This is a genomic window from Streptomyces sp. NPDC059201, assembly GCF_042754585.1.
Lineage (GTDB): Bacteria > Actinomycetota > Actinomycetes > Streptomycetales > Streptomycetaceae > Streptomyces.
The window spans coordinates 237,950-294,447 of record NZ_JBHZBB010000009.1; the positions used below are offsets into that span (position 1 = coordinate 237,950).

The window sequence follows — 56,498 nt, forward strand, 5'->3', positions numbered from 1 at the left end:
TCTGCGACGCGTACCGGGGGGGGGGGGGGCCCACCCAACACCCGCCCCAACCGGGCGTACGGTCGTCTCTCCCCCCCTCGTTTTGGGGGGGGGCCACTTCCCGTGTCCGGAGGGGGCGGGTCCGTCACAGGGTCACGAAGGCCGCCACCCACAGCGCCGCGCCCGCGGCCGCCAGGGACCAGGCCGTCCGGCGCAGCCGCAGGCCGCCCGCCAGCAGCGGCGCGGAGAGGACCAGGGCGCCGCCCAGCGGGAGCCAGGCGTGCAGACCGCCGCCCCAGCCGGCGCGTACGCCCTCGTCCGTGCCGGGCTTCACGACCACCGGGATGACCGAATCCGGCCCGGCCGCCACCGACCGCTCGATCGTCAGCGTCCGGCGCGGCGACGCGGCCTCGTCCGGCACGTAGCTGCCGCCGCACCTGTCGTCCGTGCAGGACGTCACGGTCAGCGTGCCGTGCTCACGGCCCTTCGCCAGCAGGACGTGCTGCGCCGATCCCCACGACGCCCACACCCCCGCGACGACGAGGAGGACGGCGACGAGGGCCATGGCGGCGTTCCGGACGTGCGTCATGACCCGCGATCGTACAGTCGTACGGCCGAAACCCAGCGGCTCAGGAGTTGTACGCCGACTGGGCCCGCTCAAGACCCTCGGCGAGCAGGCACTCCACCGCGTCCGCCGACCGGTCCACGAACCAGTCCAGCTCCTTGCGCTCGGTCGAGGAGAAGTCCTTCAGCACGAAGTCCGCCACCTGCATCCGGCCCGGCGGACGCCCGATCCCGCACCGCACCCGGTGGTAGTCCGGCCCCATCGACTTGGTGATCGACTTCAGGCCGTTGTGCCCGTTGTCCCCCCCGCCGAGCTTCAGCCGCAGGGTCGCGTAGTCGATGTCCAGCTCGTCGTGGATCGCCACCACGCGCGCGGTCGGCACCTTGTAGAAGTCCCGCAGCGCCGTCACCGGGCCGCCGGACACGTTCATGAACGACATCGGCTTCGCCAGCACCACCCGCTGGTTCGCGGGGCCCACCGGGCCCATGCGGCCCTCCACGACCTGCGCCTGCGCCTTCTGCGCCCGCTTGAACTTCCCGCCGATCCGCTCCGCCAGCAGATCCACCACCATGAAGCCGATGTTGTGGCGGTTGCCCGCGTACTCCGGCCCCGGATTGCCCAGGCCGACGATCAGCCAGGGCGCGTTCGCGTCGTCGGTCATCGCCATCTCCTCGTAGAGGGTGAAAAGAGAAACGGGGTGACGGGCCGTGCGGCCCGTCACCCCGTCACGTCGGACGAGAGCCTACGGCTCAGGCCTCGGCGGCGGCCTCGTCGCCCTCGGCGGACTCGGCGGCCGGCTCCTCGGCCTGGGCGGCCAGGACCTGGAGGACCACGGCGTCGGCCTCGGTCACCAGGGTGACGCCGGACGGCAGGGCGATGGCACCGGCGGTGACGGAGGAACCGGCCTCCAGGCCCTCGACGGAGACCGTCACGGACTCGGGGAGGGCGGTGGCCTCGGCCTCGACGGAGAGGGTGTTGAGGACGTGCTCCAGCAGGTTGCCACCGGCGGCGAGCTCGCCCTCGGCGACGACCGGAACCTCGACGGTGACCTTCTCGCCGCGCTTCACGAGGAGGAGGTCGACGTGCTCCAGGCTGCCCTTCAGCGGGTCGCGCTGGGCGGCCTTCGGGATGGCCAGCTCGGAACCCTTGCCCTCGATGTCCAGGGACAGCAGGACGTTCGGGGTACGCAGCGCCATGGCGGTCTCGTGCGCCGGCAGCGTCAGGTGGATCGGGTCCGAGCCGTGGCCGTAGAGGACGGCCGGGATGGCGGCGGCGCGGCGGATCTTGCGGGCGGCGCCCTTGCCGAACTCGGTGCGGACGGCGGCGGCGAGCTTGACCTCGGACATGTGCACTCCTCGTATGGGTGGTGACGGTCGTGACTGTCACCCGGCCGCCGACTGGCGATGGCCTGCTACGAAGAGCGCGTCGATAACGGAGCGCCGACCCTGGAACGGGTACGGCCTCCCTCGCCGAGCAACCTGGGCAGTCTACCCGCCCGCCGGCGGCCCCCCAAATGGATCACGGACCGGGGGACGGCGGAGGGCCGCCTCCCCCCGAACGGGGAAGACGGCCCTCCGGCGCGGATCCGGGGCTCAGTGCTCCTCGAAGAGGCTCGTCACCGAGCCGTCCTCGAACACCTCGCGCACCGCGCGCGCGATCGTCGGCGCGATCGACAGCACCGTGATCTTGTCCAGCTCCAGCGCGCCCGGCACCGGCAGCGTGTCCGTGAAGACGAACTCGCTGACCTTGGAGTTCTTGAGGCGGTCCGCCGCCGGACCCGACAGGATGCCGTGCGTGGCCGTCACGATGACGTCCTCGGCGCCGTGCGCGAAGAGCGCCTCGGCCGCCGCGCAGATCGTGCCGCCGGTGTCGACCATGTCGTCCACCAGGACGCAGACGCGGCCCTTCACGTCACCGACGACCTCGTGGACGGTCACCTGGTTGGCGACGTCCTTGTCACGGCGCTTGTGCACGATGGCCAGCGGCGCGTCCAGACGGTCGCACCAGCGGTCGGCGACCCGCACGCGGCCCGCGTCCGGGGAGACGATCGTCAGCTTCTCGCGGTCGACCTTCGTGCCCACGTAGTCCGCGAGGACCGGCAGGGCCGAGAGGTGGTCGACGGGGCCGTCGAAGAAGCCCTGGATCTGGTCCGTGTGCAGGTCCACGGTCAGGATCCGGTCCGCGCCGGCCGTCTTCATCAGGTCCGCCACCAGACGGGCCGAGATCGGCTCGCGGCCGCGGTGCTTCTTGTCCTGACGGGCGTAGCCGTACGACGGGACGATCACGGTGATGCTCCGGGCCGAGGCCCGCTTGAGAGCATCGATCATGATCAGCTGCTCCATGATCCACTTGTTGATGGGAGCCGTGTGGCTCTGGATCAGGAAGCAGTCCGCGCCGCGCGCCGACTCCTGGAAGCGGACGTAGATCTCACCGTTGGCGAAGTCGAACGCCTTGGTCGGAACGAGACCGACACCCAGCTGGTGCGCGACCTCCTCGGCCAGCTCGGGGTGGGCGCGGCCGGAGAAGAGCATCAGCTTCTTCTCGCCGGTCGTCTTGATCCCGGTCACAGCACTGTCTCCTCAGACGTGTTCTCTGGCCGCAAGACCCGCGCTCCCGAGCGCGTGTGCGAACCAGCCGAATTTGTGTGCACGTATCACGGTACGCCTCGATCGGCGCACCTGTTTCCGGTCAGCTTTCTCCGGCGGACCCTTCCGTGGCCGCCTCGGCCGCGTTCGCCGCGGCGCTGCCGGGCCGCTTGCGGGCGACCCAGCCCTCGATATTCCGCTGCTGGCCCCGGGCCACGGCCAGCGCACCCGCCGGCACGTCCTTCGTGATCACGGACCCGGCGGCGGTGTAGGCACCGTCCCCGATGGTGATGGGAGCCACAAACATGTTGTCCGAACCGGTCCGGCAGTGGGACCCGATCGTGGTGTGGTGCTTGGCCACGCCGTCGTAGTTCACGAAGACGCTCGCGGCGCCGATGTTCGAGTACTCGCCGATGGTCGCGTCGCCGACGTACGACAGGTGGGGGACCTTGGTGCCCTCGCCGATCGTCGCGTTCTTCATCTCGACGTAGGTACCGGCCTTCGCCTTCGCGCCGAGCCGCGTGCCCGGACGGAGGTAGGCGAAGGGACCCACGGAGGCGCCGTCGCCGATCACGGCGGAGTCGGCCACGGTGTTGTCCACCCGCGCGCCGCGGCCCACGGTGGTGTCCCGCAGACGGGTGTTCGGCCCGACCTCGGCGTCCTCGCCGATGTGCGTCGCGCCCAGCAGCTGCGTACCGGGGTGGATCACGGCGTCCGGCTCGAACGTCACGGTCACGTCCACGACCACGGACGACGGGTCGACGACCGTCACGCCGGCGGTCATGGCCGCCGCCAGGAGGCGCTGGTTCAGCAGGGCGCGCGCCTCGGCGAGCTGCACCCGGTTGTTGATGCCGAGGATCTCGCGGTGGTCGCCCGCCACGGAGGCGCCGACGCGGTGCCCGGCCTCGCGCAGGATCGACAGCACGTCGGTGAGGTACTCCTCGCCCTGGCTGTTGTCCGTCCGCAGCTGCTTGATCGCCTCGGCGAGCAGGGCGCCGTCGAAGGCGAACACCCCGGAGTTGATCTCGCGGATGTCCAGCTGGCCGGGGGAGGCGTCCTTGTGCTCGACGATCGCGGTCACGGCGCCGGTGGCCAGGTCCCGCACGATCCGCCCGTAGCCGGTCGCGTCCGGCACCTCGGCGGTCAGCACGGTCACGGCGTTCCCGTCACCGGCGTGCGTCTCGGCCAGCGCCTTCAGCGTCGCCCCGGACAGCAGCGGGGTGTCGCCGCAGACGACGACCACGGTCCCCTCGGGAGCCGCCCCCAGCTCCTCCAGCGCCATCCGCACCGCGTGCCCGGTGCCGTTCTGCTCCTCCTGCACGGCGGTACGGGTCCCCGGGTAGACCTCCTCCAGGTGCCCCCGCACCTTCTCCCGCGCGTGCCCCACGACCACGACGAGGTGCTCGGGCTCCAGCTCACGCGAGGCCGACACCACGTGCCCGACGAGCGAACGCCCGGCGATCTCGTGCAGGACCTTGGGGGTCTTGGACTTCATACGGGTGCCCTCACCCGCTGCGAGGACGACGACGGCTGCCAGGGGGCGGTTGGCGCTCACGGATTGGCCCTTCGGCTTTGGGTGGTGGACGCACGAAGGATACCGGGGGGCCAGGGTGCGGACATGAGGACGGGTCCTGACCAGCACGGTCAGGACCCGCACGCGAGGCATGGCGACGAAGGCTCCCCCGCAAGGATTCGAACCTTGTCCTGCTGGTACCAAAAACCAGTGTGCTGCCGGTTACACCACGGGGGACGGCGCCTCAGACCATACCGGAGACGCCTCCCGCGGAGGGCGGCCTCGGCGTCCTGCGGAATCCGAAGGCGCCGCCCGTAGGGTGGGGGCATGACCGCAACGGGGGCAGATCGGGACGCGCCGGGCGCGCGGACCTTGTGGTGGTGGGCGCGGCGGCGGAGCGTCGCGCTCGATGTCGGGCTGGCGCTGGTGTCGGCGGTGGAGTGCGCGGCCGAGGGGGCGGTGTTCTCCGGGAAGGCGGGGGTGCCGGAGTTCGTCGGGGCGGTGCTCGGGTTCCTGGTGGGGTCCGTGCTGCTGGTGCGGCGGCGGTGGCCGATCACCGTGGTGCTGGTGTCGATCGCGGTGGCGCCGGCCGAGATGGGCTTCCTGATGGGGATCGTCGGGCTGTACTCGCTGGCCGCCTCGGAGGTGCCGCGGCGGTACACGGCGCTGCTGGCGGGGATGTCGACGGTCGCCGTCTTCGTCGTGACGGCCGTGGAGATGCGGCGGGACATCGCCGCGCAGGCCGACGACTTCGACCCGAGCAGTTGGTACGTGCCGGTCATGGCGCTCTTCATGACGCTGGGGCTGAACGCGCCCCCGGTGCTGTTCGGGCTCTATATAGGGGCGCGGCGGCGGCTGATGGAGAGCCTGCGGGAGCGGGCGGACTCGCTGGAGCAGGAGCTGTCGCTGCTGGCGGACCGGGCGGAGCAGCGGGCGCAGTGGGCGCGGCAGGAGGAGCGGCGGCGGATCGCGCGGGAGATGCACGACGTGGTGGCGCACCGGGTGTCGCTGATGGTGGTGCACGCGGCGGCGTTGCAGGCGGTCGCGCTGAAGGATCCGCAGAAGGCGGTGAGGAACGCGGCGCTGGTGGGTGACATGGGGCGCCAGGCGTTGACGGAGCTGCGGGAGATGCTGGGGGTGCTGCGCGAGGAGGCGCCCGCCGAGGTGCCGGCCGGGGTGCCGCTGGCCGCGGTGGGCCGGGCGGCGGCCGCCGCTGCGGAGGCGGCGGCTTCGGCGGAGGGGCCGGGGCTGGGCGCCGTGGACGACCTGTGCCAGCAGTCGCGGTTGGCGGGGACGGCGGTGGAGCTGGTGGTGCTGGGGGAGCCGGGTGCGTATCCGCCGGAGGTGGAGCGGACGGCGTACCGGGTGGTGCAGGAGGCGCTGACGAACGTGCACAAGCACGCGCCGGGCGCGCGGGTCGTGGTGCGGCTGGCGCACCGGGGCGCCGAGGTGGCGATGCAGGTGGAGAACGGCCCGTCGGACGCGGGGGTGGCGGACGCGGGTCTGCCGAGCGGCGGGAACGGTCTTGTGGGGATGAAGGAGCGGGTCACGCGGCTGGGCGGGGCGTTCGTGTCGGGTCCGACGGACCCCGGCGGTTTCAAGGTGTCGGCGGTGATTCCCGTACCCGCCGAGGTGCTCTAGCCGGCCGTGAGGCGGGTGGGCTGGGTGCCGGTGACGAGGGTGGCGAGGGCGGCGTCGATGTCCCGCCCGAGGTACCAGTCGCCGGCGTGGTCGAGGCTGTAGACGCGCCCCTCGGCGTCCATGGCGAGGACGGCCTGGTGGTCGCCCTCCTCGCCGAGCGGCGCGAGCTCGGTGCCGAGGGCGCGGCCGAGGTCGGCGAGGGTGCGGGCGAGGTGGAGGCCGGCGAGGGGGTCGAAGCGCAGGCTCGCGGGGGCTATCTGGCGTCCGTGGCCGGGCGCGCTGAGCCGCAGTCCGCCGAACTCGGCCCACGCCTCGACGACGGCGGGGAAGACGCTGTGCCGGTGGCCTGCGGGGGAGACGTGGGCGCGGAGGGTGTCGGCCCACTCCTCGGCGAGCTTGATGTCCCAGCGTCCGGGCTGCCAGCCGGCCTCGCGGAGGGCCGCGTCGACGTTGACGGGGAAGCGGGTGGTGTCGGACATGGGTCGGGTCAGCCGTTCTCGGTGGGGGTGACGGTGCGGACGCCGAAGTGGTCGAGGAGGGCGGCGCAGGAACGGCAGGGCGCGGCGTAGCTGCCGTGCAGCGGGTCGCCGTCCTCGCGGATGCGCCGTGCGGTGATCTTGGCGTGCTTGAGGCTGCGGCGGGCCTCGCCCGAGGTGAGCGGCTTGCGCTGGGCGCGCTTGGAGCGGCCGCTCTCGGCGGCGGTGAGGTGCCGGGAGAGCAGGATCGCCTCGGGACATCGCCCGGTGAAGCGTTCCCGCTGGCCGCTGGTGAGCGTGTCGAGGAAGTCCTGCACGAGGGCGTGCAGGACGGGCGGCGCGTCCCCCCGGCCGGCGGTGCAGGTGAGGGTCTCGCCGCGGACGGACAGGGCGGCGCCGACGGCGGGCAGGATGCCGTCGCGGCGGTGCAGCAGTAAGGGGGCGCGACCCGTGTCGGTGTCGCTGCTCCAGTTGAGGCGTGGGTCACCCTGCGTGGGCGTCGTGCTCGCGTACATCGTGCTGGTCTTCCCCTCCTGCAATCCCCCGAGTTGCGGTGCACAGCCTGCCAAATAGGGAGCCATATGGGGAAGCTGGGTCGCGGTATCGACGTGCCGGTGTGTCGGAGCCGTGGTCGGCCTGTCATGGGATCGTGACGGTTGGTGACGGTGCGTGTGTGGGGTCGGCCCCCGGGGGCGCGGGCCGGTTCGTGCTCTTGTGGCAGCGCATAGGCTGTGCGGGATCGGTCGGGCGCGCTGTGCGCAGCGGCGTCCGGCAGCAGGAGCAAGCAGTAGCAGCCAGTGACGCCATGCAGGGGGCAACCGCCATGACGACAGGTCGGCTCGGGCAGTCCACCGCGCCACCGAACGCGGCCTATGCCGGGCAGGTCGTGCGTTTCCCGGATCCGGTGCGCGCCTCCCGGCATCCGCGAGGGGTGCGCGTGGACGAGCGCGGTTTCCCGGACTTCTCGCCGTACGCGCGCGCGGCGGCGGAGATCGCGGAGCCCCCGGAGGGTTTCGGCGTCGACGAGCTGCGGCTGACGGACTACGTGTCGGCGAACGCGGCGATGGCGGCGACCGGTCATGAACTGTGGGACACGATCCCCGCGGTGGCGACCCCGCACGGCTGGACCTGGCACCACGTGGCCGGTTCGCGCCGGCTCGAACTGGTGCCGGTCGAGGTGAAGGCGCTGCTGCGGCATCACGGTGGCGTGGCGACGGCGGCGGTGGACCACTCCAAGCGGGGCACGCGCCCGCTCCAGGAGACCCGGCCGGCGCACTTCGGGCTGCCGAAGGGCGGGACCTCGGTGTCGGAGCAGCAGCTCCAGGGCGTCGAGGAGGATCTCGGCTACCGGCTGCCGGGGGCGTACCGCACCTTCCTGAAGGCGGCGGGCGGTTGCGCGCCGGTGGGCGCGGCGCTCGACGCGGAGCTGGGGCTCCTGGTCGACCAGCCGTTCTTCACGGTGCGCGAGGAGGCGGGCGTCAACGACCTCGTCTACGTCAACAAGTGCCTGCGCGACCACCTGACGAAGGACTACCTGGGGGTGGCCTTCGTGCAGGGCGGTCTGATCGCCGTGAAGGTGCGGGGCTCCGGGGCCGGTTCGGTGTGGTTCTGCGCGTACGACGACGCGCGGGACTCCGGCGAGGAGGCCGCCGGCTGGTCGGTGAACGAGCGGGCGGAGCGGCTGCTGCTCCCCTGCGGTGTGGACTTCGACGCGTTTCTGCTGCGTCTCGCGGGCAATCCGCCGGAGTTGGAGACGGTCGCGAACCTGATGGTGGACGGCGGCTTCGCGCGCGCCGTGCCCGTGGCCCCGGTGGGAGAGTGAGCCGGCTGTGGTGACGTTCGCGCAGGCGCAGGAGCGCGCCGAGGAGTGGATCAACGGCGATCTGCCCCCGTATCAGCACCAGGAGGTGCGGGTGCGGGAGTTCGCGCTGGGTTTCGTGGTGTGGGCGGAGGGCCGCGAGGGCGGTCCGACGGCCGACACGGGCCGGCAGCGGCTGGTGATCGCGCGGGACTCCGGTGAGGCCACGCTGTGGCCGGGGCTGCCGGTGGGCGAGGTGATCCGGCGGTACGAGGAGGAGTACGGGGTCGCCGAGGAGGCGGCCGAGCCGGCTCCGCCCGCGCCGCCGGCCCGGATCGACCTGAACCAGACGTCGTTCCTGCTGAGTCCGCCGGAGTGGTTGCAGGACGCGGCGGACAAGATCGGCCTGCCGCAGCGGCCGAACGCTTCGCAGGAGGAGCGCGGGGAGGCGGAGGCGGATTCGGACGCGGAGAGCGCCGCGGATGCGGAGTCGTCGGGTGCGGCTTCGGGGTCCGGTGCGGGTGCGGGGTCCGTGTCGTCCGCGGGGGCGGATTCCTTGGGTGGGTCCGAGACGCCCGCGGCGGCGATTCCCCTCGGCTCGCTCGGTTCCTCCGCGTCCTCCGCGTCGTCTTCTGTGTCGTCCGGTGGTTCGGACGACGACGAGCACGAGCCGACGGCGATGGACGGGGTTCCGGCGACGCCGCCGGGCAGCCCGTGGGCGGACGCCAACGCGAGCTCCGGCGGAGTGGAGGGCGTACCGCTGCCGGCGACCGTCTTCGCGCCGCCGCTGTCGGGCGCCGACGACGACGACACGCCGCCGCTGTCGGTGGGCGCGGACGCGCCGACCGCGCTGATGCACGGCGGGAGCGCGCTGCCGAAGACGGCCGTGGCGCCCCGTCTGGACCCGGCTGCGGCTCCGCCGCCCGGTGTCGTTCCGCCTGGTGCGACGCCGCCGCCTCCGGTGGCTCCGCCGGGTGTTCCGGGCGTTCCCGGCGCGGGGGACATCGCGGACGCGGCGACGAGCAAGGCGACGCTGCCGCCGAAGAAGGCGGCTCGTGGGCCGGTCGCGCCGCCGCCTCCGCCGGGGGCGCCCGGGGTGCCGGGTGCGAGCTCGGCGGGTACCGCGCCCGCGCCCGCGCCCGCGCCCGCTCCCGTTCCCGGGTACGTACCGACGCAGATGATGACGCAGACGCCGCCGCCCGCTCCGGCGCAGCCGGGGCCGCCTCCGCCGCCCGCGCCGCCGGGTCCGGCGACGCCTCCGCAGCCGGTGCACCACGCGGCGACGATGCTGGCGCACCCGGGACCGGCCGGTTCCGGTGGTTCCCCTGCCGTGCCGCCGCCTTCGCCGCCGGGTGTTCCGGGTGGTCCGGGGACGCCGGCGAACGGGATCGAGCACGCGCCGACGATGCTGGCGCAGCCGGGGCCGGGCGGTCCGGGCGGTGCTGGGCCTGGTGCTGGGCCTGGTGCGCCGCCGCCTCCGCCGGGGCCCGCTCCGGCGGCTCCGCAGGCTCCCGGTCCCGTACCGGCTCCGCAGGCTCCCGCGTACGGGTATCCGCAGCAGCCGCCGGCCGGGGTGCCGACGGTCGGTCCGGGGTACCAGGCGGTGCTGCGGTACCGGGCGCCGGACGGGTCGGAGCAGCAGATCATCCGGCGTTCGGCGCCGGGCACCCCGCATCCGGAGTGGCAGATCCTGCACGAGCTGCGCGGGCTCGGTGTGCCGCCGCAGCAGGTGCTCGAACTCCACACGGAGCTGGAGTCCTGTGAGCTGCCCGGCGGTTACTGCGCGCGGATGATCCGCGAGACGTGGCCGCAGGCGCGGATCACCAGCATCGCCCCGTACGGCCGTGATCACGCGGGCCGGCAGCAGGGCATGCGTCAACTCCTCACCCACCAGGGCGAGTTGCACCAGGTGGCGGACGGTCCGGCGCGCCCCGCGCCGGTACGGGCCCCGCTGCCGCAGGTGCAGCCGGCGCCGCCCGTCCCGCCGGAGGGCGTGGCGCAGGAGCTGGCCGGGGCGTTCGGGCCGGGGATCCTGCGGTTCGACCAGCGGGCCGTGTCGCGGCAGGGCGTGCCGGAGCTGGTGGCGGTGACGCTCATGTGGGCGGGGCTGCCGGCGGACTTCGGGCCGTTCTTCTGGGCGCAGCCGGCGATGCCGGTGGTGCCGACGCTGGCGGAGCTGGCGCAGCAGCGGCAGGTGCAGGCGGCGCCGGACGCGAGCTCGTACCTGGTGCTGGGTTCGGACTTCGGGCGGGCGATCTGCGTCCAGTACGGGACCGCGCACATCGTGGCGGTGCCGGTGGAGGCGGGGCCGGGCGGGGCGTCGGTGCCGCCGCAGTTCGTGAACACCGGGCTGCCGGAGTTCACCCGTTCGATGGCGCTGCTCGGCCGGATGTGGCGGCTGCGGTTCGGGCTGACGCCGGAGCAGGCGGGCCGCTGGACGGTCGACTTCCAGGCGCAGCTCGCGATGCTGGACCCGGCGGCGCTGTCGTCGCCGGAGAACTGGTGGTCGGTGCTGCTTGAGCAGATGTGGGACGGCCTGTTGTGAGGCGTTGTGCGAGGTGTTGCTGACGCCCAGTGAGGCGGAATGTGACGAAGGGCGCTCGGTGTGTGATCACGTCGGGCGCCTTTTGTCCGTTCTTATGGCGCATCCTGGAGAGGACCGTAGGAAGGGGCGCCAAGGATGAGTTTTGCCGTCGGACGGGGCCGGGGGTACCGCCCGGAGCAGGTCGACCTCCACCTCGCCACGCTGTCGGGGGACCGGGACGAGGCGTGGGAGCGGGCCGCGCGGCTCACCGTCCTCGCCAAGGAGATGGAGGCGGAGCTGGCCGCGCTGAGGGAGGCCGTCGCGGAGTTGAAGCCGCAGCGGTACGAGTCCCTGGGCGAGGCCGCCGAGCAGATCCTGAAGCTCGCGGAGCAGGAGGACGAGCGGCTCGTCCGCGCCGCGGAGGCCGAGGCGCAGGCCGTCGCGGAGGCGGCGGACGCGGCGGCGCGGGAGGCCCGCGAGGCCGCCGACGCCTACGCGGAGGGGGTACGGGCCGCGGCCGAGGCGACGGCCCGCGCGGCCCTGGAGAGCGCGCGCGAACGGGCCGGGGAGCTCGACACCGTCTCCCGCAGGGACGCGGAGGGCGCCAGGACGGCGGCGAAGGAGGCGTACGAGGAGGTCGAGCACCGCGCGGCGGACCTCCTGGCCCACCAGGCCGAGGAGCACCGCACCGGCCGCGCCGAGGCGGACCGCGCCGCGGAGACGGCCGCCGCCGAGCTCGACGCCCGCCACGCCGAACAGGTCGCGGAGGCCGAGGCCCGCCTGGAGGACGCCCGCCGCGCCCTCGCCCGCACCGAGGAGGAGGCGAGGCACGGCCAGGAGGACGCCGACGCGACGGCGGGGGAGATCCTCGCGGAGGCGCGGGTGAAGGGCGAGCGGATCGAGCGCGAGAAGGACCGCGTGCTGCGCGAGCACGACGAGGCGCGCGACGAGATCCACTCCCACATGGAGCACATCCGCAACTCGCTGGCCGCGCTGACGGGCCGCCCGGTGGCCACGGCCCCCGACCCGGAACCGGAACCTGACGAACCCCCGGCCGCGGAGCCGGAGACCGCGGAGCCGGAGACCGCGGAAAAGCCCGAGTCCGAGGAGGGGCCCGGCGCCTAGGCTCGCGCGCATGACCCTGCGGATGCGCCTGACGGCCGTGAACCTGGACTGCCCCGACCCGCTCGCCCTCGCCGACTTCTACGCGAAGGCGACGGGCCTGGCCCTGCACGAACGCTCCGACGCGGGCTTCGCCGGGCTGGTGGCCGAGGACGGCCTGGTCCTCGGCTTCCAGCGGGTCGAGGACCACCGCCCGCCGACCTGGCCGGACGGCGGGATCCCGCAGCAGCTGCACCTGGACTTCGACGTGGACGACCTGGACGAGGCGGTCGCCGAACTCACCGCCCTCGGCGCCACCGTCCCGCCCGAACAGCCCCACCCCGACCTGTGGCGCGTGCTCCTGGACCCGGCCGGTCACCCCTTCTGCGTCTCGCCCCGGAAGGCGCCGTGACGAGCCTCATCCAGAACCCGGCGTACGACTCCGCCTTCTGGGCGGTCTCAATCGAGACGGCACTCCGCCCACACCGTCTTTCCCGGGGCGCCGGACCTCGGGTGCCACCCCCACCGCTCGGCGATCCCGTCGAGGAGCAGCAACCCCCTACCTCCGTCCGCGAGTTCAGCCTCACCGGGGCGGCCGAGGCGGAGTGGTACGCGTTCGGTACGGGTATCGCTCACCTCGACCCGCGCGACCGTCCGGGGCGCCACCGTGAAGCGCAGCGAGAGGTGGAAGTCCCGCCCCGGCACGTGCCTGTGCCGCACCGCGTTCGTCGCCAGCTCGGCCGCGACCAGCACGACACCCTCGTGCGCCTCGCTCCCGTACGGCACGCCCCACTCGTCCAGCCGGACGCCGACCAGCCGCCGCGCGAGCCGCGCGCCCCGGGGCGTGGAGGTGAACCGCATGGCGAAGGTAGGGGTGTTCAAGTAGGGCGAGAGTCCCCTGAGTTGGCTGGGGTTGGTGGGGCTGTCGATGTTGCTCGTCATGCCCTCCAAGCTCCTCTTGGTGGCGTAGCGTGACCAGTGGTGACGCGCCGACGCGATCCGCTTGTACGCGCCGTGTCGGCGCAGGTACGAGAGGCGGGGTGCGGTGGAAGAAGAGGTGCCGGAGACGGGGCGGGTCGTCACCAAAGCCGGTGAGGGCGTCGCGGTGGCGTTCGGGAAGACCCTGAAGACGCTCCGGACGAAGGCGGGGATGGAGCGGGAGGAGTTGGGCAGACGACTCGGCTACTCGGTCTCCACCATCGCGTCGTTCGAGCAGGGCCGGAGGATTCCCTCGTCACGCGCGATCGAACAGTCGGACGACATTCTGGGGGCGGACGGGCTGCTGTCGGTATGGCAGGGGCAGTTGGAGAGGGCGCAGTATCCGGCGGGGTTCCAGGGCTTGGTGGAACTGGAGAAGACGGCGATCGAACTGCTTCATTACGAGAAGTTCGTGGTCAGCGGTCTGCTCCAGACCGAGGAGTTCATGAGAGCGATCCTGGCCATGCGGCGCCCCCGCCTGGATCAGGAAACGATCGAGCGGAGGGTGGAGGAACGGCTGGGCCGCCAGAAGGCCATGTTCGGACGGCGCCCCGAACCGCTGAACAGCTTCATCATGGACGAGGCGGTGCTGCGGCAGAGGTACGGCGGCGAGAAGGTCCTTCGCGGGCAGCTGGAGCACCTGCTCCTGCTCGGTCACGAGCCGCACATCGACATTCAGATCATGCCGTTCGCCTGCGAGGACAACGCGGGTGTGAGTGGTCCGTTCACGATCGCCACCCGCAAGGACGGAAAGCAGTTCCTGTACTTCGAGGCGACCCATCAGATGTCACTGATGGTCGAACCGGAGCAGGTCACCGTCGCCGCCGTACGTTTCGGCGTCATCAGGTCGCAGGCTCTCAGCCCACGAGAGTCGCTCGCGTTCATCGAGAAGTTGCTGGGAGAGCTCTAGGCACTCTCACGTCTTCGCCTGGTTCAGCAGCTACAGCGGTGTCGAGGTCGCGACCGGCGCGGGAGCCGTGCACGTGCGTGACTCCAAGGACGTGGCCCGGCCGGCCCTCCGAGTCTCGCAGGACGCGTGGGCCGGGTTCGTCGGGCTTGCCTCGGCGGAGTAGTACAGCCGCCGCTTGTACGTACGTGGGCCCTGCCCGTCCGAGCCGGACGGGCGGGGCCCCGTACGCGTCGGCTCAGCCGCCCAGCAGACTGGTGTAGGCGGCTTCCGCCATGCGTGCCGGGGCGATATCGGTGGGGGAGTGGGCCAGGAACGTGCTGGTGGCGCCGGAGTGCAGGATGCGACCGCCGTCGAGGACGGTGACGTGGTCGGCCTCCTCGGCGAGGTCGGCGACGTCGTGGGTGGACATCAGGACGGACACCTCACCGGCCAGGCTGTTCAGGACGTCCCTGAAGACCCGCCTCTGGCGGGGGTCCATGCCGGCGGTGGGCTCGTCGAGGAGGAGTACGCGTGCGTCGTGCACCAGGGCGGCGGCCACGCCCACGCGTCGCAGCTGACCGCCGGAGAGCCGGTTGCTCCTGACGTCGGCCTGGTCGGAGAGTTCGACCCGGGCCAGCGCGCGGGCTGCCTGGTCCCAGGCGTCGCTGCGGTTCATGCCCTTGAGCCAGCCGACGTAGGCGACGTAGGCGCGGGAGGTCAGAGAGGGCATGGGGGTGATGTCCTGAGGCATCCACGCGACGGCCTGGCGGTACGCCGTGGTCCGGGAGTCCAGGCCGTCGAGGGTGACGGTGCCGGAGCGGGGGCGGTTGACGGAGGCGGCCAGCTTCAGAAGGGTCGACTTTCCGGCTCCGTTGGGGCCCAGGAGAATGGTCAGGCCGGAGGGGAGCCGGTAGCTGAAGTCCTTCAGGATGGGCGAGCTCCAGCGCCGGTAGGCGTAGGTGCAGGAGGTCAGTTCCAGAGTCATGAGAACTTCCTTGACGTGCGAATCTGAGCGGCGACACCGATGACGAGCATCAGGGCGGCCCCGGCCGCGGCGTGCGGGGCGCCCAGGGGCTCGGGTACGACGGTCCAGGGGTGGGGATCGTTGGAGCTGCGGAAGCCGACCAGTACGACGGTCATCACCCAGGCCGTCGGGAGCAGCGCGCCGGCCTGGCCGAACAGGGCACGGCCCAGCAGCATGAGGCCGGTCAGGAAGGCGACGTTGCGGCCCGCCGCCTGGGCCACCTGCGAACCGATCAGGGCTCCCAGGAGCAGACAGGCCGCCACGGCCACGGTCACGGTGACGATCACGAGCGCGGTGTCCCGCAGTGCGATCCGGCGCACTCCGCTGGTCTCCGGTGCTTCGAGACGGGAGTCGAGGCTTGTCATCAGGGCCGCCACCAGCGGGATCGGGACGAAGACGACCAGCCGCACGGTGATGGCGCCGCTGGAACCGAAGGACGGCAGTGCGCTGCTCCGGTCCTGGAGCAGCAGCACGAGGCCGAGGAAGACGGCCATGCCCAGGGTGAGGAAGACGTGGGCGCGCCGCGTGCGGAGCCACCACATCAGGAGGCGCCCTTCGCGCACGCGCGGATCACGGTCCGCTCGAACCAGGCGCCCTGCTGTGCGGGGGGTGTGCTCCGGACCTTCGTGACCTCGTCGTGTATCCGGGACCACTGCGCGGCCGAGAAGTTCTTCAGTTCCGGCTCCTGCCGGATGCGCTTGAGGTTGGCGGCCTCCTCGCCGGTCACCTCGGCGGCCCACATCCCCAGTACCTGCGCCGTGGCGAGGTCGGGACCGGAGCAGGGGTAGTGCAGCGCGGACCGCACCACCTGGAACCGTACGGTTCCGTTCCGTTCCCCGTGGGAGAGAGCGGCCCGCCAGACCTCCGGGGTGGAGGGCCGGGGGAACCGCCCGTCCGCGGACGCGTCCAGGATCACGTCGGGGGTCTTCAGCCCGGCCGCCCGATAGTCCTCGATCACTGACGCGGCGTACCGGTGCACCGCCGCGATGTTGTCCGCCGAGCCCTCCGGCATGCACACCCGGAGGGCGGCGCCGGTGCAGGTCAGGGTGCCGTGCCCGGTCAGCATGGGGGGTACGGGCCCCCAGCCCCGCACCATGTGCTGGGCACCCGACATGGCGGCGAGCGCCACGGCCCCGGCGAGGGCCACGCGCAGCAGCAGGAGGCGTACGGGCAGCCACAGCAGGGCCACGGCGGCGGCGATGCCCCCGGTGAAGAGGATGTGGGGGACGAGGGTCGCGGGGTCGGCCACCTCGCCGAACCGGGGTGTCTCCGGGTACTGGCCGGAGACGTGACGCTTCCACCATTCGGTGGTGGTGACGGTCGATCCGACCAGGACGAAGGTGGCCACGGCGGCGACCGGCGCGGCGATCACATGAGGCAGACGGCGACCGAGCGCGAAGCCGATGACGGCGTGGGCCACGCAGAGGACCATGGCCATCAGCAGGGGGTACAGGCTGTCGAACGTGGGAAGGGTGCCGGTCTCGACCAGCGCGCCGGCGGCCGGCAGGACGAGCATCGCCCAGGGCAGCAGGAGGATGGGAAGAAGGGCCTGTGCGGCGATGTGGTACGGGGAACGCGTCGGCGCCAGCTCCCAGACCCGGCTCCTGGTCAGCCGCCCGCTCTCCCACACTCCGAGGGCCATCGCCGTGGCGTAGGCGAAGGTGTAAAGCGGGCCCAGAGCGTTGGCGACGAGGGTGGGCGCGTAGCCGAGGTGTCCGGGGCGGGGGCCGGAGGAGCCGAAGAAGTAGCTGAGGAGGGTGAGGGCGATCGCGGCAGGCGCGAACCAGAACGCGCTGCCGGCGCGCAAGCGGGAGAGAAGACTCAAGGGACGGTCTCCGTGGGGGGAAAGGAGCGGAGGCGCGACAACGCGGAGGCGCGTGGACGGCAGGTCCCGGACGGAAGCCGTGCCTGCCGCCCGAGCGTCGGATGTCGGACGGTTGTCGATGGCGCGTCAGTCGGCTGCGGTGGTGTCCACTTCGACCGTTCGGGCCCACATCTTGTTCTCTCCCTTGAGAGAGCCGAGCTTGAAGTAGAAGTCGTTGGCCGGCAGACCGGTCCAGCTCTTGGAACTGACCTTGTCGCTGCCCGTGAAGCAGTTGAGGAAGGTGGAGGATCCCTTGTTGTTGTCGTAGTTGAGGGACACGTCCTCCCACAGGGTGACGTCGACGCTCGTCGCGAAGCCCTGGTCGCAGCCCGTGAAGAGGACCTGCGAGTACGACTCGTCGTCCCATCTGCGGGACTCGAATCCGTTCATGACGCCTGACATGCTGCTGGTCCAGTTGCGAAGGCCGGCGTCGCCAGCGTCAGCACCATCGTCGCGACCGTGCCGCCGATGGCGGCTATGCGGGACTTCTTCACGGGAGACACACCTCGTTCTTCATCGATCGTTCACTTTGACCGGCCGATCGTGATCGAGGTGCCGGGGTGCGTCAAAGGGCTGTTGCGCTTTCCGTCAAGTCAACTACCGTCCGGGGAACCGCCTTTCCCGCTTTCCGCTACTCCTCCTTCAGGACCGGGAAGCGGCGGGGGGCCAGGGTGAGGAGGGCGACGAGGGCTAGGGCTGCGGCGGCTGCGGCGCCGAAGTAGACCCAGTCGACGGCCGCGTCGACCGCGCGGCGGATGGTGTCGGTGGTGTCGAGGGAGCGGGCCAGGGTGTCGAGGTCCGTGTCGGCGCCGAGGCGGGCGGCGAGGACGCCGTTGGCGACCGCGCCGAAGGCCGCCGCGCCGACGCTCTGGCCCACCTGGCGGCAGAAGAGGACGGAGGCGGTGGTGGTGCCGCGTTCCTCGTAGGGGACGGTCGACTGGACGCCGACGATCAGGGGGAGTTGGAAGAGGCCCAGGCAGGCGCCGAGCGCGAGCATCAGGAGAGCGGGCTGCCAGGGTTCGCCGGGGTAGGGGAGGAACGGGAAGGCGAGGAGGAGGACCAGCGCGCCCGAGATGCCGAGGACGGCCGTCATGCGGAAGCCGATGCGGGTGTAGACGCGGTTCGAGAGCGCGGCGGTGATCGGCCAGCTCAGCGTCCAGGAGGAGAGGACGAGGCCGGCGGCTATCGGGCCGAGGCCGAGGACCGACTGCGCGTACGTGGGCAGGAAGACGGTCGGCGCGACCATGAGGAGACCCAGCGCCCCCAGCGCGAGGTTGACCGCGGCGATCGTCCGGCGGCGCCAGACCCAGCCGGGGATCATCGGCTCCGCCGCCCGGCGCTCCACGACCACCGTGCCGGCCGCGAGGAGCGCCGCGCCCGCGAACAGGCCGAGGGACGGCGCCGAGAGCCACGGCCAGGCCACGCCGCCCTGCACCAGCGCGGTCAGCAGCAGTGCCCCCGTCGCGAAGACGCCGAGCGCGCCCGCCCAGTCGATGCGGACCGGGGCCGTACGGGCGGGCCTGGCGGGTTCCTTGAGGTGGCGGAGGATCATCCAGAGGGCGAGGCCGCCGACCGGCAGGTTGATGAGGAAGATCCAGCGCCAGTCCGCGTACCCGGCGAGCAGTCCGCCGACCACGGGTCCCGCGATGGACGCCGTGGCCCACACCGAGGAGAGCTTCGCCTGGATCCTGGGGCGCTCCTTGAGCGGGTACAGGTCGGCGGCGATCGTCTGGACGGTGCCCTGGAGCGCGCCGCCGCCCAGGCCCTGCACGATGCGGAAGGCGATGAGGGCCGCCATGTTCCAGGCGGCGGCGCAGAGCAGCGAGCCGACGAGGAAGAGGATCGTTCCCGCGACGAGGACGGGCTTGCGGCCGAAGGTGTCGCTGAGCTTTCCGTACACGGGGAGGGTGACGGTGACGGCGAGGAGGTAGCCGGAGAAGAGCCAGGAGAAGACGGAGAGGCCGCCGAGGTCGCCGACGATCTGGGGGACGGCCGTGGCGATGATGGTGCCGTCGAGGGCGGCGAGCGCCATGCAGAGCATCAGGGCGGCGACGACGGCACCCCGGCGCCCGCCCGCCGCGCCCGTCGCCTCGTGCCGCGTCCGCGTCGAGGTCCCCCCGCCGCCCGCGCTCCCGCCCGTACTCCCCTCCGACACGCTGTTGCCCTTCTCTTTCTTCGTACACCTAAATGTCCGCGGACAGAGTCTCACTCCGACCTGGGGCTGAGGAACCCCTAGGGGAACCTCCCCCATGCGAGCCAGGGGACGGTCGTCCCGGCGGAGGACGAGAACGGGCGGGGGCGGTTCTTAGCTTGTCCTTATAGGCAACCACCATCCCGGCGACCGCCATCCCGGCAACCACCATCCCTAGGAGAAGACCGTGACTTCGGCTGTGACCATCCCCAGGCACGGGGGTACTGGAGGGCGTACGGCCGTCGCCGCGCGGGCGCGACAGGTCGTCAAGGCGTACGGCGCGGGGGAGACCCGGGTCGTCGCGCTGGACCACGTCGACGTGGACATCGCCCGCGGACAGTTCACCGCGATCATGGGCCCCTCGGGGTCCGGCAAGTCGACCCTGATGCACTGCCTCGCCGGTCTCGACACCGTCACCGGCGGCCAGATCTTCCTCGACGAGACCGAGATCACCGGGCTCAAGGACAAGAAGCTCACGCAGCTGCGCCGGGACCGGATCGGCTTCATCTTCCAGGCGTTCAACCTGCTGCCGACCCTGAGCGCGCTGGAGAACATCACGCTGCCGATGGACATCGCCGGCCGCAAGCCCGACCGGGCGTGGCTGGACCGGGTCGTCGACACCGTCGGGCTCGCCGGGCGGCTGAAGCACCGGCCGACCGAGCTGTCCGGCGGCCAGCAGCAGCGCGTCGCCGTCGCGCGGGCGCTTGCCGCCCGGCCGGAGATCATCTTCGGTGACGAGCCGACCGGAAACCTCGACTCGCGGGCCGGCGCCGAGGTCCTCGGCTTCCTGCGGCAGTCCGTCGACGAGCTGGGGCAGACGATCGTCATGGTCACGCACGACCCGGTGGCCGCCTCGTACGCGGACCGGGTCCTCTACCTGGCGGACGGGCGGATCGTCGACGAGATGGAGCGGCCCACCGCCGACGCCGTACTCGACCGCATGAAGGACTTCGACGCGCGCGGGCGGACGTCATGACCGTCTTCCGCACCTCCCTGAGAAACCTCCTCGCGCACAAGGGCCGGATGGCGCTCTCCGCCGTCGCCGTGCTCCTCTCCGTCGCGTTCGTGTCCGGGACCCTGGTCTTCACCGACACGATGAACACGACCTTCGACAAGCTCTTCGCCACCACCGCCTCCGACGTCACGGTCTCCCCGGCGGAGTCCGACCCGATGGACGAGAGCCCGGACACCGGCCGACCCGAGTCCCTCCCCGCCTCCGTCGTCGCCGACGTGCGGAAGGCGAAGGGCGTCGCCGACGCGCAGGGCTCCGTCACCTCGATGGGCGTCACCGTCGTCGACCGGGCGAACAAGAACGTCGGCCCGACCAGCGGCGCCCCGACGATCGCCGCCAACTGGAGCCCGTACGAGCTCCGTTCGGTGGAGCTCGTCGAGGGCCACGAGCCGCGCGGGCCCACCGACGTCGTCGTCGACCGCGGCACCGCGGACAAGCACGGCCTGAAGCTCGGCGCCCCGCTCCGTACGATCTCCGCCTCCGGCGACTTCACCGCCAACGTCTCCGGCATCGTCGAGTTCAAGGTCACCAACCCGGGCGCCACCCTCGTCTACTTCGACACCGCCACCGCCCAGCGCCAGCTCCTCGGCAAGGAGGGCCTGTTCACGCAGGTCATGGTCGACGGCGAGCAGGGGGTCGCCGACCCGGCGCTGAAGACCGAGGTCGCCGCGGCGCTCGGCGACGGGTTCCGGGTCCAGACGGCCGCCGAGGTCGCCGAGGAGGGCAGCAAGGACCTGGCCGGCTTCCTCGACGTCATGAAGTACGCGATGCTCGGCTTCGCCGGGATCGCCTTCCTCGTCGGCATCTTCCTCATCGTCAACACCTTCTCCATGCTGGTCGCCCAGCGCACCCGCGAGATCGGCCTGCTGCGGGCGATCGGATCCAGCCGCAAGCAGATCAACCGCTCCGTCCTCGTCGAGGCCGTCCTCCTCGGCGTGATCGGCTCGGTCTCCGGTGTCGCCGCCGGTGTCGGCCTCGCCGTCGGCCTGATGGAGCTCATGTCGTCCATGGGCATGGAGCTGTCCACCCGCGACCTCACCATCGCCTGGACCACCCCCGTCGTCGGCCTCGCCCTCGGCGTCCTCGTCACCGTCCTCGCCGCCTACATCCCGGCCCGCCGGGCCGGCAAGATCTCCCCGATGGCCGCCCTCCGCGACGCCGGCACGCCCGCCGACGGGCGCGCCGGACGGATCCGCGGCGGGATCGGGCTGCTCCTCACCCTCGCGGGCGGCGGCGCCCTGTGGGCCGCGACCGCGGCCGAGAAGGCCGGGACGGGCTCGCTGTGGCTCGGCGTCGGCGTGGTGCTGTCGCTGCTCGGCTTCGTCGTCATCGGCCCGGTGCTCGCGGGCGGGGTGGTACGGGTCCTCGGCGTCGTCGTCCTGCGGGTCTTCGGCCCCGTCGGGCGGATGGCCGAGCGGAACGCGCTCCGCAACCCGCGCCGCACCGGCGCGACCGGCGCCGCCCTGATGATCGGCCTCGCGCTCGTCGCCTGCCTGTCCGTCGTCGGCTCCTCCATGGTGGCCTCGGCCACCGACGAGCTCGACCGGTCCGTCGGCGCGGACTACATCGTGCAGAACCAGATGGGCGCGCCGATCGTGCCGCAGGCGCAGGCCGCGGTGGAGAAGGTGGCGGGCCTCGACCACGTCACCGAGTACCGCCCGGTCGACGTGCGGATCACCGACCCGCGCGGCACGGTCTCGAAGGAGTGGCTGGCCGCGACCGAGCCGACCTACCCGCGGGACCTCCGGCGCGAGGTCACGTCCGGGGACCTCGCGGCGGCGTACGGCCCCGGCGCGATGTCCGTCGGCAGCGACTACGCGACCGCGCACGGGGTGAAGGTCGGCGACACCCTCGCCGTCGCCTTCGCGCACGGTTCGACGGCGAAGCTGAAGGTCGCCGCGATCACGGCGGACGTCGGGAACGTCGACAACGGCGCCATGTACACGAACGTCACCACCGCCGCCGCGCACCTGCCGGCCGAGCGGATGCCGGCCAGCGCGCTGCTCCTCGCGAGCGCGAAGGACGGGCAGGAGGAGGCGGCGTACGAGTCCCTCAAGACGGCGCTCGCCCCGTACCCCCAGTACAAGGTCTCCAACCAGGCCGACTACAAGGAGGACCTCCAGAACCAGGTCGGCCAGCTTCTGAACATCGTCTACGGCCTGCTGGCGCTGGCGATCGTCGTCGCGATCCTGGGCGTGGTCAACACGCTGGCGCTGTCGGTGGTGGAGCGCACCCGCGAGATCGGCCTCATGCGGGCGATCGGCCTCTCCCGCCGCCAGCTGCGGAGGATGATCCGCCTGGAGTCGGTGGTCATCGCCCTCTTCGGCGCGCTGCTGGGCCTCGGCCTCGGCATGGGCTGGGGCACGGCCGCGCAGCAGCTCCTCGCCCTGGAGGGCCTCGGCGTCCTGGAGATCCCCTGGACGACGATCCTCACGGTCTTCGTGGGCTCGGCCTTCGTCGGCCTCTTCGCGGCCCTGGTCCCCGCGTTCCGCGCGGGCCGCATGAACGTCCTGAACGCGATCGCGAGCGAGTGACCTCGTGGGACGCGGCGTACGGCCCCGGAGCGCATCCCGCGCGCCGGGGCCGTACGGCTGTTCAGACGGACAGGACGGGCACGTCGTAGAGGGGGATGTTCTTGTCCCGCGTGACGAGCGTCAGCCCTTCGGTCCGCGCCTGGGCGACCAGTATCCGGTCGAAGGGGTCGCGGTGGTGGTGGGGGAGGCGGGCGGCGGTGACGCCGTGCTGGCCGGTCACGGGCAGGGCGCGGAGCTGGGAGTTCGCCGCCCGTTCGGGCAGGTCCGCGGGCCCTTCCAGCTTGCCCAGGGCCTGCTTGATGGCGATCTCCCAGGGTGTGACCGCGCTGAGGTAGGCGTGTTCCTCGGTGTCGAGGAGGTCCTTGATCTCGTCGGTGAGCTGCGGGGAGTCCAGCAGCCACCAGAGGACGACGTGGGTGTCGACGAGCAGCTTCACTCGGAGGCGTCCTTCTCTCCGAGCCCGAACGCCTCGGCGAAGCCGGGGTCGTCGGACATGTCGTCGAAGTCGTCGTGGAGGACGACGGGCTCCGTGAGGGAGCCCCGCGCGGTGCGCCGGACCTTCCCCCTCAGCGGAATGACCTTCGCGACCGGTTCCCCCGCCTTGCTGATGATCACCTCCTCGCCGGTGGCGACCGCCTCCAGGATCTTGGAGAAGTGGGTCTTCGCGTCGTGGACGTTGTACTGCCGGGCTGCTTCCATCGCGGCCTCTCACGGCTCGGCTCAAGCAAGTGGACTAAGTGCCGGACTAAGAATATCGGGGTCGCCCGATCGGCCGCAAACGCCCTCACCCCCCGGAGTGACCGGTTCACCCCGTCGAGTGGGCGCATTACCTCGCGCCGGGGGCGTGCGGGCGTCGTAGGGTGGAGGCCCCGGCCCGTGCGACGTGTCGGGTCGTTCGCGTTGTCCGGGTTGCCGCTCGTCCGGTCGCCCTCGTACGTACCGGGATGGAAGCTCCATGAGCCTGCACGGTCTGCTCGACCTCGTCGTCAAGGACACGGCCCTCGCGGAGGCGGTGGCGGCCGCGTCGGACGGGAAGCGTCCGTACGTGGACCTGGTCGGCCCCGCCGCCGCCCGCCCCTTCGCCGTGGCCGCGCTGGCCAGGGACTCGGGGCGGCCGGTGCTCGCGGTGACGGCGACCGGCCGCGAGGCCGAGGACCTGGCGGCGGCGCTGCGGTCCCTCCTCGACCCGGAGACCGTCGTCGAGTACCCCTCCTGGGAGACCCTGCCGCACGAGCGGCTCTCGCCCCGCTCCGACACCGTCGGCCGCCGGCTCGCCGTGCTGCGCCGCCTCGCGCACCCGAGCCCGGACGACCCGGCGGCGGGGCCCGTCAGCGTCGTCGTCGCGCCGATCCGCTCGGTGCTCCAGCCGCAGGTGAAGGGGCTCGGGGACCTGGAGCCGGTGGCGCTGCGGTCGGGCCGGACGGCGGATCTCGGCCAGGTCGTCGAGGGGCTCGCGGCGGCCGCGTACTCCCGCGTCGAGCTCGTCGAGAAGCGCGGCGAGTTCGCCGTTCGCGGCGGCATCCTGGACGTCTTCCCGCCGACCGAGGAGCACCCGCTCCGGATCGAGTTCTGGGGCGACGACGTCGAGGAGATCCGCTACTTCAAGGTCGCCGACCAGCGCTCGCTCGAAGTCGCCGAGCACGGCCTGTGGGCGCCGCCCTGCCGCGAGCTGCTGCTCACGGACGAGGTGCGCGGGAGGGCCGCGGCCCTCGCCGAGGAGCACCCGGAGCTCGGCGAGATGCTGAACAAGATCGCCGAGGGGATCGCCGTCGAGGGCATGGAGTCCCTCGCGCCGGTCCTCGTCGACGACATGGAGCTGCTGCTCGACGTCCTCCCCGCCGGCTCGATGGCCGTCGTCTGCGACCCCGAGCGGGTCAGGACCCGCGCCGCCGACCTCGTCGCCACCAGCCAGGAGTTCCTCCAGGCGTCGTGGGCGGCGACCGCCGGCGGCGGCGAGGCGCCGATCGACGTCGACGCGGCCTCCCTGTGGGGGATCGCGGACGTACGCGAGCGGGCGCGGGAGCTCGGGATGATGTGGTGGTCGGTGTCGCCGTTCGCGGCGGACGCCGAGGCCGACGCCGAGTCCGACACCCTCGCGCTGGGCATGCGCGCCCCGGAGACGTACCGCGGCGACACCGCCCGCGCGCTCGCCGACACCAAGGGCTGGCTGGCCGACGGCTGGCGCACGGTCTACGTGACGGAGGCCCACGGCCCCGCCTCCCGCACCGTCGAGGTGCTGGGCGGCGAGGGCATCGCGGCCCGGCTGACCGCCGACCTGGCGGACGTGGACCCGGCCGTCGTGCACGTCGCCTGCGGCTCGATCGACTTCGGCTTCGTCGACCCGGCGCTGCGGCTCGCCGTGCTCACCGAGACCGACCTGTCCGGCCAGAAGGCGGCCGGCAAGGACGGCCAGCGGATGCCGGCCAAGCGGCGCAAGACCATCGACCCGCTGACCCTGGAGGTCGGCGACTACATCGTGCACGAGCAGCACGGCGTCGGCCGCTACCTGGAGATGGTGCAGCGCACCGTGCAGGGCGCCACCCGCGAGTACCTCCTCGTCGAGTACGCCCCCGCCAAGCGCGGCCAGCCCGGCGACCGCCTCTACATCCCGACCGACCAGCTGGAGCAGGTCACCAAGTACGTCGGCGGCGAGGCGCCCACCCTGCACCGGCTCGGCGGCGCGGACTGGACGAAGACGAAGCAGAAGGCGAAGAAGGCGGTCAAGGAGATCGCCGCCGACCTCATCAGGCTGTACAGCGCCCGGATGGCGGCCCCCGGCCACGCCTTCGGCGCGGACACCCCGTGGCAGCGCGAGCTGGAGGACGCCTTCCCGTACGCGGAGACCCCGGACCAGCTCTCCACGATCGCCGAGGTCAAGGAGGACATGGAGAAGACGGTCCCGATGGACCGGCTGATCTGCGGCGACGTCGGCTACGGCAAGACGGAGATCGCCGTACGGGCCGCCTTCAAGGCGGTCCAGGACGGCAAGCAGGTCGCGGTCCTGGTGCCGACGACCCTGCTCGTCCAGCAGCACTACGGCACCTTCTCCGAGCGCTACGGCCAGTTCCCCGTCAACGTCCGCGCCCTCTCCCGCTTCCAGAGCGACACCGAGGCGAAGGCGACCCTGGAGGGCCTGCGCGAGGGCTCCGTCGACGTCGTCATCGGCACCCACCGCCTCTTCTCCTCCGAGACCAAGTTCAAGGACCTCGGTCTGGTCATCGTCGACGAGGAGCAGCGCTTCGGCGTCGAGCACAAGGAGCAGCTGAAGAAGCTCCGGGCCAACGTCGACGTCCTGACCATGTCCGCCACCCCCATCCCGCGCACCCTGGAGATGGCGGTCACGGGCATCCGCGAGATGTCCACCATCACCACCCCGCCGGAGGAGCGGCACCCGGTCCTCACCTTCGTCGGCCCGTACGAGGAGAAGCAGATCGGCGCGGCCATCCGCCGCGAACTGCTCCGCGAGGGGCAGGTCTTCTACATCCACAACCGGGTGGACTCCATCGACCGCGCGGCGGCCCGGCTCCGCGAGATCGTCCCCGAGGCGCGGATCGCGACCGCCCACGGGCAGATGAGCGAGAGCGCCCTGGAGCAGGTCGTCGTCGACTTCTGGGAGAAGAAGTTCGACGTGCTCGTCTCGACGACGATCGTCGAGTCCGGCATCGACATCTCCAACGCCAACACGCTGATCGTCGAGCGCGGCGACAACTTCGGCCTCTCGCAGCTCCACCAGCTCCGCGGACGCGTCGGCCGGGGCCGCGAGCGCGGCTACGCCTACTTCCTCTACCCGCCGGAGAAGCCCCTCACCGAGACCGCCCACGAGCGCCTCGCGACCATCGCCCAGCACACCGAGATGGGCGCCGGCATGTACGTCGCGATGAAGGACCTGGAGATCCGCGGCGCGGGCAACCTCCTCGGCGGCGAGCAGTCCGGCCACATCGCGGGCGTCGGCTTCGACCTGTACGTCCGCATGGTCGGCGAGGCGGTCGCGGACTACCGCGCCTCCCTGGAGGGCGGCGTGGAGGAGGAGCCGCCGCTGGAGGTCAAGATCGAGCTCCCGGTCGACGCCCATGTCCCCCACGACTACGCCCCCGGCGAGCGCCTGCGCCTCCAGGCGTACCGCGCGATCGCCTCCGCGAACTCGGAGGAGGACATCAAGGCCGTACGGGAGGAGCTGACCGACCGCTACGGCAAGCTGCCCGAGCCGGTGGAGAACCTGCTGCTCGTGGCCGGGCTGCGGATGCTGGCCCGCGCCTGCGGGGTCGGCGAGATCGTCCTCCAGGGCCCGAACATCCGCTTCGCGCCGGTGGAGTTGAGGGAGTCCCAGGAGCTGCGCCTCAAGCGCCTCCACCCGAAGTCCGTCATCAAGCCGGCCGCCCACCAGATCCTGGTCCCGCGCCCCGCCACCCGCCCCATCGGCGGCAAGCCCCTGGTCGGCCGCGACCTGCTCTCGTGGACGGGCGAGTTCCTGACGACGATCCTGGACTGAGCCGGGCCGCTTCGGTTTCCCCTCAGTCCTCGCTATCGGTGAGGAAGCCGGTCAGGAGGTCGAAGTAGTCCTCCGGGGGTACGCCCTGGAGGGCGTCGTCCACGTTGTGCGTGAGGTACAGCGTGGCGAAGCCGTGGGCCAGGGACCAGGCGGCGATGCCGGTGGCGCGGGGGTCCTGGCCCGGGAGGGCGGCGACGCCCGCGCGGAGTTCGGCGCCCGCGCGGGTGCGGGCGGCGGTCAGGTCCGGGTCGTCGGCACGCAGCAGGGCCGGGGCGAACATGACCTGGAAGTGGGCGGGGTGGCCGGCCGCGAAGCGGACGTAGCGGCGGCCCCGGTCCGCGAGCGAGGTGCCGCCGGCGAGGGTGTCCGCGAGCAGGGCGAAGCCCTGGGCCGCGATGGCCGTGAGGAGCCCGGTGCGGTCGCCGAAGTGGTGGGCGGGGGCCGCGTGGGAGACCCCGGCCCGCCGGGCCAGGTCGCGGAGGCTGAGGGCGCCCGGGCCGTCCGCCGCGATGACCTCCAGGGCCGCTGCCAGGACCGCCTGCCGCAGGTCGCCGTGGTGGTAGGTGCTCCGAGGTGTCATGGGCGCAGCCTAGCCCGTATCTAGTCATTGACAAGTTGTGGGCCTTGGGGGGAGTCTTGTCAGTGGCTAGATGTGTGCTCGCCCGTTCCGGAGGTCTCCATGGACACCGCTCGCGTACGTCAGATGTGGCACCTGCTCGAACCGCTGCACGCCCTGCACTACTACGCCCCCGGGGCCTTCGAGGAGGCCGCCGGGCTCGGCTACGACACCGGGGAGCGGTGGCCCTCCTACTTCGCCTGGCGCGCCGCGCCGCTGGGGGCCGTCGGTACCACCCGCGTGGCCGCCGCCTTCTACAGCTTCAGCCCCGCCATGGTCGGCCGGTACGTGCCCGCCGCCTGGGAGGTCGCCGCGCCCGGTGAGGTGCTCGCCGCGCGGCTGCGGGCGGTGGACCGGACGTACCGGGGGCTGTTCGACGTGGCGGAGGTCCGGGAGGCCGCCGGGCTCGCGCGGCGGGCCGCCGAGGCCGCCGACCTCGCCGGGCGGCCGCTCGCCGCCGCCCACGCCGAGCTGCCCTGGGCGGGGGAGCCGCACCTCGTGCTCTGGCAGGCGGCGACCCTGCTCCGCGAGCACCGGGGGGACGGGCACGTCGCCGCGCTGCTCGCCGCCGGGCTCGACCCGGTCGAGGCGCTGGTGTCGTTCGCCGCCGTCGGCGCCGCGCCCGAGGGCGTCTTCGCGAGCCGGGGCTGGAGCGGGGAGGAGTGGGCGGCCGCGCGGGAACGGCTCGCCGCGCGGGGGCTGGTGGACGCGGACGGCGCCGCCACGCCGGCCGGCCGGGAGCTGCGGGCCGAGGTGGAACGGCGTACGGACGAACGCGCCGCCGCGCCCTGGGCCGCGCTCGGCCCGGACGCCACCGCCCGGCTCTCGGAACTCCTCGGCGGGCCCTGGCTCGCCGCCATCGGCTCGGGACTGCTGCCCTCGGAGAACACGCTCGGGATCGGCAAGATCTGATGAAATGATCACTATCAGCGCTTTTACGCCTAGGATTCGCGGGTGCTGATACGTCGAAGGCTTTATCCCACCGCCGTACTCTCCGGGCTCGTCCTCCTCTCCGGGTGCACGTTCCCCGGCGAGGGCGACGGCGGCCAGGAGTCGTCCGGCGGATCCGCGCCCGCCGCCCGCGTCACGAGCCCCTTCCGGAACCCGGACGGTACGAAGCCGGGGCTCGCCGCCGTGACGGCGGAGGACGAGCGGGCGCGGGCCCGCACGCTCATCGACGGGCTCGCCACCAAGGGGCGGGGCCCGCGCACCGGTTACGCGCGGGACGAGTTCGGGCACGCCTGGCTGGACAAGGCCGACGGCGTGCCGTTCGCGCGCAACGGCTGCGACACCCGCAACGACCTGCTCCGCCGCGACGGACGCGACCTCCGCTTCCGCGACGGCTCGGACTGCGTGGTCGTGGCGATGACGCTGGACGACCCCTACACCGGCACCACCATCGACTGGCGCAAGCAGAAGGCCGCCGAGGTCCAGATCGACCACGTCGTGCCGCTCTCGTACGCCTGGCAGATGGGCGCCTCCCGCTGGTCCGACGCGAAGCGGAAGCGGCTCGCCAACGACCCGCTGAACCTCCTGCCGGTCCAGGGCCGCGCCAACTCCGCCAAGGGCGACTCCGGTCCGGCCTCCTGGCTGCCCCCGGCCAAGGGCGTCCGCTGCGCCTACGCCGTCCGCTTCGCCCAGGTGGCGGAGAAGTACGAGCTCCCGGTGACCGCTCCGGACCGGACGACGATGCTGCGGCAGTGCGGCGGGTGAGGGGGGTGCCCGTGGTGCGTTCCGATAATCGGTTGGTCATGGGGGGCGGGGGCCCTAACCTGCCCGCATGGACCAGGAACTGACGATCACCACGCTCGCGGAGCGGCCCGAGCTCGAAGGGCCGATGTGGTCCATGAAGGACCTCTGGCCCGAGTTCATGATGTACGACCCGGTCGGCTGGTCCCACATGGGCCGGATCGTGCGGGAGTTCCCCGAGTACGTGCTGGTGGCCACGGATCCGGACGGCGTCGTCGTCGCCCGGGGCTTCAGCGTGCCCTTCCTGCGGGACGCGGACGGGCGGCGGGCGCTGCCGGACCGCGGGTGGGACGAGGTGCTGCTGTGGGCCTTCTCGGACCTGAAGCACGGGAAGACGCCCGACACGGTCAGCGCGATCGAGATCACCGTCGACACCAGCGCCCTGGGCCGGGGCATCTCGCACCGGATGCTCGCCGCGATGCGGGAGAACGTGCGCCGTCTCGGCTTCGCCGAGCTCGTCGCGCCGGTGCGGCCCAACGGCAAGCACCTGGAGGCCGGCGCCTCCTTCCACGAGTACGCCTTCCGCACCCGGGAGTCCGACGGGCTGCCGCACGACCCGTGGCTGCGGGTGCACGTCCGCGCGGGCGGCCGGATCGAGGCGGTCGCGCCCGCTTCGATGACGGTCTCCGGCTCCCTGGAGCAGTGGCGGACGTGGACGGGGCTGGCCTTCGACACGGACGGACCGGTCGAGGTCCCGGGCGCGCTGGTGCCCGTCCACTGCGAGGCCGCGCGCGGGTACGCGGTCTACGTCGAGCCCAACGTGTGGGTGCGGCACGACGTCTCCGGCTCGGCCGGCTGACCCGCGGGCTGACCCGCGGCGGTCGGCGCGGCGTCAGGACGTCTTCGTCCAGTCGCCGCAGCCGACCGACTTGAAGTAGCCGTCCTTGGCGGTGATCTTGACGATCGCCGTCCCGGTCACGTTGTCGTTCGCGATGATCGCGTCCATGCCGTGGCCCGCGTCCTTCGAGCGCTCCCAGTAGCAGCCGGCGTCCTTGTTGCCCGTGGACTTGTAGGTGCCGGGCGCCACGTCCGAGCCGACCTTGAACATGCCGCCGTCGCCCTTGAGCGTGCTCTTGGGGGTGCCGGCGGCCTTGGCGTCCACGGCCTCCCACGTCTCGCAGCCCGTGGACTTGAAGAACTTGTCGCTCTTCTTGATCTCGACGTAGGCCGTGCCCGTCACGTTGTCGTTCGCGAGGATCGAGTCGAGCTCGCCGGTGGCGTCCTTCGAGCGCTCCCAGTAGCACATCGCGTCCTCGTTGCCCGAGGTGCGGTAGAGGCCCGGCTCGACGCCGGAGCCGACCTCGAAGTCGCCGTCCCCGTCGATCGTGACGGCCTTCTTCTCCGGGGCCTTCGACTCGGGCGCCTTCGACTCCGCGCCCTTCGACTCCGAGCCCTTGCCGCCCGAGGCCGCCGGGGCCGAGGACTTCGCCTCGGGGGTGGTGCCCTCGTCCCCGCCCCCGCCCAGTGCCGCGCCGATGGCGACGACGACCACGACCGCGCCGGCGGCGGTGAGGACCTTGTGGCGGGCGAACCAGCTGCGCTGCGTCTGAGACTTCGTCATGACTGTGAACACCTTTCAGGTGTCGAGGGATTCCTGTGGACTCCGTGTTTCGATGACGTAATCACAGCAGAGTCTGTGAACCGAGTCAACCATGTTCACGAAGTTCCGCTCCGCTCACGCCGTGAACCCCTCCGGTCGGTATGCTCGTCGTTCACACGTCGTACGAGCGGGAGGACGGAGGGTCCAGGTGCCCGAGGACAGCGCCACAGAGGTCACCGCCGCCGGAATCGCCCGGCTCGCGGGCGTCGGCAGGGCCGCCGTCAGCAACTGGCGCCGCCGCCACGCCGACTTCCCCAAGCCGGTGGGCGGCACCGAGACCAGCCCCTCCTTCGCCCTCCCCGAGGTCGAGCGGTGGCTGCGCGAGCAGGGCAAGCTCGCCGAGGTCCCGCTCCGCGAGCGCGTCTGGCAGCAGCTCGCCGGCCACCCCGCCGGCACCCTCACCGGCCTCGTCCACACCGGCGCCGTCCTGCTGCTCCTGCGCGAGCGGCCCCCCGGCGTCACCGCGCTCGCCGCCCTCCCCGACCCCCGCTTCACCGACGCCCTGCCCGGCGCCCTGGAGGAGGTCCTGACCGTCCGCTTCGGCGCCCCCAGGGCCGTATCCACCCCCACCGCCGGAGCGCTCGCCCCCGCCGCCCCGCTGTTCCGCGCCGCCCTTGAGCTCGCGGCCGAACTGGGCGGCCCCCGGCAGGCGTTCGAGTTCCTCCTCGGCCGCCACCTGGACGCCAACCCGCGCCAGTACACCCTCACCCCGCCGCCGCTCGCCGAGCTGATGGCCGCCCTCGCCGCCGCCGCGACCGCGAGCGCCGGCGACCCGCCCGCCACCGTCCTCCTCGACCCGGCCTCCGGCACCGGCGGCCTGCTGCGCGCCGCCGCCCACCCCGGCACGCTCGCCGTCCAGGACGCCGACCCCGAGCTGGCCGCGCTCTCCGCGCTCCGCCTCGCCCTCCACGGCGACGCCGACATCCGCTCCGCCGCGGGCGACACCCTCCGCGCCGACGCCTTCCCCGCGCTCCGCGCCGACACCGTCCTCGCCCACCCGCCGTTCAACGAGCGCGCCTGGGGCCACGACGAGCTCGCCTACGACCCCCGCTGGGAGTACGGCTTCCCCGCCCGCACCGAGTCCGAGCTCGCCTGGGTCCAGCACGCCCTCGCCCGGCTCCGGGACGGCGGCACCGCCGTCCTCCTCATGCCCCCCGCCGTCGCCTCCCGCCGCTCCGGCCGCCGCATCCGCGCCGACCTGCTGCGCCGGGGCGCCCTGCGGGCCGTCATCGCCCTCCCGGCCGGCGCCGCGCCCCCGTACGGCATCCCGCTCCACCTCTGGGTCCTGGTCCGCCCCGCCGCCGACCGCCGCCCCCCGGCCGAGACCCTCTTCGTCGACACCGCCGGGCTCGCGCCCGACGCGGGCCGCGACAAGCTGCCCTGGACCGTCCTGCACAACGCGGTGCTCGACGCCTGGGCCGGCCGCGCGGGCGACGACACCCTCGCCCGCGCGGTGCCCGTCATCGACCTCCTCGACGACGAGGTCGACCTCGCCCCCGCCCGCTACCTCACCGCCCCCGACGCGGGCGGCTCCGCCGCCGAACTCGCCACCGTCCGGCAGCGCCTGGACGCCACCCTGCGCCGCACCCTCACCCTCGCGCCGGACCCCGAGCCCGCCCGCCCCGCGCCCCGCCCCCTCACCACCGTGGGCGAACTGGCCCGCACCGGCGCCCTCCAGCTCCGCACCGGCGGCCAGGGCACCGCCCCCGCGGGCGGCGAGATCCCCGTCCTCACCGAGCACGACGTGCTCACCGGCGCCGCCCCCTCCGGGACCCTCCCGGAGGCCGCCGAAGGCCACGCCGAGGAACCGGTCCTCGTCCGCGAGGGCGACGTGATCGTGCCCGTCCTCGGCGGCGGCCCGTCCGCCCGCGTCGTCGACGCCGCCACCGCGGGCGCCGCCCTCGGCCGCAGCCTCCAGCTCCTGCGCCCCGACCCGGAGGCGCTCGACCCCTGGTTCCTCGCCGGGTTCCTGCGCGGCACCGCCAACAACCGGCAGGCCAGCAGCTTCGCCTCCACCGCCACCCGGCTCGACGTCCGCCGCCTCCAGCTGCCCCGGCTCCCCCTGGCCGACCAGCGCCGGCACGGCGAGCGCTACCGCACCCTCGCCGAGTTCGAGGAGGCCCTCCGGCTCACCGCCCGGCTGGGCGAGCAACTGCTCCAGGGCCTCTACGACGGGCTCGCGGACGGAAGCGTTCGACCGGGGTGAGGTCGGGGCTAATCTCGTAGCCTGAACAGCCGTCCCTGGGGGGAGTTCGCATGTACGGACAGATGCCTGCCGAGTCCGCGCCGAGACCCGGCGGCGGCCCGTCCGCCGGGACCGTCGCCGTCCGCGTGCTCGTGGCGGCGGCCGTCGTCCTCTCCCTCGGCCTCCTGGCCTGGGTGGCGATGCTCCGCCTCGCGATCATGCGCAGGACCGTCCTCGACTGGGCCCTCTTCTGGACCCAGCTGGCCGTCACCGTCGGCTGCTTCTTCCTCCTCCAGGAGAAGTACGCGAACTCCTGGACGAGCGACGTCGGCGCGGGCCTCGTCCTCGCCATGGCCGCCGCCGTGACCTGGTACTACCTGGCCACGGACATCAAGCACCACCGCGCGCTCGCGGCACCGCCGGCGGGCCCGTACACCCTGCCCCACGCGCACACGCCCGCGCACACGCCCGCGCCCGCGTACGGCTACCCGTCCGTGAACCCCGCGGTGAACCCCGCCGTGAACCCGCCCGTGAGCCCGCCCGTGAATCCGCCCGCGAACCCGGCGACGGCCGTCACCGTCCCGAGCCCGTACGCGCCCCAGGGCCACGCCCCCCACCCGTACGCGAGCACCCCGCCCGCCCCCACCGGCCCCGCGAACACCCCCACGCCCCCGCCGTCCCCCCGCATCGACCAGGTCCGCGCCGAGCTGGACGAGCTCAGCGACCTCCTCCGCAAGGACGGCGAGAAGTGAACGGACGGGTCGTCGGCGGGCGGTACGAGCTCGCCACCGTCATCGGGCAGGGCGGCATGGGCCAGGTGTGGACCGCGTACGACACCCGGCTCGACCGCCGGGTCGGCGTGAAGCTCCTCAGCCCGGCCGCCCTCACCGGACCGCGCACCGCCGCCGACGAGCTGCGCCGCCGCTTCGTCCGTGAGTGCCGGGTCACCGCCCACGTCGACCACCCCGGACTGGTCACCGTCCACGACGCGGGCAGCGACGGCGACGACCTGTACCTCGTCATGCAGTACGTCGAGGGCGCCGACCTCTCCGACCACCTCGCCGAGCACGACCCCTACCCCTGGGAGTGGGCGGTCTGCGTCGCCGCGCAGCTGTGCGCGGTGCTCGCCGCCGTCCACGCGGTGCCGATCGTCCACCGCGACCTCAAGCCGCGGAACGTGATGATCCGCCCCGACGGCACCGTCACCGTCCTCGACCTCGGCATCGCCGCCGTCCTCGACTCCGACACCACCCGCCTCACCCACACCGGCGAACCCATCGGCAGCCCCGCCTACATGGCGCCCGAGCAGGCCATGGGCGGCGCCGTCGGCCCCCAGACCGACCTCTACGCGCTCGGCGTCCTGCTCCACGAACTCCTCTCCGGGAACGTGCCGTTCGCCGGCTCCACCGCCCTCGGCGTCCTCCACCGCCACCTCTACGAGGCGCCCCTCCCGCTCCGCCAGGTCCGCCCCGAGGTCCCCGACGCCCTCGAAGCGCTCGTCCTGCGCCTCCTCGCCAAGGACCCCGCCGCCCGCCCCTCCGGCGCGCACGAGGTGTACGAGGCGCTGCTGCCCCTGCTCCCCGCGCGCGGCACCCCGTCGGGCCCCATGGACCCCACGCGCCCCTTCCTGCGCCCGCACGCCCCCTGGCCCGCCGCGCCCCGGTCCCCCCAGGCCCCGCCCGCCCGCCCGGCCGTCGCCGACCCGCGCGTCTCCGTCCCCGCCCAGGCCCAGGCTCAGTCCCACCCCCACCCCCAGCCCCCGCTCCCGGCGCACGCGCCCCGGGGCGCGGACGTGGCGGGGGCCGTGGAGGAGGTCAAGCGGCTCCTGGGCGAGGGCGCCCTCACCCAGGCCGTCGACATGCTCGGCGGGATCCTCCCGGCCGCCGCCGCCGAACACGGCGAGGCGTCCCCGGTCGTCCGCATCCTGCGCAAGCAGTACGCCTCCACCCTGCTGGACGACGGGCAGTACCGGCGCGCCCTGCCCGAGCTGCGCCGGCTCGCCGCCGACGACCCGGGCAACGTCCAGTTCCGGTACGACATCGCGCTCTGCCTGGAGCAGCTCGGCGAGACCGCCGAGGCGCTCGCCGCCTTCCGCGCGGTCCTCCCCGCCTTCGAGCAGGGCCCTACGCAGGACCCCGGCCGGGCCTTCGACATCCGGCGCCGCACCGGCCTGCTGCTCCTCGCGACCGGCCAGCACGCGGAGGGCCAGGCGGAGCTGCACCGGCTCCTCCTCGACGCGGAGCGGCTGTACGGGCCCTACCACCCGCTGGCGGCGGAGCTGCGCCGCGCGCTGGAGCACCAGCGGCAACTCGGGCGCCGCACCTGATCATTCCGGCCGATTCGCGGTGGTCGGAGGCGGAAGGGGTCGCGTACGGTCGGAAGGGTGACACTTCCTCAGGTCCAGCTCAACCACACCGTCATCCACTCCTCCGACCGCTCCGCCTCCGCCGCGTTCCTCGCCGGCATCCTCGGCCTCCAGGTGAGCGCCCCCTTCGGCCCCTTCCTCCCCCTCGACCTCGCCAACGGCGTGACGCTCGACTTCTACCAGGCGCCCGAAGGGCCCATCCAGGAGCAGCACTACGCCTTCCTCGTCCGCGACGAGGACTTCGACGCGATGATCGGCCGCCTGGAGGCGGCCGGGGTCACGTACTACGCGGATCCGAGCCACCACCAGGCGAACGAGGTCAACACCCTCTTCGGCGGCCGGGGCGCGTACTTCGACGACCCGGACGGGCACAACATGGAGATCATGACGGTCCCGTACGCGCGCGCGTAGCGGCCCCGAGCGGCTCGTAGCGGGTCGCTCCGGCGGGGTGCGTACAACCTTCCGGTCACGGAGCGGGTCTGGACTGGGCGAACGGCCGTACGATCCCGTTCGCCCCGCCCAGCCCGTCCGGACGTCCTGTCCGGACACGCCCCGCCCCGCCGGACGCTCTGTCCGGACCCGACCGGGAGATCCGCCCCGTGAGCCGTACCGCCTCCGAAGCCCTGCGCGCCGCCGCGTTCGGCTGCGCCGCCGTCGCCCTCGTCCTCTGCCTGGTGTACGACCGGGCCGACGGGCCCCGCTGGGACGTGCTGGGCGTGCTCGTCGCCGGCGCGGTCTGCGCCGGGGCGTGGGCCTTCGCGACCCGGGGCGCGCCCGTGCCCGCGCCCGGTCCGGCCGAGTGGCGGGGCCTGCCGTCCGTGCTGCCCCGGAACCGGGTGGACTGGTACATGGTCGCCGGCTCGCTGCTCGTGGCGGTCGCCCCCTTCGCGGCGTTCCGTTTCGCCGCGTTCGGCGAGGTGGACGAGGTGGCCGTGGCCCTCGGGGCCATGCCGCTGGTCTTCTGGGGCCTGGCCGTCGTCCCCCTGGTGGTGAAGCTGCTGGTCCGCCCGCTGTCCGAGCGGCACCGGCTGCTCGCGCAGGACGCGAAGGCGGGCCGGGTCCATGCCGTCCGGTTCGTGCTGGAGCGCGGCGAGTGGGTGCGGGTCATCGACGAGGAGAACCGCAGGCTCGTCGACCCCAGGCCGGACGTCACGCAGTTGCTGAAGCTCCGTGACGAGCGCGGCGACTACTACGGCACCCAGACCCTGCGTCCGGGTGTCCTGGGCCCGAGCCCCATCGGCCAGTTCTCCCTCTTCGCGGCGACGTTCAAGGGCGGGCCCGTCTGGGTCGTGTGGCCGGACCGCTGGCAGGCGGTCCTCGCGGCCGCCCGCCGGGGCGGCTCTCCGGCGTACCCCGTGGCCCTCGTCTCCGAGACGGGCGAGATGGTCTGGGGCTACTCGGCGATCAGCTGGTCCGACCGCTACCTCACCGACGAGGCGACCCGGGTCCCCACCGTCCCCGGCCAGGCGGCCCGCCCGCTCCGCCCCCGCCCCTCCTTCCACGCGCCCGTGCACGGGCGGATGTTCCTGTGCCTGGGGATCGCGCCGGCGGCCCTGACGCCGCTGCTCCTGGACGTGGTCTCCGGCGCGGCGAGCGCCTGGCTCGGCGCGCTGGCCGCCGTGGCCGTCGTCGTCGCCCCCTTCGTGGCCACCCTCGCCGACGGCCGCCACCCCGACCCCTCCCGCTGGCACGTCCCGCCGGTCCAGGACTTCCGCGTCCCGGGCTCGGGCGAGAGGTGGTAGCGGCGGCGTCCCAGGGTTGCTGCGCGGCGGCGAAACGGTTCCCCCAGGCGCCCGCGTAGCCGCTACCGCGTGCGAGGCCGGGGCAGGGCGTGCCACGCGAAGCGACGGGAGTTCCGGATCCAGGCGACCCACAGCAGGACCAGGGCCGAGGCACCCGCCACCCCCATGCCCGGGCCCAGCCCCGGAGGCCGGAACGCGCAGCTCACCGTGGCCGTCCCCGTGACCCGTACGGCGAGCAGACCCGCGTACGACTCCGCCTCCCGGCCGCCCTGGCAGGTCCAGCCGGGGATCGCGGGGGCGGCGATCACCGCCGTGCCGGTGACGGGGGCCGGGAAGCGGGCCGTGAGGCCCGACGGCGTGGGGGTCACGGCCGTCGGCGCGTGCGCGCGCAGTGCCGTCACCGCCGCGCCGAGGCGGGCCCGGTCCAGGCAGCCGACCTCGGCCGGGCCCCTGCCCGGCGGCACCTCGGGGCGGACGCCCGCGGCGGACTGGACGCCCAGGGAGGCCATCGCGGCCCGCCGCTTGGGGCTTCCGCCGAGGAGACGGACAGCGGCACCGTCGCCCAGCCGCGTCTCGCCCGTGCGCTCGGGCGCCCAGAGGAAGACCTCCGTACCGACCGGGCAGGCCCCGGACCGGGGCGGGCGGGTGTACACCCCGGCGCCCAGGAGGAGTTCCTGGTTGCGGAAGGGGTCGGGGCCCAGGGCGGGGGCGGGTCCCGGAGGCCGTAGCGTCACGAGCGGGAGCCGCGTGTCCGTCCGCACGACCTCGCCGTCCCGCCACCGTGCCCCGACCGCGAACAGCGCGTCGACGACCGGGTTGTCGAGGCTCTGGAGGTTGCGGCCGCGGGAGGTCCAGCCGCCGCCGAGGGCGGTGAGCAGTTCGGTGAGGACGGCGGGGGTGTGGCTGCTGTAGTAGGCGGCGCCCTGCCCGCCGAGGAGCAGCGGGTCGTTGCCCGCGACGCGCGGGAGGCCCGGGTCGGTGCGGTACGCGGGCCAGCCGTCGGCCGCCGCGAGGGCCGCCGCCCGCCGTTCCTGTTCGGGGCCGTGGGGCGGGTAGTCGTCGAGGTGGGCGAGGCGCCCGCGGTGCGCGTACGCCGTCGTCGCGGCGGCCTGGCCGAGGAGCGTGCCGGTGACGAGCAGCGCGGCGAGGACGGCGTACCGGCGGCGGCGGGGGAGGGCGAGCGCGCCCGCCACCACCGCGAGGCCCGCGACGCTGAGGAGGAGCGCCGGGCGGGTGGCGAGGCCGCTCGGGAGGGCGGCGGCCGTGAGGGCGAGGACCACCGCGCAGCCGGCCGCGAGGGGCCGCCGGCCGGGCGGTCCGTGGGCGAGACCGGCGTACGCGGCGATCACCAGCAGCCCGGCGAGGACGAAGGTCTGGCGGTACGGGCTGCCGTTGGGCGTGGCGAAGAGGTGCCACACCAGGTGCGTCGGCCCCCACTGGAAGGAGGCGGCCACGGCCAGGACGAGACCGGTCCACACCCACCGCTCCCGCCCCGGCACCTCCCGCCGGAAGGCGAGCGTCGCCGCGAGCAGCAGTACCGGCGTGCCGACGAAGACGGCCGGCGTGAGGAAGCCGTACGTCCCCGGCAGCAGCCGCGCCAGCGCGTCCGCCGCGCCCGCCGCCTCGAAGTCCCGGACGAGCCCCGGGTACGCCTGCCGCGTCGACAGGAACACGGGCGCGAGGACCGGCGCGGAGAGCCCCACCCCGAGGGCCACCGCCACGACTGCCCGGAGCAGGACCCGGGGGCGGAAGGAGCCCGTCGTCGCCAGGCGCGCGAGGAGGAAGAGGCCCGCCCCGAGCGTCGCCATGTAGGCGGTGTAGAAGTTCGCCGTCCAGCAGACCGTCACCGTCAGGACCGACAGCAGCGGGCGGACGCCCTCGCGGGACCACTCCGCCACCAGGCACAGCAGCGGGAAGGCGATCAGGCCGTCCAGCCACATCGGGTTGTACGTGCCCTCCACGAGCGACCAGCCGCACAGCGCGTACCCGGCGCCCAGCAGGGCGGACCACCACCAGGCGGGGGCGGTCGACAGGCGGCGCAGGAGGAACGCCGTCGCGGCCGCCGCCAGGGCGGTCTTGAGGACGGTCAGGGCGTAGAGCGCGTACTCGATGTCCGCGCGCGGGGCCAGCGCCACCAGCGGGGCGAGGGGGCTCGACAGGTAGGTGCCGTAGTCGGGGAGGAAGCTCGTGCCCCAGCCCGCCCGCCAGTCCAGCGGGAGACCGCCGTCGGCGCGGCCGTGCAGCAGGTCCCACAGGTGCGCGTGGAAGGGGACGAACTGGTTCGCCAGGTCGTTCACGGACCGGTGGCGGGGCCCGAAGGGGAAGACCCGGGCCGCCGCGTCCCCGGCGCAGACGGCGACGGCGGCGAGGAGTCCGGCCAGGACGCAGGCGGCGGCCGTGGCGCGGCGCGGGGCCTCCGGGCCCGGGTCCGGGTCCGCCGCGGACGGGGGAAGCGGCACGCTTCGCGGGGCGGTTCGCAGGGCGGTTCGCAGGGCAGTTCGCATGGCGGGTCGAATATCGCAGCGCCGGAGGGGCGGAAGGCGGCCGCCGCGGGGCAGTTCACGCAATGGTCGCCCCGTCGTCACCCCGCCGGGGCGGGAGGGTCACCGGACTGCCTTTGGGTGTCCGTTGTGCTGCTCTCTCTCGTCGTCCCCTGCTTCAACGAGGAGGACGTCCTCGCCCGCTTCCACACCCATGTGACGAAGGAACTCGACGCCCTGGAGGGCGAGTTCGAGATCGTCTACGTGGACGACGGAAGCCGCGACCGGACCCTCCCGATCCTGCGGGACCTCGCCTCCGCCGACCCCGCGCGGGTCCGCTTCGTCTCCTTCAGCCGCAACTTCGGCAAGGAGGCCGCCATGCTCGCGGGGCTCCGGCACGCCGCCGGCGACGCCGTCGTGATCATGGACGCGGACCTCCAGCACCCGCCCGAGCTGGTGCACCGGATGGTCGCGCTGCACGCCGAGGGGTACGACCAGGTCGTGGCCCGCCGGACCCGCGAGGGCGACCGGGTCACCCGCACCCTCACCGCCCGCCTCTACTACCGGGCGATCAACCGGCTCGTCGACGTCGAACTCGTCGACGGCGTCGGCGACTTCCGGCTGCTGTCCCGGCGCACCGTCGACGCGATCCTCGGGCTCGGCGAGTACAACCGCTTCTCCAAGGGGCTGTTCTCCTGGGTCGGTTTCCGGACCACGACCTTCGCCTACGAGAACGCGGTGCGCGAGGAGGGCCGGTCCAAGTGGACCTTCGGCAAGCTCCTCAACTACGGCCTCGACGGCCTCCTCTCCTTCAACAACAAGCCGCTGCGCGCCGCCGTCTACCTGGGGCTGCTGCTCGTCTCCCTCGCCCTCGCCTACGCCGGCTGGATCGTCGCCGACGCCCTCGCCCACGGCGTCGACACGCCCGGCTACGTCACCCTCCTCGTCGCCGTCACCGCCCTCGCCGGCGTCCAGATGGTCATGGTCGGCCTGATCGGCGAGTACGTCGGCCGCATCTACTACGAGGTGAAGCGCAGGCCCCACTACCTGGTCGCCGAGACGCACACGGGCCGCGAGAAGGACTCCGGGCGGGCCGACACCCGCGCGGCGGGTGCCTCGTTGTGGGAGACGGTCGTCCGGAAGTGACCCCCGTGACGCGGTGACGGGCAAGTTGTCTCCGCGAAGTAGTGGCTACGGTCCCGGCGACTCCCTAACATCGATCACCGCAAGGTCGTCCAACTGACGCACGACCAGCCCGGGAGGCTCCTTTGCACCGCCGCGACCGCCGCCACGACAGCCCCGCACGCCGCCGCACCGCGCTTGCCCTCTCCGCCGCGCTCCTCGCCGCGGCCCCGCTGCTCACCGCGTGCGGCGGCGACGCCCATCCGGGGGCGGCGGCCGTCGTCGGCGGCGAGCGGATCGACGTCTCCAGTCTCCAGGCCCAGGTGAAGGCGGCCCGGGACGCGCAGTCCGCGTCCCCGCAGTCCGCCCAGCTGATCGCCGCCACCGGCGACCTCGGCCGGCAGAAGCTCAACGGCATGATCTTCGACCGGATCCTCGACAAGGTCGCCGCCGACCAGGGCGTCAGCGCCAGCCGCGCCGAACTCCAGCAGACCCGCCAGGCGTTCGTCCGCGAGAACGGCGGCGAGGAGGGCCTGGAGGCCGTCCTGCTCCAGCAGCAGGGCGTCGCCCCCGGCCAGGTCGACGACGTCGTCCGGCGCAACGTCCTCATGACGAAGATCATCGAGAAGCAGGGGATCACCGAGACCCCCGAGGGCCAGCAGAAGCTCCAGGAGCTGTTCGCCGCCGCGTCGAAGTCCCTCGACATCGACGTGAACCCGCGCTACGGCGCCTGGGACGACGCCCGGGTCCAGCTCGACACCGGCGCCGACACCGCGCCCTGGCTCCTGGAGGTCACCCGGGAGCAGAGCGCCGCCGGGCCCGAGCAGCTTCCGGGCTGATCCCCCGCCCGGGGTAGGTTCGGGGGGTGAATCCCGAGAACCCCGGCCGCGTCGTCCTGCTCACCGCCAGCCACCGGGTGGCGCCCGGACTGCTGTCCTGGCCCGCCTGGCGGGCGCTGCGCGACGCCGACCGGGTGCTCTGCCCCGACGAGCACCACCCCCAGCTGCCCTACCTGCGGGAGGCGGGCGTCGAGGTCGAGCACGCCCGCCCCACCGCCGAGGAGCTGGTCGCCGCCTGCGCCGGAGGCCGTACCGTCCTCGTCCTGCCCTCCGGCGAGGGCGACCGCGCCCTCACCGACGGGCTCGCCCGGCTCGCCGGATCCGGCCGTCTCGCCATGCCCGACCTGGAGCTGCTGCCCGGCTCGTACGACCTCCCCGGCGCCCGCCTCCTCGACCTCGTCCAGGTCATGGACGTCATCCGGCGCCGGTGCCCCTGGTCCTCGCTCCAGACCCACCAGGGCCTCGCCAAGTACGCCATCGAGGAGTCGTACGAACTCGTCGAGGCGATCGAGACCGGCGACCGGCACGAGCTGCGCGAGGAGCTGGGGGACGTCCTCCTCCAGGTCGTCTTCCACGCGCGGATCGCCGAGGAGGACCCCGAGGAGCCCTTCTCCGTCGACGACGTGGCCGCCGGGCTCATCGAGAAGCTGATCCAGCGCCACCCGCACATCTTCGGCGACGAGACCGCCGAGACCCCCGAGGACGTCCGCGCCCACTGGCTGCGCACCAAGGCGGCCGAGAAGCGGCGCGACTCCGTGACGGACGGGGTGCCCGTCGGCCAGCCCGGTCTGGCGCTCGCCGCGAAGCTCGCGAGCCGGGTCCGCACGGCCGGGCTCGACGCGCCCGTGCCCCGGGGCGAGGGCATCGGCTACGAGCTGCTGGCCCTCGCGGCCCGCGCGGAGGCCGAGGGCACCGACCCCGAGGCGGCGCTGCGGGCGGCGGCCCGGGCGTACCGGGACGCGATCCGGGCGGCGGAGGGGCTGTGAAGGACCGTTTCGCGCACTGGCTGCGCAGACCGCCGTCCAAGGACACGACCGTCGAGGTGGTCCTCCTCCTCGGCATGTCGCTGGGCCTGTCGCTGTACGACGGCACCTGGGACTGGCTGCGGCCGATCGCCTGGCTGATGACGCTCTCGACGTGCGCGGAACTGCTGCGCAGGGCGGTCCGGCACCGCAGGGCGCGGCAGGCGCTCTAGTCCTCGCGGGGGGCGCGGGCCGCCGGGTCGTGCCAGCGGACGGCCGGGGGGCCCAGGAGCCATTCGGCGCGGGTGGCCGGGCGGGTGGTGAAGCGGCTCACCGGGGGGAGGGTGTCGTGGCGGGTGCGGGCCGGGTCGGCGCCCAGCTCGTCCAGGACCTCGGAGACCTCGGAGACGAAGCCGGGCGGACCGGCCAGGTAGACGTCGTGGTCCGGCCAGCGGCCGCAGGACCGCAGCGCGGTGAGGAGGCGTTCGGTCGCCTGGTCGCGGGGGTGGTGGGGGGCCGCGGTGATGTAGGTGACGCTGAGGCCGGGGAGCCGGGCGGCGAGCCCGTCGAGCTCCTCGCGCCCGTACAGGTACTCCCGGGAGCGGGCCACCGCGAAGATCCGGCCCTCGGCCCCCGGGTCGGACGCGGCCGCCTCCTCCAGGAGGGCCTTGACCGGCGCCCAGCCCGTACCCGCGCATATATACGTACGGAGACCGCCCGGGGCGGTACGGGAGGTCGTCGCCCCGCCGGCGGCGCTCAGCCGCAGCGTCTCACCCGGCCGGACCCCGGCGACCAGGGCCGTACTCATCGCCCCGCCCTTGATCCGGCTCACGTGCAGGTCGAGCGTGCCGTCCTCGCGCGGGGCGTTGCCGATCGAGTACGTGCGCCACACCCGCGGGACCCGGAGCGAGCTGACGCCGGCGTACTGGCCGGGGAGATAGGGGTACGGCCTCCGGGGGCGGAGGGTCAGGACGGCCAGGTCCTCGCCGTACCGCTCGTGGCCGACGACCTCCGCGTCCCACCAGGGGGGCTCCCCGGCGCCCGCGGACTCGTCCGCGCCCCGGAGCATGAGGTCGGCGACGAGGCCGTACGCCTCCGACCACGCCTTCTCCGCCTCGATCGTCCACGCGGGACCGGCGGCGTGCGCGAAGGCGGCGAGCAGGCTCTCGCCGACCGCCGCGTAGAGGGCGGGGGTGGCGAGGAACTTGCGGTGGTCGCGGCCGAGCCGCCCCAGATAGCCGGGAAGCCCCGGGTCGTCGAGGCTGGTCACCACGTGGGTGAGCGCCGCGAACAGGCGGTCGCGCTGCGGGACCATGTCCTCGGGGAAGAGCTCGCGCACGCCGGGGTTGCGCCAGAAGAGGTGCGAGTAGAAGTACGTGACGGCGTGCTCGGCCCGTCTCTCGACGACCGCGAACGTGCTTCTGAGCAAGGGGAGGTCCACGCGGGAAATGTAGGGCACGGGCCGTCACGGCGTGATCACCGGGCGGTGATCACGTCAGGTCGGCCGGAAGGGCGCGGGGCCCCGGACGGTACGGTCGGGGCGTGAGTGAAGGACCCGCCCCGATGCCCGATACACCCGGTACGCCTGGTACACCCGGTGCGCCTGGTACACCCGGCGCGACCCCCGCCGGGGCCGGCTGCCCCGTCTCGGGCGCGGGCCCGGACGGCGGCCCCGGCGGCGGGCCGGTGCCCGCGCTGTTCAGCTGGGAGTTCGCCACCGACCCCTACCCGGCGTACGCGTGGCTGCGGGAGCACGCGCCCGTGCACCGGACGACGCTGCCCAGCGGCGTCGAGGCGTGGCTCGTGACGCGGTACGCGGACGCACGCCAGGCCCTCGCCGACCAGCGGCTCTCGAAGAACCCGGTGCACCACGCCGAGCCGGGCAAGACCGGCATTCCGGGCGAGCGCAGCGCCGGGCTGATGACCCATCTCCTCAACATCGACCCGCCGGACCACACGCGGCTGCGGCGGCTGGTGTCGAAGGCGTTCACCCCGCGCCGGGTCGCGGCCTTCGCGCCCCGCGTGCAGGAGCTGACCGACCGGCTCATCGACGGCTTCGCCGAGCGGGGGAGCGCCGACCTCATCCACGAGTTCGCCTTCCCGCTCCCCATCTACGCCATCTGCGACATGCTCGGGGTGCCCGCCGAGGACCAGGACGACTTCCGGGACTGGGCCGGGATGATGATCAGGCACGGCGGGGGCCCGCGCGGCGGGGTGGCGCGGTCGGTGAAGAAGATCCGCGGATACCTGGCGGAGCTGATCCACCGGAAGCGGGAGGGCCTCCGGGAGGACGGGGCCGACGACCTCATCTCGGGGCTCATCCGCGCCTCCGACCACGGCGACCACCTCACCGAGGCCGAGGCCGTCGCCATGTGCTTCGTGCTTCTTTTCGCCGGCTTCGAGACGACCATCAATTTGATCGGTAACGGGGCTTATGCCCTGCTTCGTCACCCGGAGCAGCGGGCCCTCCTCCAGTCCTCGCTCGCCGCGGGCGAGACCGGACTCCTGGAGACCGGCGTCGAGGAACTGCTGCGGTACGACGGGCCGGTCGAGCTGGCGACCTGGCGGTACGCGACCACCGCCCTGACCATCGGCGGGCAGCCGATCCCGGCCGGCGACCCGGTCCTCGTCGTCCTCGCCGCCGCCGACCGCGACCCGGACCGCTTCGGCGCCCCGGACACCCTCGACCTCGCCCGCAAGGACAACCAGCACCTCGGGTACGGGCACGGCATCCACTACTGCCTGGGCGCGCCGCTCGCCCGCCTGGAGGGACAGACCGCGCTCGCCACCCTCCTGACCCGCCTGCCGGACCTGCGACTTGGCGTCGATCCGGACGAACTGCGGTGGCGCGGCGGGCTCATCATGAGGGGATTGCGGACGCTTCCGGTGGAGTTCACCCCTTCCGCACCCCCGCAGGGCACGTGACGGCGTGTCAGAAATGTGATCTTCACGTGATCGCGGAGCCATCGACTTGTGACGGACGTTCGAATGCGGCTACGTTCGCGCCTACGTTCGGCGCCACCCCAGCCGTTCCCGCACTCCCCCGCCGTCACGCGAAAGGCCCCGACATGCTTTCCGGAAACGGACGACACCGTCGACCCCGCCAGGCTCCCGCGCTCGTCGTCACCGCCGGAGTGACCGGATCCGCCCTGGCGCTGCCGCTGCTCGCCACCGGCTCCGCCTCCGCCGCCGACGCGGCCACCTGGGACCGGGTCGCCGCCTGCGAGTCCGGCGGCCAGTGGAGCGCCAACTTCGGCAACGGCGCGTACGGCGGCCTCCAGATGACGCAGGAGGCGTGGGAGCGGTACGGCGGACGCGCGTACGCCCCCAGCCCCGACCTCGCCAGCCGCGCCCAGCAGATCGCCGTCGCCGAGAAGGCGCTCGCCTCCGGCAGCGCCGACTGGGCCACCTGCGCGCCCATCGCGGGCCTGAAGAACGACGGGAAGCCCACCGGCGTCCAGCCGGGCCCCGCCGTCCAGGAGGAGGACGAGGGCGGAGTGGCGCCCGAGTCGAACTGGACCGGCGGCACCTCCGCGTCGGCCTCCGGGTCCGCCTCCACGCCCGCGGCTTCCACGCCCGCCGCCTCCGCGCCGTCGAAGGCTCCCGCGGTGGGGGAGAAGGCCGAGAAGGCCGCCGAGAAGGCCGCGGAGAAGAAGGGGACCGCCACCGCCCCGGCGACGCCCACCGCGCCCGCCGGCTCCGCCACGCCCACGACCCCGCCCCCCGCGGGCACGGTCACCCCGCCGGCGAGCACCGCCCCGGACGCCACCCCGGACACGCCCACCGGCACCACGCCGGGCACCCCGGGCACCCCGGACGCCTCCACGGGCACGCCCGGCACCCCGGGCACCCCCGTGACGTCCCCGGACGCCTCGGAGACGCCCCTGGCGCCCACTGCTCCCACCACTCCCACCACCCCCGTGACCCCCGGTACGGACGGGTCTGACGTGTCGTCGGCCACACCCGGAACGGGCAAGCACCGGGGCGACGCCGCCCCGGAGGAATCCGGCGTAACGGACGCATCGCTGGAATCCGGGCGTCATGCCGTAGCAGCGGACAAGGTCACCTCAACCCCCGTCAAGGCGGACGTAAGCGACGCCTACACCGTGCGGCCGGGTGACAGCCTGTCGGAGATTGCGCAGGAGAACGATCTTGCGGGCGGCTGGGACGCCCTCTACGACGCCAACCGCCATACGGTCGGGGTCGATCCGGATCTCATCCTCCCTGGTCAGAGCCTTGAGCTGACGGTCCCTCCGTCGGAGAAGTGAGGCCGTTTCAGGGGCTTATGTCCGATTTTGGGAAAGTGAGACATGGGTCTCTTCGTCCCAACTGGCGTGTCACGTCCGCAAACTTTGCTCCCGTCAGCTCTCACCTGCGCAAACGAGGGCTGACGGAGTGCAAGTAAGGGCGTTTTGTCCGTCGTAAGCCTCTTTGAACTTCGAGCACCTGTGTGTCTACGGTCGACACCGCTCGCCACCGCGGGCCCCGTCGACCGAAACGCCGAGTCCTGCCGTCGGTCGCCGGGAATTGTCGTCGCGAAAGCGCCGTAGGCAGGAGTGGGGGACCCAAGGTTTGCGCCGGTCCCGGCCGTCGAGACAGACGGCCGATCGACCGGCTAGGGGTGAAGCCGCGTGCAAGGACACGCGGCCGGGCGCACTCTTCAAGCCCGAACCCGACAGCTCACCTCACAGGCGTCGGTGAAGAGGAATCTCATGCTGTTCTCCGGCACGGGCAAGCGTCGTCGTCCCTCCAAGGCCACTCGCGTCGTCGCCCTCGTCGGCGTCACCGGTGCGGCCGTCGCCGCCCCGCTGATGGCCGCCGGCACCGCCTCGGCCGCCACCGCCTCCGAGTGGGACCGCGTCGCCCAGTGCGAGTCCGGCGGCAACTGGTCGATCAACACCGGCAACGGCTACTACGGCGGCCTCCAGTTCTCGGCCTCCACCTGGGCCGCGTACGGCGGCACCGCCTACGCCTCCACCGCCAACCAGGCCAGCAAGTCCCAGCAGATCGCCATCGCCGAGAAGGTCCTCGCGGGCCAGGGCAAGGGCGCGTGGCCGAGCTGTGGCGTGGGCCTCTCCGGCGCCTCGTACGACGGCGGTTCCGCCGAGTCCGCTCCGCAGCAGAGCGCCCCCGAGCAGAACACCCAGCAGAGCGCCCCGAAGCAGAGCGCCCCCGAGCGCTCCACCGAGCAGCCCGCCAACCGCAGCGAGCAGCGCCAGGCCCCGAAGAAGGCCACGCAGCAGCAGGCCGCCCCGCAGGCCGCCGCCAAGAAGACCGTCACCACCCCGACCGGCAAGACGGTCAAGAAGGGTGACGGCGAGTACAAGGTCGTGGCCGGCGACACCCTCAGCAAGATCGCCCAGGCGCAGGGCGTCGACGGCGGCTGGGCCGAGCTCTTCGACCTCAACAAGGACGTCGTCGACAACGCCGACCTGATCTACCCGGGCCAGCAGCTCCACCTGAAGTGAGCCCCGCGGCACCCGTGAGTCCGGCGGCTCACCGGTGCCCGACGACCCTCCCGCGGTGACCACCCCGGTCCCGAGCCCCCTTCCCCCGTGGCTCGTGACCGGGGTTCTGCCGTTACCGTCCAGTAGATCCCAGGGCTTTCGTCCCTCGATACGTGCTCTTGGGCCCTTTTTCGTCCCAGGGGACGGGCGGTCGGCTGGCCGGAGCGCCGGAGCCGGTTAGGCTCATGTCGCAAGGCGAACGAGACCTTGCGACCCATGCGTCACACCTAGCGTCACATCCCAGAAGGAGATGCTCGTGCCGTCCATCGACGTCGTCGTAGCCCGGGAAATCCTGGACTCCCGAGGCAACCCCACGGTCGAGGTCGAGGTCGGCCTCGACGACGGCAGCACCGGCCGTGCTGCCGTGCCGTCCGGTGCCTCCACCGGTGCGTTCGAGGCCCTGGAGCTTCGCGACGGTGACCAGAACCGCTACCTCGGCAAGGGTGTCGAGAAGGCCGTCCTCGCCGTCATCGAGCAGATCGGCCCGGAGCTCGTCGGCTACGACGCCACCGAGCAGCGCCTGATCGACCAGGCCATGTTCGACCTGGACGCCACCCCGGACAAGTCCTCGCTCGGCGCCAACGCCATCCTCGGCGTCTCCCTCGCCGTCGCGCACGCCGCCTCCGAGGCCAGCGACCTCCCCCTCTTCCGCTACCTCGGCGGCCCGAACGCGCACCTGCTGCCCGTTCCGATGATGAACATCCTCAACGGTGGGTCGCACGCCGACTCCAACGTCGACATCCAGGAGTTCATGATCGCCCCGATCGGCGCGGAGTCCTTCTCCGAGGCCCTGCGCTGGGGCACCGAGGTCTACCACACCCTCAAGGGCGTCCTGAAGGGCAAGGGCCTCTCCACCGGCCTCGGCGACGAGGGCGGCTTCGCCCCGAACCTCGGCTCCAACCGTGAGGCGCTCGACCTCATCCTGGAGGCCATCAAGCAGGCCGGCTACGTGCCCGGCAAGGACATCGCGCTCGCCCTCGACTGCGCCGCCTCCGAGTTCTACAAGGACGGCAAGTACGAGTTCGAGGGCAAGGCCCGCTCCGCCGCCGAGATGACGGAGTACTACGAGGAGCTCGTCTCCGCGTACCCGCTCGTCTCCATCGAGGACCCGCTCTTCGAGGACGACTGGGCCGGCTGGAACGTCATCACCGAGAAGCTCGGCGACAAGGTCCAGCTCGTCGGCGACGACCTCTTCGTCACCAACCCCGAGCGCCTCGCCCGCGGCATCGAGGAGAAGTCCGCCAACGCCCTCCTGGTGAAGGTCAACCAGATCGGCTCGCTGACCGAGACCCTCGACGCCGTCGAGCTCGCCCAGCGCAACGGCTTCAAGTGCATGATGTCCCACCGCTCCGGCGAGACCGAGGACGTCACCATCGCCGACCTCGCCGTCGCCACCAACTGCGGCCAGATCAAGACCGGCGCCCCGGCCCGCTCCGAGCGCGTCGCCAAGTACAACCAGCTGCTGCGCATCGAGGAGATCCTCGACGACGCCGCCGTCTACGCCGGCCGCAGCGCCTTCCCGCGCTTCAAGGGCTGATCGCGGGGGCCGACGGGCCCCGGCACCGTAGTTCCGTCCGTCCCCGCACCCGGTCCCGTACCGTGTGCGGGGACGTACGTATGACCAGGGGAGGCGACACCGCATGGCCGTGAAGAACGGGGACCGGTTCTCCACCGCGACCCGGATCAGGCTGCTCGGCGAGCAGACCGCGGCCCGCGTCTACCGCTCCCAGACCCGCCGCCAGGCCCGGCGCTCCCGGCTCACCGGCCGCGCCGCCTTCCTCGCCCTCGTCGTCTGCTCCCTCGTCGTCGCCCTCGCCTATCCGATACGGAGCTACGTCTCCCAGCAGGGCGAGATCGCCGACCAGGAGCGCAAGGCCGCCGAGGCCGCCCGGCGGGTCGAGGAGCTCCGGGACGAGAAGGCCCGCCTCCAGGACCCGGCCTACGTCCGCCGCCTCGCCCGCGAACACCTCCACTACGTGCTCCCCGGCGAGACCGGCTTCACCGTGAACGACCCCGGGGCGGCCGACCGCCCCCGCGCCGACCAGGGCACGGCAGACCGCCCCTGGTACGACAACCTGTGGGACGGCGTGGACCACGCCGACCGTCCCTGACGACGCCCGACACGACCCCACGAACAAGGCAGACATGCACACGCCCCCTCCGCAGACCGAACGCACCGAGCCCACCGAGGCGGACGTCGCCGCCTTTGAAGCCCAGCTCGGCCGGCCGCCGCGCGGCCTGCGCGCCATCGCGCACCGCTGCCCCTGCGGCAACCCGGACGTCGTCGAGACCGCGCCCCGGCTGCCCGACGGCACCCCCTTCCCGACCACGTACTACCTCACCTGCCCCCGGGCCGCCTCGGCCATCGGCACCCTGGAGGCCAACGGGGTCATGAAGGAGATGCAGGCCCGGCTCGCCACCGACCCCGAGCTCGCCGCCGCCTACCGCGCCGCGCACGAGGACTACATCGCCCGGCGCGACGCCATCGAGGTCCTGGAGGGCTTCCCCAGCGCCGGCGGCATGCCCGACCGCGTCAAGTGCCTGCACGTCCTCGTCGGCCACTCGCTGGTGGCGGGCCCGGGCGTCAACCCGTTCGGCGACGAGGCCCTCGCGATGCTCCCCGAGTGGTGGGCCAAGGGCCCGTGCGTGACGCCGTGCGGGGACGAGAAGGAGTCCGCGGAATGACCCGGGTCGCCGGAATCGACTGCGGTACGAACTCCATCCGCCTCCTCGTCGCCGACATCCACCCGGAGACCGGCGAGCTCGTCGAGCTGGACCGGCGGATGACGATCGTCCGGCTCGGCCAGGACGTCGACCGGACCGGCCGGCTCGCGCCCGAGGCGCTGGAGCGCACCTTCGCCGCCTGCCGCGCGTACGCCGCGGTCATCGAGGAGCTCGGGGCCGAGCGGCTCCGCTTCGTCGCCACCTCCGCCTCGCGCGACGCCGAGAACCGGCAGGACTTCGTCGACGGGGTCGTCGCCATCCTGGGCGTCGAGCCCGAGGTGATCACCGGCGACCAGGAGGCCGCGTTCTCCTTCGCGGGCGCCACCGGCGAGCTGCACGGCGACGACCGGCGGCTGGTCGTGGACATCGGCGGCGGCTCCACCGAGTTCGTGGTCGGCAACCGGCACGTCGAGGCCGCCCGCTCCGTCGACATCGGCTGCGTCCGGCTCACCGAGCGGCACGTCCGGCACGACCCGCCGACCGCCGAGGAGGCCGAGGCGATCCGCGCCGACGTCCGCGCCGCCCTCGACCTCGCCGCCGGGACGGTGCCGATCACCACCGCCGACACCCTCGTCGGCCTGGCCGGATCCGTCACCACCGTCGCCGCCATCGCCCTCGGGCTGCCGGAGTACGACTCCGAGAAGGTCCACCACTCCCGGATCTCCGCCGCCCAGGTCGCCGAGGTCACTGCCCGGCTGCTCGCCTCCACCCACGACGAGCGGGCCGCGATCCCCGTCATCCACCCCGGCCGGGTGGACGTGATCGTGGCCGGAGCGCTCGTCCTCCAGGAGATCGTGGAGCGGGTCGGAGCGGCCGAGGTCGTGGTCAGCGAGCACGACATCCTCGATGGGATCGCTCTATCCGTGGCATAGCGGGCAGCTATCGAGGGGTCCCGCGGCACCCCGCCGGAGCAGCTTCGTGAAGTTCTTCACAAGGAAAGGGGTCCTGATGGCACCCGAGGGGGGTCTTCGGGCCTCCCGAGGGGGTCCTCAGGACCCTTTCGCAGGCGCGGAGGCCACTTCGCTCGAAGTTTCCATCGTGTGAACGGGCCCCCTGGTTCAGCGTTAACGGGGGCTCTCCTGGCCAGTTCAGCAGCGGTGAACAACGTTCACCAGTGCATTCCGGTTCCTTTGCAGGACCATGACGTGGATCACGTGGGCGGCGGAGTGTAGCAGAGCACCCCGGAGAGCTTGTGAAGGGGCGCACGAGGTACCCCCCACCACTGGGTGGATACTCGATGGCATGAGCACCACGGAGCGTCCCAGGATCCTCATCGTAGGCGGCGGGTACGTTGGCCTGTACGCCGCGCGGCGCATCCTCAAGAAGATGCGTTACGCCGAGGCGACCGTCACGGTCGTCGACCCGCGGTCGTACATGACGTACCAGCCCTTCCTCCCCGAAGCCGCCGCCGGCAGCATCTCGCCGCGCCACGTCGTCGTCCCGCTGCGACGCGTCGTGCGCGGAGCCGAGGTGCTCACCGGCCGAGTCACCACCATCGACCAGGACCGCAAGGTCGCCACGATCGCGCCGCTCGTCGGCGAGGCGTACGAGCTGCCCTTCGACTACCTGGTCATCTCGATGGGTGCCGTCTCCCGCACCTTCCCGATCCCCGGCCTCGCCGAGCAGGGCATCGGCATGAAGGGCATCGAGGAGGCCATCGGTCTGCGCAACCACGTCCTGGAGCAGCTGGACAAGGCCGACTCGACCACCGACGAGGAGGTCCGCCGCAAGGCCCTGACCTTCGTCTTCGTCGGTGGTGGCTTCGCCGGCGCCGAGACGATCGGCGAGGTCGAGGACATGGCCCGCGACGCCGCGAAGTACTACACGAACGTCTCGCGCGAGGACATGCGCTTCGTCCTGGTCGACGCCGCCGACAAGATCCTCCCCGAGGTGGGCCCCAAGCTCGGCCAGTACGGCAAGGAGCACCTGGAGTCCCGCGGCATCGAGATCTACCTGGAGACCTCCATGGACTCCTGCGTGGACGGCCACGTCGTGCTCAAGAACGGCCTTGAGGTCGACTCCAACACCATCGTGTGGACCGCCGGCGTCAAGCCGAACCCGGCCCTCGCCCGCTTCGGCCTTCCCCTCGGCCCCCGCGGCCACGTGGACTGCAACGAGAAGCTCCAGGTCAACGGCATGGACTACGTCTGGGCCGCGGGCGACAACGCCCAGGTCCCGGACCTGGCCGCGATCAAGGCCGGCGTCCCGGCCGAGCGCGCCTGGTGCCCGCCGAACGCCCAGCACGCCCTGCGCCAGGCCAAGATCCTCGGCGACAACGTGGTGTCCGGCATGCGCGGCTTCCCGCAGAAGGACTACAGCCACGCCAACAAGGGCGCCGTGGCCGGCCTCGGCCTCCACAAGGGCGTTGCCATGATCGTCATGGGCAAGGTCAAGATCAAGCTCAAGGGCCGTCTCGCCTGGTACATGCACCGTGGCTACCACGGCATGGCGATGCCGACCTTCAACCGCAAGATCCGCGTCTTCGCCGACTGGACCCTCGGCATGTTCCTCAAGCGCGAGGTCGTCTCGCTCGGCGCCATGGAGACGCCGCGCGAGGAGTTCTACGAGGCCGCCAAGCCGGCCCCGGCCCCCGCCGCGGCCAAGCCGGCCCCGGAGAAGGCCAAGGCGTCGTAACACCCCCTCGGCAGCACCCCAGCAGTACCCAGGCAGTACCTCAGCATTACCTCGGCAGTACCGAAGGGCCGTCCGTCATCCGTGGTGCGGGCGGCCCTTCGGCGTGTTTTGAACACTTCTTGCGTCGCGGCGGGATGGGAAATCCCTACCGACGGTGTTCCCTTGGTGACGGACAAGTCTGGGGCAAGGACCACGGAGGTGTTTCACCATGGCCGACGCCGCGCCGCGGCTCGCGACTCTCGCCGAGGATCTGCTGGGAAGTCCCCTCCCCGTGCGCCTGCGCGCGTGGGACGGCAGCGAGGCCGGCCCGCCGGGCGGCGGACCCGTGCTCGTGATCCGGGACCGCAGGGCGCTGCGCCGCATGATCTGGAAGCCCGGCGAACTGGGCGTGGCCCGCGCCTGGGTGGCCGGCGAGCTGGACGTCGAGGGGGACCTGTACGAGGCCCTGGACCGGCTCTCCGGGCTGCTCTGGGAGCGCGGCGAGGAGTCCGGCGGCCTGCTCGCCTCCGTACGGGATCCGCGGATCCGGGCCGCCGCCGCGGAGCTGCTGCGGCTCGCGGGTCCGCTGCCGCCGCCGAAGCCGCCGGCCGAGGAGGCCAAGGGCCGCGGCGGGGTGCGGCACAGCAGGCGCAGCGACAAGCGGGCGATCAGTCACCACTACGACGTGGGCAACGACTTCTACGCGCTGGTGCTCGGCCCGTCGATGGTCTACTCGTGCGCCTACTGGGACCCCGAGGGAGCCGCCGGGACCCTGGAGGAGGCCCAGCGGGAGAAGCTGGACCTGGTCGCCCGCAAGCTGGCCCTCAAGGAGGGCGACCGGCTGCTCGACGTGGGCTGCGGCTGGGGCTCGATGGCGATGCACGCGGCCCGCGCGTACGGCGCCCGGGTCGTCGGCATCACCCTCTCCCGCGAACAGGCCGCCTTCGCCCGCAAGCGGATCGCCGAGGAGGGGCTGGCCGACCGGATCGAGATCCGGGTCCAGGACTACCGCGACGTGCCCGACGGGCCCTTCGACGCGATCTCCTCGATCGGCATGGCCGAGCACGTGGGGGCGGAGAAGTACCGGGAGTACGCCGACCTCCTGTACGGCCTCCTGAAGCCCGGCGGACGGCTCCTGAACCACCAGATCGCGCGCCGCCCGGAGCCCGACGAGGAGGCGTACCAGGTGGACGCCTTCATCGACGCGTACGTCTTCCCCGACGGCGAACTCGCCCCGATGGGCCGCACCCTGACGACCCTGGAGGACGCCGGCTTCGAGGTCCGCGACGTGGAGGCGATCCGGGAGCACTACGCGCTGACGCTGCGCCGGTGGGTGGCGAACCTGGAGAGGGAGTGGGACCGCGCGGTCCGGCTGACCTCCCCGGGCCGGGCCCGGATCTGGCGGCTGTACATGGCGGCCTCCGCGGTCTCCTTCGAGCGCAACCGGATCGGCGTGAACCAGTTCCTGGCGGTGAGGACGCCGGTGTCGGGGACGAGCGGGGTGCCGCTGCGGGCGCGGGAGTGGACGGAGCGGTAGGAACGGCACAGGGCCGGTCCCCGTGCGGGGACCGGCCCTGTGGGGCGTGGCGCCTGAGCTACTGGGCCTTGATGGCGGTGAGCATGTTCAGGCGGGCGGCGCTGCGGGCCGGCCAGAGGGAGGCGAGGACGCCGACCAGGGCGGCCAGGAGGAGGAAGACGCCGATCCGGTCCCAGGGCAGGACCAGGCCGTAGCCGGGCAGGCTCGACTCGAAGGTCTTGCCGAGGGCCCAGGCGAGGAAGGTGCCGAGGCCGATGCCGACGACCGCGCCGAAGACCGAGATCACGACGGCCTCCAGGCGGACCATCCGCTTCACCCGACGCCGGTCGAGACCGATCGCCCGGATCATGCCGATCTCCTGCTGCCGCTCGAAGACGGACATCGCGAGGGTGTTGACGACGCCGAGGACGGCGATGATCAGGGCCATCGCGAGCAGGCCGTACATGATGTTCAGCATCAGGTTGATCTGCCCGCCGAAGGTGTCCCGGATGTCCTTCTGGTCGAGGACGGAGATGGCCGGGTTGTCGCCCAGGGCCTTGATCAGCGCCTGCTCGTTGGCGTCGCTCGCGCCGCCGTCGGTGGAGACGAAGATCTGCCCGATGTACTTCTGCGGGTCGTGGGCGTCGAGGATCTTCGCGTCGACGAGGACGGGGGAGACGAACTCGCTGTCCTTGTAGATGGCGCCGACCTTCAGCGTCCCCTTCTTCTTGTCCAGGTACTCGACCGGGACGGAGGCGCCGACCTTCAGGCCGCGCTTGTCGGCGGTCTTCTCGGCGACGGCGATCTGCCCGTCGGCGAGGGTGCCGAGGGAGCCCTCGGTGACCTCGACCTTGAGGACCTTCTCGATGTCGCCGGGGGTGACGCCGGAGGCGGAGACGTACGAGCCCTTGATGTCGAAGGCGCCGGCCTGCTGCGGGGAGACCGCGGTGACGCCCGGGGCCTTCTCCAGGGCCGCCAGGGCCTCGGCCGAGAGGCCGTCGCCGCTGGCCATGGAGACCATGTAGTCGGCCTTGATCTGCTCGACCGTCATCTTGTCGAGGGCCTGGCCGGCGCTGACGCCGAGCACCGAGAGGCCGGTGACCAGGGTGAGGCCGATGGCGAGCGCGGAGGCGGTGGCGCCGGTGCGGCGCGGGTTGCGGACCGCGTTGAGGCCGGCGAGCTTGCCGGAGATCCCGAACGCCTTCACGAAGAAGGGGCGGATCAGGGCGATCACGGGCCGGGACAGGAAGGGGATGAGGACGATGACGCCGATGAGGGTGACGAAGGCGCCGCCCGCGATGGTCATCCGGCCCGT

At 72.9% G+C, this 56,498-nt stretch carries 50 protein-coding genes, 1 tRNA gene, 1 pseudogene and 1 riboswitch (1 of these 53 cut by a window edge); of the genes and pseudogenes, 31 read left to right on the plus strand and 21 right to left on the minus strand.

The window, feature by feature from the left end; genetic code table 11:
* Window positions 1-124: 124 nt before the first annotated feature.
* From ACFXMG_RS27455 to ACFXMG_RS27480, 6 genes are all read right to left on the minus strand, one after another.
* Entirely contained in the window at window positions 125-568 is a 444-nt protein-coding gene (locus ACFXMG_RS27455) for a hypothetical protein (RefSeq protein WP_383817646.1), read from the minus strand.
* A 40-nt stretch (window positions 569-608) separates the two neighbouring features.
* On the minus strand, window positions 609-1,205 hold the full coding sequence (pth, locus tag ACFXMG_RS27460; RefSeq protein WP_383817644.1) for an aminoacyl-tRNA hydrolase: 597 nt from the start codon (window positions 1,203-1,205) through the stop codon (window positions 609-611).
* 88 nt (window positions 1,206-1,293) lie between these two features.
* The gene (locus tag ACFXMG_RS27465) at window positions 1,294-1,890 is read right to left on the minus strand and encodes a 50S ribosomal protein L25/general stress protein Ctc (RefSeq protein WP_383817642.1); all 597 of its coding nucleotides are present in this window, start codon (window positions 1,888-1,890) and stop codon (window positions 1,294-1,296) included.
* 246 nt (window positions 1,891-2,136) lie between these two features.
* Complete coding sequence (locus ACFXMG_RS27470; RefSeq protein ID WP_043227344.1) at window positions 2,137-3,111, minus strand: ribose-phosphate diphosphokinase; 975 nt, start codon at window positions 3,109-3,111, stop codon at window positions 2,137-2,139.
* A 121-nt stretch (window positions 3,112-3,232) separates the two neighbouring features.
* The gene (gene glmU, locus ACFXMG_RS27475; RefSeq protein ID WP_383817640.1) at window positions 3,233-4,684 is read right to left on the minus strand and encodes a bifunctional UDP-N-acetylglucosamine diphosphorylase/glucosamine-1-phosphate N-acetyltransferase GlmU; all 1,452 of its coding nucleotides are present in this window, start codon (window positions 4,682-4,684) and stop codon (window positions 3,233-3,235) included.
* Window positions 4,685-4,806: 122 nt separating this feature from the next.
* Window positions 4,807-4,879, minus strand: a tRNA-Gln gene (locus ACFXMG_RS27480).
* 90 nt (window positions 4,880-4,969) lie between these two features.
* Between ACFXMG_RS27480 and ACFXMG_RS27485 the strand changes: the two genes are divergently transcribed.
* Window positions 4,970-6,283, plus strand: coding sequence for a sensor histidine kinase (locus tag ACFXMG_RS27485; RefSeq protein ID WP_383817638.1), 1,314 nt, complete (start codon window positions 4,970-4,972; stop codon window positions 6,281-6,283).
* On the opposite strand, the gene ACFXMG_RS27490 is transcribed toward ACFXMG_RS27485, so the two are convergent.
* Together ACFXMG_RS27490 and ACFXMG_RS27495 are read right to left on the minus strand one after the other, a co-directional pair.
* Window positions 6,280-6,762 (minus strand): SUKH-3 domain-containing protein, encoded by a 483-nt coding sequence (locus tag ACFXMG_RS27490; protein WP_383817635.1) that lies wholly within the window; start codon window positions 6,760-6,762, stop codon window positions 6,280-6,282. The genes ACFXMG_RS27485 and ACFXMG_RS27490 overlap by 4 nt on opposite strands.
* Window positions 6,763-6,770: 8 nt before the next feature.
* Window positions 6,771-7,274, minus strand: coding sequence for a YwqJ-related putative deaminase (locus ACFXMG_RS27495; protein ID WP_383817632.1), 504 nt, complete (start codon window positions 7,272-7,274; stop codon window positions 6,771-6,773).
* A 308-nt stretch (window positions 7,275-7,582) separates the two neighbouring features.
* Here ACFXMG_RS27495 and ACFXMG_RS27500 point away from each other — a divergent pair, with 308 nt between their 5' ends.
* The 4 genes from ACFXMG_RS27500 (at window position 7,583) to ACFXMG_RS27515 (ending at window position 12,594) form a co-directional block, all read left to right on the plus strand.
* Window positions 7,583-8,581, plus strand: a complete 999-nt coding sequence (locus ACFXMG_RS27500) for an SMI1/KNR4 family protein (RefSeq protein ID WP_383817629.1) — start codon at window positions 7,583-7,585, stop codon at window positions 8,579-8,581.
* Between the two features lie 7 nt (window positions 8,582-8,588).
* Window positions 8,589-11,102 (plus strand): SUKH-4 family immunity protein, encoded by a 2,514-nt coding sequence (locus ACFXMG_RS27505; protein ID WP_383817626.1) that lies wholly within the window; start codon window positions 8,589-8,591, stop codon window positions 11,100-11,102.
* Between the two features lie 135 nt (window positions 11,103-11,237).
* The gene (locus ACFXMG_RS27510) at window positions 11,238-12,206 is read left to right on the plus strand and encodes a cellulose-binding protein (protein WP_383817623.1); all 969 of its coding nucleotides are present in this window, start codon (window positions 11,238-11,240) and stop codon (window positions 12,204-12,206) included.
* A 10-nt stretch (window positions 12,207-12,216) separates the two neighbouring features.
* Window positions 12,217-12,594: a VOC family protein gene (locus tag ACFXMG_RS27515; RefSeq protein ID WP_383817621.1), complete on the plus strand. Its 378-nt coding sequence runs from the start codon at window positions 12,217-12,219 to the stop codon at window positions 12,592-12,594.
* A gap of 47 nt (window positions 12,595-12,641) precedes the next feature.
* Here the strand turns inward: ACFXMG_RS27515 and ACFXMG_RS27520 are convergent, their stop codons facing one another.
* Window positions 12,642-13,124 carry an ATP-binding protein gene (locus tag ACFXMG_RS27520; protein WP_383817619.1) on the minus strand — a complete coding sequence of 161 codons (483 nt, stop codon included), beginning with the start codon at window positions 13,122-13,124 and terminating at the stop codon, window positions 12,642-12,644.
* 103 nt (window positions 13,125-13,227) lie between these two features.
* On the opposite strand from ACFXMG_RS27520, the gene ACFXMG_RS27525 reads away from it, so the two are divergent.
* On the plus strand, window positions 13,228-14,070 hold the full coding sequence (locus ACFXMG_RS27525) for a helix-turn-helix domain-containing protein (protein ID WP_383817616.1): 843 nt from the start codon (window positions 13,228-13,230) through the stop codon (window positions 14,068-14,070).
* 37 nt (window positions 14,071-14,107) lie between these two features.
* Window positions 14,108-14,233: pseudogene (locus ACFXMG_RS27530) on the plus strand (DUF397 domain-containing protein); the annotation flags it as partial.
* A 72-nt stretch (window positions 14,234-14,305) separates the two neighbouring features.
* On the opposite strand, the gene ACFXMG_RS27535 reads toward ACFXMG_RS27530, so the two are convergent.
* The 5 genes from ACFXMG_RS27535 to ACFXMG_RS27555 all read right to left on the minus strand — a co-directional run bounded on the left by ACFXMG_RS27535 (window position 14,306) and on the right by ACFXMG_RS27555 (window position 19,092).
* A complete protein-coding gene (locus tag ACFXMG_RS27535; protein ID WP_383817614.1) occupies window positions 14,306-15,034 on the minus strand; it encodes an ATP-binding cassette domain-containing protein in 729 nt (242 codons plus the stop codon).
* Window positions 15,031-15,636 (minus strand): hypothetical protein, encoded by a 606-nt coding sequence (locus ACFXMG_RS27540; RefSeq protein ID WP_383817611.1) that lies wholly within the window; start codon window positions 15,634-15,636, stop codon window positions 15,031-15,033. The genes ACFXMG_RS27535 and ACFXMG_RS27540 overlap by 4 nt, the downstream gene beginning before the upstream one ends.
* A complete protein-coding gene (locus tag ACFXMG_RS27545) occupies window positions 15,615-16,898 on the minus strand; it encodes a hypothetical protein (RefSeq protein ID WP_383817609.1) in 1,284 nt (427 codons plus the stop codon). Before ACFXMG_RS27545 ends, ACFXMG_RS27540 begins: the two co-directional genes overlap by 22 nt.
* A gap of 126 nt (window positions 16,899-17,024) precedes the next feature.
* Entirely contained in the window at window positions 17,025-17,327 is a 303-nt protein-coding gene (locus tag ACFXMG_RS27550; protein WP_383817606.1) for a hypothetical protein, read from the minus strand.
* 241 nt (window positions 17,328-17,568) lie between these two features.
* Window positions 17,569-19,092, minus strand: coding sequence for an MFS transporter (locus ACFXMG_RS27555; protein ID WP_383817603.1), 1,524 nt, complete (start codon window positions 19,090-19,092; stop codon window positions 17,569-17,571).
* 223 nt (window positions 19,093-19,315) lie between these two features.
* On the opposite strand from ACFXMG_RS27555, the gene ACFXMG_RS27560 reads away from it, so the two are divergent.
* Together ACFXMG_RS27560 and ACFXMG_RS27565 are read left to right on the plus strand one after the other, a co-directional pair.
* Window positions 19,316-20,104 (plus strand): ABC transporter ATP-binding protein, encoded by a 789-nt coding sequence (locus ACFXMG_RS27560; RefSeq protein WP_383817602.1) that lies wholly within the window; start codon window positions 19,316-19,318, stop codon window positions 20,102-20,104.
* The gene (locus ACFXMG_RS27565) at window positions 20,101-22,674 is read left to right on the plus strand and encodes an ABC transporter permease (RefSeq protein ID WP_383817599.1); all 2,574 of its coding nucleotides are present in this window, start codon (window positions 20,101-20,103) and stop codon (window positions 22,672-22,674) included. The genes ACFXMG_RS27560 and ACFXMG_RS27565 overlap by 4 nt, the downstream gene beginning before the upstream one ends.
* Window positions 22,675-22,735: 61 nt before the next feature.
* Here the strand turns inward: ACFXMG_RS27565 and ACFXMG_RS27570 are convergent, their stop codons facing one another.
* Together ACFXMG_RS27570 and ACFXMG_RS27575 are read right to left on the minus strand one after the other, a co-directional pair.
* Window positions 22,736-23,110: a type II toxin-antitoxin system VapC family toxin gene (locus tag ACFXMG_RS27570; RefSeq protein ID WP_383817596.1), complete on the minus strand. Its 375-nt coding sequence runs from the start codon at window positions 23,108-23,110 to the stop codon at window positions 22,736-22,738.
* Window positions 23,107-23,373 (minus strand): type II toxin-antitoxin system Phd/YefM family antitoxin, encoded by a 267-nt coding sequence (locus tag ACFXMG_RS27575; RefSeq protein ID WP_383817594.1) that lies wholly within the window; start codon window positions 23,371-23,373, stop codon window positions 23,107-23,109. The genes ACFXMG_RS27570 and ACFXMG_RS27575 overlap by 4 nt, the downstream gene beginning before the upstream one ends.
* A gap of 256 nt (window positions 23,374-23,629) precedes the next feature.
* Between ACFXMG_RS27575 and mfd the strand changes: the two genes are divergently transcribed.
* Window positions 23,630-27,163 carry a transcription-repair coupling factor gene (mfd, locus tag ACFXMG_RS27580; RefSeq protein ID WP_383817591.1) on the plus strand — a complete coding sequence of 1,178 codons (3,534 nt, stop codon included), beginning with the start codon at window positions 23,630-23,632 and terminating at the stop codon, window positions 27,161-27,163.
* Between the two features lie 22 nt (window positions 27,164-27,185).
* On the opposite strand, the gene ACFXMG_RS27585 is transcribed toward mfd, so the two are convergent.
* On the minus strand, window positions 27,186-27,743 hold the full coding sequence (locus ACFXMG_RS27585; RefSeq protein ID WP_383817589.1) for a TetR/AcrR family transcriptional regulator: 558 nt from the start codon (window positions 27,741-27,743) through the stop codon (window positions 27,186-27,188).
* A gap of 99 nt (window positions 27,744-27,842) precedes the next feature.
* Here ACFXMG_RS27585 and ACFXMG_RS27590 point away from each other — a divergent pair, with 99 nt between their 5' ends.
* The 3 genes from ACFXMG_RS27590 to ACFXMG_RS27600 all read left to right on the plus strand — a co-directional run bounded on the left by ACFXMG_RS27590 (window position 27,843) and on the right by ACFXMG_RS27600 (window position 30,327).
* Window positions 27,843-28,691: a hypothetical protein gene (locus tag ACFXMG_RS27590; RefSeq protein WP_383817586.1), complete on the plus strand. Its 849-nt coding sequence runs from the start codon at window positions 27,843-27,845 to the stop codon at window positions 28,689-28,691.
* 42 nt (window positions 28,692-28,733) lie between these two features.
* Complete coding sequence (locus tag ACFXMG_RS27595) at window positions 28,734-29,492, plus strand: HNH endonuclease family protein (RefSeq protein ID WP_383817584.1); 759 nt, start codon at window positions 28,734-28,736, stop codon at window positions 29,490-29,492.
* A gap of 67 nt (window positions 29,493-29,559) precedes the next feature.
* The gene (locus ACFXMG_RS27600) at window positions 29,560-30,327 is read left to right on the plus strand and encodes an N-acetyltransferase (RefSeq protein ID WP_383817581.1); all 768 of its coding nucleotides are present in this window, start codon (window positions 29,560-29,562) and stop codon (window positions 30,325-30,327) included.
* 33 nt (window positions 30,328-30,360) lie between these two features.
* Here ACFXMG_RS27600 and ACFXMG_RS27605 read toward each other — a convergent pair whose 3' ends face one another.
* Window positions 30,361-31,089: a hypothetical protein gene (locus ACFXMG_RS27605; RefSeq protein WP_383817579.1), complete on the minus strand. Its 729-nt coding sequence runs from the start codon at window positions 31,087-31,089 to the stop codon at window positions 30,361-30,363.
* A 187-nt stretch (window positions 31,090-31,276) separates the two neighbouring features.
* On the opposite strand from ACFXMG_RS27605, the gene ACFXMG_RS27610 reads away from it, so the two are divergent.
* From ACFXMG_RS27610 to ACFXMG_RS27630, 5 genes are all read left to right on the plus strand, one after another.
* Complete coding sequence (locus ACFXMG_RS27610) at window positions 31,277-33,334, plus strand: N-6 DNA methylase (protein ID WP_383817576.1); 2,058 nt, start codon at window positions 31,277-31,279, stop codon at window positions 33,332-33,334.
* 50 nt (window positions 33,335-33,384) lie between these two features.
* Window positions 33,385-34,065, plus strand: a complete 681-nt coding sequence (locus ACFXMG_RS27615) for a hypothetical protein (RefSeq protein WP_383817573.1) — start codon at window positions 33,385-33,387, stop codon at window positions 34,063-34,065.
* Window positions 34,062-35,639 (plus strand): protein kinase, encoded by a 1,578-nt coding sequence (locus ACFXMG_RS27620; RefSeq protein ID WP_383817571.1) that lies wholly within the window; start codon window positions 34,062-34,064, stop codon window positions 35,637-35,639. Before ACFXMG_RS27615 ends, ACFXMG_RS27620 begins: the two co-directional genes overlap by 4 nt.
* Window positions 35,640-35,696: 57 nt before the next feature.
* Window positions 35,697-36,089 carry a VOC family protein gene (locus ACFXMG_RS27625; RefSeq protein WP_383817569.1) on the plus strand — a complete coding sequence of 131 codons (393 nt, stop codon included), beginning with the start codon at window positions 35,697-35,699 and terminating at the stop codon, window positions 36,087-36,089.
* Between the two features lie 188 nt (window positions 36,090-36,277).
* On the plus strand, window positions 36,278-37,420 hold the full coding sequence (locus ACFXMG_RS27630) for a hypothetical protein (RefSeq protein ID WP_383817566.1): 1,143 nt from the start codon (window positions 36,278-36,280) through the stop codon (window positions 37,418-37,420).
* 62 nt (window positions 37,421-37,482) lie between these two features.
* Here ACFXMG_RS27630 and ACFXMG_RS27635 read toward each other — a convergent pair whose 3' ends face one another.
* A complete protein-coding gene (locus tag ACFXMG_RS27635) occupies window positions 37,483-39,924 on the minus strand; it encodes a YfhO family protein (RefSeq protein ID WP_383817564.1) in 2,442 nt (813 codons plus the stop codon).
* 126 nt (window positions 39,925-40,050) lie between these two features.
* On the opposite strand from ACFXMG_RS27635, the gene ACFXMG_RS27640 reads away from it, so the two are divergent.
* The 4 genes from ACFXMG_RS27640 (at window position 40,051) to ACFXMG_RS27655 (ending at window position 43,056) form a co-directional block, all read left to right on the plus strand.
* Window positions 40,051-41,046 carry a glycosyltransferase family 2 protein gene (locus ACFXMG_RS27640; protein ID WP_383817561.1) on the plus strand — a complete coding sequence of 332 codons (996 nt, stop codon included), beginning with the start codon at window positions 40,051-40,053 and terminating at the stop codon, window positions 41,044-41,046.
* 122 nt (window positions 41,047-41,168) lie between these two features.
* Window positions 41,169-41,861, plus strand: a complete 693-nt coding sequence (locus tag ACFXMG_RS27645) for a SurA N-terminal domain-containing protein (RefSeq protein ID WP_383817559.1) — start codon at window positions 41,169-41,171, stop codon at window positions 41,859-41,861.
* Between the two features lie 26 nt (window positions 41,862-41,887).
* Entirely contained in the window at window positions 41,888-42,847 is a 960-nt protein-coding gene (locus tag ACFXMG_RS27650) for a nucleoside triphosphate pyrophosphohydrolase (protein ID WP_383817556.1), read from the plus strand.
* Window positions 42,844-43,056 (plus strand): hypothetical protein, encoded by a 213-nt coding sequence (locus ACFXMG_RS27655; protein ID WP_383817552.1) that lies wholly within the window; start codon window positions 42,844-42,846, stop codon window positions 43,054-43,056. The genes ACFXMG_RS27650 and ACFXMG_RS27655 overlap by 4 nt, the downstream gene beginning before the upstream one ends.
* On the opposite strand, the gene ACFXMG_RS27660 is transcribed toward ACFXMG_RS27655, so the two are convergent.
* Window positions 43,053-44,264 carry a globin domain-containing protein gene (locus ACFXMG_RS27660; protein ID WP_383817550.1) on the minus strand — a complete coding sequence of 404 codons (1,212 nt, stop codon included), beginning with the start codon at window positions 44,262-44,264 and terminating at the stop codon, window positions 43,053-43,055. The genes ACFXMG_RS27655 and ACFXMG_RS27660 overlap by 4 nt on opposite strands.
* 122 nt (window positions 44,265-44,386) lie before the next feature.
* Here ACFXMG_RS27660 and ACFXMG_RS27665 point away from each other — a divergent pair, with 122 nt between their 5' ends.
* The 9 genes from ACFXMG_RS27665 (at window position 44,387) to ACFXMG_RS27705 (ending at window position 55,204) form a co-directional block, all read left to right on the plus strand.
* Window positions 44,387-45,748, plus strand: a complete 1,362-nt coding sequence (locus ACFXMG_RS27665; RefSeq protein WP_383817547.1) for a cytochrome P450 — start codon at window positions 44,387-44,389, stop codon at window positions 45,746-45,748.
* A 143-nt stretch (window positions 45,749-45,891) separates the two neighbouring features.
* Window positions 45,892-47,091: a transglycosylase family protein gene (locus tag ACFXMG_RS27670; RefSeq protein ID WP_383817544.1), complete on the plus strand. Its 1,200-nt coding sequence runs from the start codon at window positions 45,892-45,894 to the stop codon at window positions 47,089-47,091.
* Window positions 47,092-47,355: 264 nt separating this feature from the next.
* Window positions 47,356-47,532, plus strand: a riboswitch (cyclic di-AMP (ydaO/yuaA leader).
* 3 nt (window positions 47,533-47,535) lie between these two features.
* Window positions 47,536-48,291: a transglycosylase family protein gene (locus tag ACFXMG_RS27675; protein ID WP_383817541.1), complete on the plus strand. Its 756-nt coding sequence runs from the start codon at window positions 47,536-47,538 to the stop codon at window positions 48,289-48,291.
* A 289-nt stretch (window positions 48,292-48,580) separates the two neighbouring features.
* Entirely contained in the window at window positions 48,581-49,867 is a 1,287-nt protein-coding gene (gene eno, locus ACFXMG_RS27680; RefSeq protein ID WP_383817538.1) for a phosphopyruvate hydratase, read from the plus strand.
* A 103-nt stretch (window positions 49,868-49,970) separates the two neighbouring features.
* Window positions 49,971-50,441, plus strand: coding sequence for a septum formation initiator family protein (locus ACFXMG_RS27685; protein WP_383817536.1), 471 nt, complete (start codon window positions 49,971-49,973; stop codon window positions 50,439-50,441).
* 34 nt (window positions 50,442-50,475) lie between these two features.
* The gene (locus tag ACFXMG_RS27690; protein WP_383817534.1) at window positions 50,476-51,015 is read left to right on the plus strand and encodes a DUF501 domain-containing protein; all 540 of its coding nucleotides are present in this window, start codon (window positions 50,476-50,478) and stop codon (window positions 51,013-51,015) included.
* On the plus strand, window positions 51,012-51,926 hold the full coding sequence (locus ACFXMG_RS27695; RefSeq protein WP_383817532.1) for an exopolyphosphatase: 915 nt from the start codon (window positions 51,012-51,014) through the stop codon (window positions 51,924-51,926). Before ACFXMG_RS27690 ends, ACFXMG_RS27695 begins: the two co-directional genes overlap by 4 nt.
* Window positions 51,927-52,296: 370 nt before the next feature.
* A complete protein-coding gene (locus ACFXMG_RS27700) occupies window positions 52,297-53,688 on the plus strand; it encodes an NAD(P)/FAD-dependent oxidoreductase (protein WP_383817530.1) in 1,392 nt (463 codons plus the stop codon).
* Window positions 53,689-53,896: 208 nt separating this feature from the next.
* Window positions 53,897-55,204: a class I SAM-dependent methyltransferase gene (locus ACFXMG_RS27705; RefSeq protein WP_383817527.1), complete on the plus strand. Its 1,308-nt coding sequence runs from the start codon at window positions 53,897-53,899 to the stop codon at window positions 55,202-55,204.
* A 58-nt stretch (window positions 55,205-55,262) separates the two neighbouring features.
* Here ACFXMG_RS27705 and ACFXMG_RS27710 read toward each other — a convergent pair whose 3' ends face one another.
* Window positions 55,263-56,498, minus strand: the 3' end of a protein-coding gene (locus ACFXMG_RS27710; RefSeq protein ID WP_383817524.1) for an ABC transporter permease. 1,296 nt of this gene lie beyond the right edge of the window; only the last 1,236 of its 2,532 coding nucleotides appear in the window; its start codon lies off the right edge, out of view; its stop codon occupies window positions 55,263-55,265.

Bases quoted from the DNA above. Each gene is read 5' to 3' on its own strand.
- ACFXMG_RS27455 (WP_383817646.1), bottom strand. From the start codon at position 568: ATGACGCACGTCCGGAACGCCGCCATGGCCCTCGTCGCCGTCCTCCTC.
- pth (WP_383817644.1), bottom strand. From the start codon at position 1,205: ATGACCGACGACGCGAACGCGCCCTGGCTGATCGTCGGCCTGGGCAAT.
- ACFXMG_RS27465 (WP_383817642.1), bottom strand. From the start codon at position 1,890: ATGTCCGAGGTCAAGCTCGCCGCCGCCGTCCGCACCGAGTTCGGCAAG.
- ACFXMG_RS27485 (WP_383817638.1), top strand. From the start codon at position 4,970: ATGACCGCAACGGGGGCAGATCGGGACGCGCCGGGCGCGCGGACCTTG.
- ACFXMG_RS27490 (WP_383817635.1), bottom strand. From the start codon at position 6,762: ATGTCCGACACCACCCGCTTCCCCGTCAACGTCGACGCGGCCCTCCGC.
- ACFXMG_RS27495 (WP_383817632.1), bottom strand. From the start codon at position 7,274: ATGTACGCGAGCACGACGCCCACGCAGGGTGACCCACGCCTCAACTGG.
- ACFXMG_RS27500 (WP_383817629.1), top strand. From the start codon at position 7,583: ATGACGACAGGTCGGCTCGGGCAGTCCACCGCGCCACCGAACGCGGCC.
- ACFXMG_RS27510 (WP_383817623.1), top strand. From the start codon at position 11,238: ATGAGTTTTGCCGTCGGACGGGGCCGGGGGTACCGCCCGGAGCAGGTC.
- ACFXMG_RS27515 (WP_383817621.1), top strand. From the start codon at position 12,217: ATGACCCTGCGGATGCGCCTGACGGCCGTGAACCTGGACTGCCCCGAC.
- ACFXMG_RS27520 (WP_383817619.1), bottom strand. From the start codon at position 13,124: ATGACGAGCAACATCGACAGCCCCACCAACCCCAGCCAACTCAGGGGA.
- ACFXMG_RS27535 (WP_383817614.1), bottom strand. From the start codon at position 15,034: ATGACTCTGGAACTGACCTCCTGCACCTACGCCTACCGGCGCTGGAGC.
- ACFXMG_RS27550 (WP_383817606.1), bottom strand. From the start codon at position 17,327: ATGAACGGATTCGAGTCCCGCAGATGGGACGACGAGTCGTACTCGCAG.
- ACFXMG_RS27565 (WP_383817599.1), top strand. From the start codon at position 20,101: ATGACCGTCTTCCGCACCTCCCTGAGAAACCTCCTCGCGCACAAGGGC.
- ACFXMG_RS27575 (WP_383817594.1), bottom strand. From the start codon at position 23,373: ATGGAAGCAGCCCGGCAGTACAACGTCCACGACGCGAAGACCCACTTC.
- mfd (WP_383817591.1), top strand. From the start codon at position 23,630: ATGAGCCTGCACGGTCTGCTCGACCTCGTCGTCAAGGACACGGCCCTC.
- ACFXMG_RS27585 (WP_383817589.1), bottom strand. From the start codon at position 27,743: ATGACACCTCGGAGCACCTACCACCACGGCGACCTGCGGCAGGCGGTC.
- ACFXMG_RS27590 (WP_383817586.1), top strand. From the start codon at position 27,843: ATGGACACCGCTCGCGTACGTCAGATGTGGCACCTGCTCGAACCGCTG.
- ACFXMG_RS27600 (WP_383817581.1), top strand. From the start codon at position 29,560: ATGGACCAGGAACTGACGATCACCACGCTCGCGGAGCGGCCCGAGCTC.
- ACFXMG_RS27605 (WP_383817579.1), bottom strand. From the start codon at position 31,089: ATGACGAAGTCTCAGACGCAGCGCAGCTGGTTCGCCCGCCACAAGGTC.
- ACFXMG_RS27615 (WP_383817573.1), top strand. From the start codon at position 33,385: ATGTACGGACAGATGCCTGCCGAGTCCGCGCCGAGACCCGGCGGCGGC.
- ACFXMG_RS27635 (WP_383817564.1), bottom strand. From the start codon at position 39,924: ATGCGAACTGCCCTGCGAACCGCCCTGCGAACCGCCCCGCGAAGCGTG.
- ACFXMG_RS27665 (WP_383817547.1), top strand. From the start codon at position 44,387: ATGCCCGATACACCCGGTACGCCTGGTACACCCGGTGCGCCTGGTACA.
- ACFXMG_RS27670 (WP_383817544.1), top strand. From the start codon at position 45,892: ATGCTTTCCGGAAACGGACGACACCGTCGACCCCGCCAGGCTCCCGCG.
- ACFXMG_RS27675 (WP_383817541.1), top strand. From the start codon at position 47,536: ATGCTGTTCTCCGGCACGGGCAAGCGTCGTCGTCCCTCCAAGGCCACT.
- eno (WP_383817538.1), top strand. From the start codon at position 48,581: ATGCTCGTGCCGTCCATCGACGTCGTCGTAGCCCGGGAAATCCTGGAC.
- ACFXMG_RS27685 (WP_383817536.1), top strand. From the start codon at position 49,971: ATGGCCGTGAAGAACGGGGACCGGTTCTCCACCGCGACCCGGATCAGG.
- ACFXMG_RS27690 (WP_383817534.1), top strand. From the start codon at position 50,476: ATGCACACGCCCCCTCCGCAGACCGAACGCACCGAGCCCACCGAGGCG.
- ACFXMG_RS27695 (WP_383817532.1), top strand. From the start codon at position 51,012: ATGACCCGGGTCGCCGGAATCGACTGCGGTACGAACTCCATCCGCCTC.
- ACFXMG_RS27700 (WP_383817530.1), top strand. From the start codon at position 52,297: ATGAGCACCACGGAGCGTCCCAGGATCCTCATCGTAGGCGGCGGGTAC.
- ACFXMG_RS27705 (WP_383817527.1), top strand. From the start codon at position 53,897: ATGGCCGACGCCGCGCCGCGGCTCGCGACTCTCGCCGAGGATCTGCTG.